The 57,340-nt window shown below is 70.9% G+C and carries 50 protein-coding genes (2 of these 50 cut by a window edge); 28 read left to right on the top strand and 22 right to left on the bottom strand.

Annotated elements, in window-relative coordinates:
- The 4 genes from VAB18032_RS08425 to VAB18032_RS08410 form a co-directional block, all read right to left on the bottom strand.
- On the bottom strand, positions 1-478 hold the 5' portion of the coding sequence (locus VAB18032_RS08425; RefSeq protein WP_013732377.1) for an inositol monophosphatase family protein. It extends 332 nt beyond the left edge of the window; 478 of the gene's 810 nt are visible here — the first part of the coding sequence; its start codon is at positions 476-478; its stop codon lies beyond the left edge, outside the window.
- Positions 479-572: 94 nt separating this feature from the next.
- Positions 573-3,491 carry a glycoside hydrolase family 9 protein gene (locus VAB18032_RS08420; RefSeq protein ID WP_013732376.1) on the bottom strand — a complete coding sequence of 973 codons (2,919 nt, stop codon included), beginning with the start codon at positions 3,489-3,491 and terminating at the stop codon, positions 573-575.
- A 499-nt stretch (positions 3,492-3,990) separates the two neighbouring features.
- The gene (locus VAB18032_RS08415; protein ID WP_013732375.1) at positions 3,991-5,046 is read right to left on the bottom strand and encodes a GNAT family N-acetyltransferase; all 1,056 of its coding nucleotides are present in this window, start codon (positions 5,044-5,046) and stop codon (positions 3,991-3,993) included.
- A 111-nt stretch (positions 5,047-5,157) separates the two neighbouring features.
- Positions 5,158-5,859, bottom strand: a complete 702-nt coding sequence (locus VAB18032_RS08410; RefSeq protein ID WP_043723475.1) for an ACT domain-containing protein — start codon at positions 5,857-5,859, stop codon at positions 5,158-5,160.
- Positions 5,860-6,008: 149 nt separating this feature from the next.
- Between VAB18032_RS08410 and VAB18032_RS08405 the strand changes: the two genes are divergently transcribed.
- Positions 6,009-7,100: a phosphotransferase family protein gene (locus VAB18032_RS08405; protein ID WP_013732373.1), complete on the top strand. Its 1,092-nt coding sequence runs from the start codon at positions 6,009-6,011 to the stop codon at positions 7,098-7,100.
- Positions 7,100-8,314, top strand: coding sequence for an acyl-CoA dehydrogenase family protein (locus VAB18032_RS08400; protein ID WP_013732372.1), 1,215 nt, complete (start codon positions 7,100-7,102; stop codon positions 8,312-8,314). The genes VAB18032_RS08405 and VAB18032_RS08400 overlap by 1 nt, the downstream gene beginning before the upstream one ends.
- A 94-nt stretch (positions 8,315-8,408) precedes the next feature.
- On the opposite strand, the gene VAB18032_RS08395 is transcribed toward VAB18032_RS08400, so the two are convergent.
- From VAB18032_RS08395 to VAB18032_RS08370, 6 genes are all read right to left on the bottom strand, one after another.
- Positions 8,409-9,455, bottom strand: coding sequence for a LacI family DNA-binding transcriptional regulator (locus VAB18032_RS08395; protein WP_043720107.1), 1,047 nt, complete (start codon positions 9,453-9,455; stop codon positions 8,409-8,411).
- Between the two features lie 82 nt (positions 9,456-9,537).
- Positions 9,538-10,971, bottom strand: coding sequence for a GH1 family beta-glucosidase (locus VAB18032_RS08390; protein WP_013732370.1), 1,434 nt, complete (start codon positions 10,969-10,971; stop codon positions 9,538-9,540).
- A complete protein-coding gene (locus VAB18032_RS08385) occupies positions 10,968-11,750 on the bottom strand; it encodes a carbohydrate ABC transporter permease (protein WP_050814713.1) in 783 nt (260 codons plus the stop codon). Before VAB18032_RS08385 ends, VAB18032_RS08390 begins: the two co-directional genes overlap by 4 nt.
- A gap of 67 nt (positions 11,751-11,817) precedes the next feature.
- On the bottom strand, positions 11,818-12,786 hold the full coding sequence (locus VAB18032_RS08380; protein WP_013732368.1) for a carbohydrate ABC transporter permease: 969 nt from the start codon (positions 12,784-12,786) through the stop codon (positions 11,818-11,820).
- A 112-nt stretch (positions 12,787-12,898) separates the two neighbouring features.
- Complete coding sequence (locus VAB18032_RS08375; RefSeq protein ID WP_013732367.1) at positions 12,899-14,188, bottom strand: ABC transporter substrate-binding protein; 1,290 nt, start codon at positions 14,186-14,188, stop codon at positions 12,899-12,901.
- Positions 14,189-14,461: 273 nt separating this feature from the next.
- Positions 14,462-15,025: a plasmid pRiA4b ORF-3 family protein gene (locus tag VAB18032_RS08370; RefSeq protein WP_043720104.1), complete on the bottom strand. Its 564-nt coding sequence runs from the start codon at positions 15,023-15,025 to the stop codon at positions 14,462-14,464.
- 151 nt (positions 15,026-15,176) lie between these two features.
- Here VAB18032_RS08370 and VAB18032_RS08365 point away from each other — a divergent pair, with 151 nt between their 5' ends.
- The 13 genes from VAB18032_RS08365 to VAB18032_RS08305 all read left to right on the top strand — a co-directional run bounded on the left by VAB18032_RS08365 (position 15,177) and on the right by VAB18032_RS08305 (position 34,130).
- On the top strand, positions 15,177-15,923 hold the full coding sequence (locus tag VAB18032_RS08365; RefSeq protein WP_013732365.1) for a pyrimidine reductase family protein: 747 nt from the start codon (positions 15,177-15,179) through the stop codon (positions 15,921-15,923).
- Between the two features lie 64 nt (positions 15,924-15,987).
- Positions 15,988-18,291: a hypothetical protein gene (locus VAB18032_RS08360; RefSeq protein WP_013732364.1), complete on the top strand. Its 2,304-nt coding sequence runs from the start codon at positions 15,988-15,990 to the stop codon at positions 18,289-18,291.
- A 185-nt stretch (positions 18,292-18,476) separates the two neighbouring features.
- Complete coding sequence (locus VAB18032_RS08355) at positions 18,477-20,243, top strand: ATP-binding protein (RefSeq protein ID WP_013732363.1); 1,767 nt, start codon at positions 18,477-18,479, stop codon at positions 20,241-20,243.
- A gap of 20 nt (positions 20,244-20,263) precedes the next feature.
- A complete protein-coding gene (locus tag VAB18032_RS08350) occupies positions 20,264-21,412 on the top strand; it encodes an exonuclease SbcCD subunit D (protein WP_013732362.1) in 1,149 nt (382 codons plus the stop codon).
- On the top strand, positions 21,412-23,886 hold the full coding sequence (locus tag VAB18032_RS08345; protein WP_013732361.1) for an AAA family ATPase: 2,475 nt from the start codon (positions 21,412-21,414) through the stop codon (positions 23,884-23,886). Before VAB18032_RS08350 ends, VAB18032_RS08345 begins: the two co-directional genes overlap by 1 nt.
- Positions 23,887-23,893: 7 nt before the next feature.
- The gene (locus VAB18032_RS08340) at positions 23,894-24,847 is read left to right on the top strand and encodes a hypothetical protein (protein ID WP_013732360.1); all 954 of its coding nucleotides are present in this window, start codon (positions 23,894-23,896) and stop codon (positions 24,845-24,847) included.
- On the top strand, positions 24,847-25,704 hold the full coding sequence (locus VAB18032_RS08335) for a spermidine synthase (protein ID WP_013732359.1): 858 nt from the start codon (positions 24,847-24,849) through the stop codon (positions 25,702-25,704). The genes VAB18032_RS08340 and VAB18032_RS08335 overlap by 1 nt, the downstream gene beginning before the upstream one ends.
- 83 nt (positions 25,705-25,787) lie before the next feature.
- Positions 25,788-26,480, top strand: coding sequence for a sigma-70 family RNA polymerase sigma factor (locus tag VAB18032_RS08330; RefSeq protein WP_013732358.1), 693 nt, complete (start codon positions 25,788-25,790; stop codon positions 26,478-26,480).
- Positions 26,477-27,253 carry an anti-sigma factor gene (locus tag VAB18032_RS08325; RefSeq protein WP_043720100.1) on the top strand — a complete coding sequence of 259 codons (777 nt, stop codon included), beginning with the start codon at positions 26,477-26,479 and terminating at the stop codon, positions 27,251-27,253. Before VAB18032_RS08330 ends, VAB18032_RS08325 begins: the two co-directional genes overlap by 4 nt.
- Before the next feature lie 197 nt (positions 27,254-27,450).
- Positions 27,451-28,137, top strand: coding sequence for a COG4315 family predicted lipoprotein (locus VAB18032_RS08320; RefSeq protein WP_043720096.1), 687 nt, complete (start codon positions 27,451-27,453; stop codon positions 28,135-28,137).
- 355 nt (positions 28,138-28,492) lie between these two features.
- Positions 28,493-30,301: a stealth family protein gene (locus VAB18032_RS08315; RefSeq protein WP_081476256.1), complete on the top strand. Its 1,809-nt coding sequence runs from the start codon at positions 28,493-28,495 to the stop codon at positions 30,299-30,301.
- Positions 30,298-31,287: a hypothetical protein gene (locus VAB18032_RS08310; RefSeq protein WP_013732353.1), complete on the top strand. Its 990-nt coding sequence runs from the start codon at positions 30,298-30,300 to the stop codon at positions 31,285-31,287. The genes VAB18032_RS08315 and VAB18032_RS08310 overlap by 4 nt, the downstream gene beginning before the upstream one ends.
- A complete protein-coding gene (locus tag VAB18032_RS08305; protein ID WP_013732352.1) occupies positions 31,284-34,130 on the top strand; it encodes a stealth conserved region 3 domain-containing protein in 2,847 nt (948 codons plus the stop codon). Before VAB18032_RS08310 ends, VAB18032_RS08305 begins: the two co-directional genes overlap by 4 nt.
- A gap of 66 nt (positions 34,131-34,196) precedes the next feature.
- Here VAB18032_RS08305 and VAB18032_RS08300 read toward each other — a convergent pair whose 3' ends face one another.
- The gene (locus VAB18032_RS08300; protein ID WP_013732351.1) at positions 34,197-35,996 is read right to left on the bottom strand and encodes a stealth family protein; all 1,800 of its coding nucleotides are present in this window, start codon (positions 35,994-35,996) and stop codon (positions 34,197-34,199) included.
- Positions 35,997-36,455: 459 nt separating this feature from the next.
- On the opposite strand from VAB18032_RS08300, the gene VAB18032_RS08295 reads away from it, so the two are divergent.
- On the top strand, positions 36,456-37,373 hold the full coding sequence (locus VAB18032_RS08295) for a DNA-3-methyladenine glycosylase family protein (protein ID WP_013732350.1): 918 nt from the start codon (positions 36,456-36,458) through the stop codon (positions 37,371-37,373).
- 52 nt (positions 37,374-37,425) lie between these two features.
- Here VAB18032_RS08295 and VAB18032_RS08290 read toward each other — a convergent pair whose 3' ends face one another.
- Positions 37,426-37,638 carry a hypothetical protein gene (locus tag VAB18032_RS08290; RefSeq protein ID WP_013732349.1) on the bottom strand — a complete coding sequence of 71 codons (213 nt, stop codon included), beginning with the start codon at positions 37,636-37,638 and terminating at the stop codon, positions 37,426-37,428.
- A gap of 135 nt (positions 37,639-37,773) precedes the next feature.
- On the opposite strand from VAB18032_RS08290, the gene VAB18032_RS08285 reads away from it, so the two are divergent.
- A complete protein-coding gene (locus VAB18032_RS08285; protein ID WP_043723460.1) occupies positions 37,774-38,886 on the top strand; it encodes an ATP-dependent DNA ligase in 1,113 nt (370 codons plus the stop codon).
- 54 nt (positions 38,887-38,940) lie between these two features.
- Positions 38,941-40,506 (top strand): alpha/beta hydrolase, encoded by a 1,566-nt coding sequence (locus tag VAB18032_RS08280; RefSeq protein ID WP_043723457.1) that lies wholly within the window; start codon positions 38,941-38,943, stop codon positions 40,504-40,506.
- 132 nt (positions 40,507-40,638) lie between these two features.
- Here VAB18032_RS08280 and VAB18032_RS08275 read toward each other — a convergent pair whose 3' ends face one another.
- Positions 40,639-41,346: a DUF899 family protein gene (locus tag VAB18032_RS08275; protein ID WP_013732346.1), complete on the bottom strand. Its 708-nt coding sequence runs from the start codon at positions 41,344-41,346 to the stop codon at positions 40,639-40,641.
- A 136-nt stretch (positions 41,347-41,482) separates the two neighbouring features.
- Between VAB18032_RS08275 and VAB18032_RS08270 the strand changes: the two genes are divergently transcribed.
- Complete coding sequence (locus tag VAB18032_RS08270; protein WP_013732345.1) at positions 41,483-42,403, top strand: RNA polymerase subunit sigma-70; 921 nt, start codon at positions 41,483-41,485, stop codon at positions 42,401-42,403.
- Between the two features lie 69 nt (positions 42,404-42,472).
- On the opposite strand, the gene VAB18032_RS29970 is transcribed toward VAB18032_RS08270, so the two are convergent.
- Complete coding sequence (locus VAB18032_RS29970) at positions 42,473-43,249, bottom strand: winged helix-turn-helix transcriptional regulator (protein ID WP_013732344.1); 777 nt, start codon at positions 43,247-43,249, stop codon at positions 42,473-42,475.
- A 30-nt stretch (positions 43,250-43,279) separates the two neighbouring features.
- On the opposite strand from VAB18032_RS29970, the gene VAB18032_RS08260 reads away from it, so the two are divergent.
- Both VAB18032_RS08260 and VAB18032_RS31545 read left to right on the top strand, forming a co-directional pair.
- On the top strand, positions 43,280-44,005 hold the full coding sequence (locus VAB18032_RS08260) for a DUF899 family protein (RefSeq protein WP_013732343.1): 726 nt from the start codon (positions 43,280-43,282) through the stop codon (positions 44,003-44,005).
- A 95-nt stretch (positions 44,006-44,100) separates the two neighbouring features.
- Complete coding sequence (locus tag VAB18032_RS31545) at positions 44,101-44,592, top strand: hypothetical protein (protein WP_013732342.1); 492 nt, start codon at positions 44,101-44,103, stop codon at positions 44,590-44,592.
- A gap of 40 nt (positions 44,593-44,632) precedes the next feature.
- Here VAB18032_RS31545 and VAB18032_RS08250 read toward each other — a convergent pair whose 3' ends face one another.
- Positions 44,633-46,264, bottom strand: coding sequence for a TolB family protein (locus tag VAB18032_RS08250; RefSeq protein ID WP_148272218.1), 1,632 nt, complete (start codon positions 46,262-46,264; stop codon positions 44,633-44,635).
- Positions 46,265-46,609: 345 nt separating this feature from the next.
- Here VAB18032_RS08250 and VAB18032_RS08245 point away from each other — a divergent pair, with 345 nt between their 5' ends.
- Positions 46,610-47,254 (top strand): C39 family peptidase, encoded by a 645-nt coding sequence (locus VAB18032_RS08245; RefSeq protein ID WP_013732340.1) that lies wholly within the window; start codon positions 46,610-46,612, stop codon positions 47,252-47,254.
- 98 nt (positions 47,255-47,352) lie between these two features.
- Positions 47,353-47,805, top strand: a complete 453-nt coding sequence (locus VAB18032_RS08240; protein ID WP_043720086.1) for a GNAT family N-acetyltransferase — start codon at positions 47,353-47,355, stop codon at positions 47,803-47,805.
- A 226-nt stretch (positions 47,806-48,031) separates the two neighbouring features.
- On the opposite strand, the gene ligD is transcribed toward VAB18032_RS08240, so the two are convergent.
- Complete coding sequence (gene ligD, locus VAB18032_RS08235; protein WP_013732338.1) at positions 48,032-49,057, bottom strand: non-homologous end-joining DNA ligase; 1,026 nt, start codon at positions 49,055-49,057, stop codon at positions 48,032-48,034.
- A 47-nt stretch (positions 49,058-49,104) separates the two neighbouring features.
- Here ligD and msrB point away from each other — a divergent pair, with 47 nt between their 5' ends.
- A complete protein-coding gene (gene msrB / locus VAB18032_RS08230) occupies positions 49,105-49,515 on the top strand; it encodes a peptide-methionine (R)-S-oxide reductase MsrB (protein ID WP_013732337.1) in 411 nt (136 codons plus the stop codon).
- Positions 49,516-49,520: 5 nt separating this feature from the next.
- Here msrB and VAB18032_RS08225 read toward each other — a convergent pair whose 3' ends face one another.
- The 3 genes from VAB18032_RS08225 to VAB18032_RS08215 form a co-directional block, all read right to left on the bottom strand.
- On the bottom strand, positions 49,521-50,132 hold the full coding sequence (locus tag VAB18032_RS08225) for a DUF305 domain-containing protein (protein WP_013732336.1): 612 nt from the start codon (positions 50,130-50,132) through the stop codon (positions 49,521-49,523).
- Positions 50,133-50,188: 56 nt separating this feature from the next.
- Positions 50,189-50,932: a lytic polysaccharide monooxygenase gene (locus VAB18032_RS08220; protein ID WP_043720080.1), complete on the bottom strand. Its 744-nt coding sequence runs from the start codon at positions 50,930-50,932 to the stop codon at positions 50,189-50,191.
- A gap of 99 nt (positions 50,933-51,031) precedes the next feature.
- Complete coding sequence (locus VAB18032_RS08215) at positions 51,032-51,307, bottom strand: isoamylase early set domain-containing protein (RefSeq protein ID WP_013732334.1); 276 nt, start codon at positions 51,305-51,307, stop codon at positions 51,032-51,034.
- Between the two features lie 192 nt (positions 51,308-51,499).
- Here VAB18032_RS08215 and VAB18032_RS08210 point away from each other — a divergent pair, with 192 nt between their 5' ends.
- The 3 genes from VAB18032_RS08210 to VAB18032_RS08200 all read left to right on the top strand — a co-directional run bounded on the left by VAB18032_RS08210 (position 51,500) and on the right by VAB18032_RS08200 (position 53,588).
- The gene (locus VAB18032_RS08210; RefSeq protein WP_013732333.1) at positions 51,500-51,760 is read left to right on the top strand and encodes a hypothetical protein; all 261 of its coding nucleotides are present in this window, start codon (positions 51,500-51,502) and stop codon (positions 51,758-51,760) included.
- 136 nt (positions 51,761-51,896) lie between these two features.
- A complete protein-coding gene (locus VAB18032_RS08205) occupies positions 51,897-52,337 on the top strand; it encodes a GNAT family N-acetyltransferase (RefSeq protein WP_013732332.1) in 441 nt (146 codons plus the stop codon).
- A gap of 162 nt (positions 52,338-52,499) precedes the next feature.
- On the top strand, positions 52,500-53,588 hold the full coding sequence (locus VAB18032_RS08200; RefSeq protein ID WP_013732331.1) for a lytic polysaccharide monooxygenase auxiliary activity family 9 protein: 1,089 nt from the start codon (positions 52,500-52,502) through the stop codon (positions 53,586-53,588).
- Positions 53,589-53,736: 148 nt separating this feature from the next.
- On the opposite strand, the gene hemQ is transcribed toward VAB18032_RS08200, so the two are convergent.
- From hemQ to hemE, 3 genes are read right to left on the bottom strand one after another with little or no spacing between them, the layout of a single operon-like run.
- Positions 53,737-54,438, bottom strand: a complete 702-nt coding sequence (gene hemQ, locus VAB18032_RS08195) for a hydrogen peroxide-dependent heme synthase (protein ID WP_013732330.1) — start codon at positions 54,436-54,438, stop codon at positions 53,737-53,739.
- Entirely contained in the window at positions 54,435-55,844 is a 1,410-nt protein-coding gene (gene hemG / locus VAB18032_RS08190; protein ID WP_013732329.1) for a protoporphyrinogen oxidase, read from the bottom strand. The genes hemQ and hemG overlap by 4 nt, the downstream gene beginning before the upstream one ends.
- Before the next feature lie 5 nt (positions 55,845-55,849).
- Entirely contained in the window at positions 55,850-56,947 is a 1,098-nt protein-coding gene (gene hemE, locus VAB18032_RS08185) for a uroporphyrinogen decarboxylase (RefSeq protein ID WP_013732328.1), read from the bottom strand.
- 219 nt (positions 56,948-57,166) lie between these two features.
- Between hemE and VAB18032_RS08180 the strand changes: the two genes are divergently transcribed.
- A protein-coding gene (locus VAB18032_RS08180) for a DUF3000 domain-containing protein (RefSeq protein ID WP_013732327.1) crosses the window boundary here: on the top strand, positions 57,167-57,340 show its 5' end (the start). It continues 399 nt past the right edge of the window; 174 of the gene's 573 nt are visible here — the first part of the coding sequence; its start codon is at positions 57,167-57,169; the stop codon falls past the right edge of the window.

The raw sequence follows: 57,340 nt of genomic DNA, 5'->3' as shown, positions 1-57,340 counted from the left end.
GAAAGGGCGGGTCGAGATTGACGTCGACCAGCCTCGACTCCGATGACGGGTCGAGTCGCTGGTCCACACCACGGTGACGCAGGTACGCACCGGCACCGTCGGTCCAGAACACCTCATGGCTGAACGGATCGGCAGAGGCGGCCACGGTGACCTGCTCCCCGACCCGCAGAGCCACGTTCACCGCGGCCAGCATGTTCCTGACCGCGAAGTTCAGGGTTCCGCACAACGGATCGACAAACCACACGCGACCGCTGACGCCGGTACCTGTGCGTCCGCTCTCCTCGCCCACGAAAAGATCATTCGGGCGCGCACTGTGCAGGACATCGAGGATCGCCGCCTCCGCCTCGACGTCGGCGGTGGTGGCGAAGTCACCCGCGGACTTCGGGAAGTGCGTCAGCGCTGACCCGTAGTGCGAGCGGACGACCGCCGCCCCGGCTTCCGCGGCGGCAACGACCAGCTCCTCATCGCTGATCGGCATGCAGGCACCATACGCCCGGGGTCCAGCCGGCAGATGTGGACGAGGGCGGGACGGCTCACCGGTCGGTGAGCCGCCCCGCCCCACAATGCGTCCGTCAGCCGATGGTGCAGGTGTTGCCGTTGAGGGTGAAGCTGGTCGGCCTCGGGTTGCTGCCGGTGTGGGTGCCGTTGAAGCCGATGCTTGTCGAGGCGCCCGGCGCGATGGTGCCGTTGTAGGACAGGTTGGTGGCGGTCACCGAGGTGCCGGTCTGCTGGAAGGTGGCCGACCAGCTCTGGCCGACCCGCTGGCCGCTGTGCGGGAAGGTGAACGCCAGCGTCCAGCCGTTGATCGCCGTGGTGCCGGTGTTGGCGATGGTGATGTTCGCGGTGAATCCGGTGCCCCAGTCGTTGGTGCCGTAGGTGATCCGGCAGGGCGACGTGGGCAGCGGCGCCGAGGTGGTCACCGTCACCAGCTCCGACGGCGGCGAGGCGTTGCCGGCCGCGTCGATCCCGACCACGTAGAAGTAGTACGTGGTCTGCGGGTTCAGCCCGGTCACCTGGTACGTGGTCCCGGTGACCGTGGCAACCAGTTCCGCGCCGAGGTGCGTACGGTAGATCCGGTAACCGGTGACGCCCACGTTGTCGGTCGACGGGGTCCAGGTCAGGGCCGCTCCGTTGGCGGTGATCCCGGATACCGTCAAGCTGCCCGGCGCGGTCGGCGGGGTGGTGTCGCCCTCGTCGACGGCGGGGGTCGTCACGGTCAGGCTCGGCGAGGTGGCGGACCGGTTACCGGCCCGGTCCCGGGCCTGCACGCTGAACACGTAGGTTCGGGCGGGGGTCAGGCTGTCGATCGTCACCGAGTTCGTGGCGCTGGTGCGCAGCAGGATCGCGTCGCTGCCGACCTGCCGGATGCTGACGCTGTAGTCCTCGATTCCGCTCTCGGTGTCGGTGGACGCCGGCCAGGTCAGGCTCACCGAGCGGGAGGTGACCGCGGTGGCGACCGGGGTGCCGGGGGTGGTGGGCGGGGTGGTGTCCGCAGCGGTCGTCGGTTCCTGTCCCCAGACCCGGGCGCCACCGGCGTAGAGCGGCACGTTGCGGTTGGGCCCCGCGGTGGCCTGGAACGACGGGTCGTTGGCGGTGTTCCAGGTGCCGCCCTCGGGCACCCCGACCTTGAACTGGACCTCCATCCGGTGCTGCGACTGGCCGGCCGGGGCGATGGTGTGCCCGGTGCAGTCGACCTCGACGTACCAGAGGTCACCAGCGGCCTGCCGGGCGGTCGACGGTGCCGGGCAGCCCTGGGTGTATCCGGGGGTGACGGTGACCGGGCCGGTGCCGTCGGGACGGAAGTAGTAGCGGAACTTCGCATCCGTCAGGGCCCGTGCCGGGAAGGCCGACTTGTTGTAGATCATCACCTTGAGGCCGGTGGCCCGGGTCTCGTTCTGCATGACCGTGGTCTCCACGGTCAACTCGTCGATGTCCGGCTGCTCGGCGACCGGGAAGTTGGCCAGCGGGGTGCCGCCGTACTCCTGGGTCAGCCGGGCCAGGGCGGAGGTGAAACCGGCGTTGTAGTCGGTGGCGACCTCGTTCATCACGTAGTCCGACCGGTTGTCGGTGTACGCGTCGTTCGGCGAGGACGGGCCGCCGACCAGGGCGCCGTAGAGGGTGTGCCGGGTCTCGGTGGGTACGGTCATGCTGTCCCACCAGGAGCCGTGCGCGGTGCGGTGGTGCGGGTTCTTCGGGGAGTTGGCGCCGAAGCCGATCATGTAGCTGGAGTTGCGCGGGTTGTCGCCGAGCGCGTAGTTGATCTGCCGGACGGCGAAGTCCTTATAGCGGGCCTTGCGGGTGGCGTCGGTGGTCTTGTCGCTGTAGACCAGTGCGGCGAACGCGGTGTTGGCCGCGTAGCGCAGGGCCCCCCAGGAGTCGAGCACCGCCATCCCGCCGGGCGAGTAACGGATCCGCTCCCCGTTGACGCCGACGGTCCAGAAGTCCAGCCAGCGGTTGGCGTCGTCGATGTACTTCTGCTTGCCGGTCAGGTTGGCCAGCAGCACGTACGCCCCGAACTGCTTGTTGTCCCAGGCCACGGTCCACTTGTAGGAGCGGGTGGTGGTCTGCGGCTCGGTGCCGAGCTTGTCGTACTCGCTCTCGGCCTTGGCCAGGTAGGCGGCGTCGCCGGTGGCCCGGTACAGCCAGATCGCGCCCCACACCAGCTCGTCGGTGTAGCCGCTCCAGGAACGGTAGAAGCTTGTCGCGTCGGTGATGCACTCGTGGTAGTTCTTCCGCACCGTGTCGGCGAAGGTGTAGAGCTGCCGGGCGTGGGTGAGCAGCTTGTCGGCGTACGCGGCGTCGGTGGGTCGGAACACCATCGACGACGCGGCCATCGCCGCCGCCGTCTCCCCGGCCAGGTCCGCGCCGCCACAACTGGCATCGATCTTGTACGCGGGCCGCGCCATCGGCATCACCTCGGCCGGGCCCCACCACTTGTGGTCGTCGTCGCCCTTGCCCACCTGCCCGTAGAGCACGTTCGGCGACGGGTGCGCCTTGACGAAGTAGTCGTTGACGAACCGCAGGTTGTTCAGCAGGTGGGTGAGCTGACCGGAGGCGGCGTAGCCGGAGCGGTACTCGACCGCACCCCAGGCGAGCATGGTGGTGGTGAACGCCATCGGGAAGCCGAACTTGACGTGGTCACCGGCGTCGTACCAGCCACCGGTCAGGTCGATCCCGACGTCGGAGCCGTCGCGCAGGCCGGAGTCGCCGCGCCAGGAGACCCGGTTCCAGTCCGGCAGTTTGCCGGACTGCTGCGCCTCGTAGAACAGCAGGGACTTCTGGAGCGCCTCGGCGTAGTTGAAGGCGGGCGCGGCGGCGCTGGTCGAGGCGTCGCCGGAGGTCGGCGCGGCGACACCGGCCGCCGGTACGCCGAGCACGAGCGCGAGCCCGGTGGCGAGGGCGGTGCCGGCGGTGCGGAGCCGGCGGGACCAGGGCTGGTGGTGACCGGGCTCGTCGCCGCGGGCGCGACGCGGCCGTCTGGTGTGGTGCATGCGGCTGCTCCTGTCGGTGCGGGGCAGGCAGCGCCGACGCGTGCCGCGTCGGGATGGACGGCTGCCGGCAAAAGTGGCGGAGGATGGGATCCAGCAGGACCGGGAGCGCTCCCATGGATAGGTAGCAATGTAATCTGGCACCGACCACTTTGGGAAGGCCGACGCGGAGCCGCGAGCAGCGCCGAAAGAGCCTGGTGTGTTACGTCGACACGCCGTCTTCAGCCCTCGAATCGTCTCCGTCGTACCGACAGGAGATCCTCCCGTCCGCCCAGGTCAGACCGTTCACCTGAGATCAACACAGGTGGTGGGCAGGCACACTTGTGTCATCCCCCGACCAGGTCGGGAAAGCTCGCTGCGAACCAACCACCAGAAAACGGCCGCCGGTGTCCCTCCGGCGGCCGTTTTCTCGTGCCACAGGCGAAGGGCAGGGCCTCCGCACCGGAAGTCCTGCCCTTCTCACCGTCCTCCGCATCGGAGGTCGGTCGTCTGATTCCCCCGGTCAGCCCGCGCTCTCCACCGGCACCTCGGCGACCAGGGGCATCGTCACGGTCAGCAGGCCACCGTCCTGCTCGATCGTGGTCGGTCGGTGCAGCCGGCGCAGCGTCCGCAGCATCGGCGTGTTGTCGGCCTGGGTGTGCAGCACCGTGGCCGCGTACCCACTCGACTCGGCCTGCCGGACCAGCCGCCGCAACAGCATCGAACCCAGCCCGCGCCGCTGCCAGTCGTCACGTACCAGCAGCGCCAACTCGGCCTCGTCGCCCTCGGCGAGCAGGTTCGCCATCGCCACCACCGACTCCGTCGACGGATCGGCGTCGTTGGTGACCGCGACGAGGGTCAGTCCACGGGTCGGCTCCAGCAGCCGCCGCAGCCGCGCCGGTGTCGGCAACGCCGCCCCACCCAGGTAGCGCCGTTGGCGGGTACGGGCCGAGCAGGCCTCGTGCAGCTCGGCCACCGCGGTCAGGTCCTCGGCGACCGCCGGTCGTACGGTCAACTCCGCCCCGTCGGGCAGGACGACGGTGATCTGGTCAGCGCCCCGACCCGCCGCGGTCGCGCCCAACTCCAGCAACGCCTGCGCTCGTGCGTACTCCGCCGGGGTGAAGCTCGGCGCGACCCGGCGCAGGTGGTACGCGCCCCCGTTGGGGTCGGCCAGCAGCATCGTCAGGCCGTCGATCCCGCACCGGGCCGCCTCGGACGCCGGGCGCCAGGTCACCTCGTCGGCACCGAGCAGGGCCCGCAACACCTCCCCGGTCGCGTCCGGGTCACGCACCAACCGGGTCGCCAGAGCGAGCACCCGGGTCGGCTGGTCGACCAGGCCACGCGCCTCGCTGCGCGCCACCCAACAGTCCCGCCCCCGACCCCGCTCGACAGCGGCGACGAGGTCCGCCTCGTCGAGGGTGTCCGGCGCGTCGACCAGGAAATCGTCGACGGCACCGTGCTCGGTGGTGTGCACCTGCACGGTGAGGATGTTGACGCCGCGCAACGCGAGGCTCGCCGTGAGCACCGACAGATAGCCCGGTCGGTCGTCGACGGTGGCCCGGATTCGCCAGAGGGTCATTGGTGCCTCCCTTCGCGTACCACCCTCGCGCCCGCCTGTTGCCGGACGATTGCCCCGCCGTGTCGAGCCGCGTCCGGCCCTGCGGCGTACGTCACAGCTGGCCAGGGGCGGTCACGGCGTGGCGCTGATCGGCGGGACGTCGACCAGGTCCAGCCGGTCGCCGAGGATCACCGCGCTGGCCCGGACCAGCTGCGCCAGCCGGTCCACCTCGGTGGAGTGGAACGTGGCCGGGGTCAGCGACTCGCTGTGTTCGCGGCAGACGACCATGACCAGCCCGGCCCGACCGAAGGGCGCGACCGCGAAGTGCCCGCCGTCGCGCATGGTCATCGACCGGGCCCGCAGCGGGGTCACCTCCGGCAGGCGGGGCGGCTCGGGCGTACGCCAACTGGCGTGCGCGACCGTGGCCCCACCGCCGCCGGTCCGACTGGCCCAGTCGACGGGCACCACCGCGGCGACCGCCCAATCGGCGGCGAGCAGTCCGGGCACCGCGTCGACAAGGGTGGCCAGCCCGTCGGCCGGGTTGGCGGCGACCTGTGCCAACAGTTCGGCGTCCTGGCCGGTGGTGGTGGGCGCGCCGATCGCCCGCCACACCCCGTCCACCCGGACGCCGGGGATCGCGGCCAGGCCGGCGAGCAGCCGTTCGACCCGAGCGGCGCCGGGCCACACCACGGTGAAGTCGTCGACCGCGCGCCCGCCGAGCCGTTCCAGCACGACCACCTGGACGATGTCCGCGCCCGACACCCCGAGGGTGCGGGCCACCTGGCCGAGTGTGCCCGGGCGGTCCGGCAGGGTGACCCGTACGCGCAACAACATCTCGAACCCCTCCGCTCGGCGGGCCAGCACGAGGGCCGGCAGGCTGATCATCAGGCTGCCAGGTGACCATTTCGTCCCTGTTGCGGCGGCATGACCCGAGGGTCAAACCTGACCTTGACAAGCGGTCCGAGCTGCCCTGGACTGTCCGGATGACCGATCCGGCCACCCGCCACCCGACGCCGGAGCGGCACCGGGGCACCGGCGGCGACTCCCCCGCCGGTCTGGACCTGGGTCGACTCAGCCACTACCTGGCCGAACACCGACCCGACCTGGCCACCGCCCCGCTGCGGGCCGAGCTGATCACCGGCGGCCGGTCCAACCTGACCTACCTGCTCCGGGCCGGCGGCCAGGAGCTGGTGCTGCGCCGTCCGCCGCTCGGGCACGTGCTGGCCACCGCGCACGACATGGCCCGGGAGTTCCGGGTGATCTCGGCGCTCGCCCCGACCGACGTGCCGGTGCCGGACGCGGTGTTGCTCTGCTCGGACCCGGACGTGCTCGGCGCGCCCTTCTACCTGATGCGACGGGTGCCCGGCGAAGTGTTCCGCAGCCGACAGCAGACCGACGGGCTCACCGCCGAGCAGCGACACGGGCTGGCCATGGCGATGATGGACACCCTCGCGGCACTGCACACGGTCGAACCGGAGGCGGTCGGCCTGGCCGACTTCGGCCGCCCCGACGGCTACCTCGCCCGGCAGGTACGCCGCTGGGCCGGGCAGCTGGACCGCTCCCGCAGCCGGCCGATGCCCGGCATCGACGAGCTGCGCGACCTGCTCGCCGCCACCGCACCCGAGGGCCGCAACGCCGGCCGCATCGTGCACGGCGACTACCGCCTGGACAACCTGCTCGCGACTGTCGATCCGGTGACCGTGGCGGGCGTGCTGGACTGGGAGATGGCCACCCTCGGCGACCCACTGGCCGACCTCGGGCTGCTGTTGACGTACTGGGAGGTGCTCGGCGGCAGAGACATCGCCGACGGCAACCCGGTCGCCGACGGCCTCGGCCCACGGGCCGGCTTCCCCACCGGCACCGAACTGATCGACCGGTACGTCGACCGCAGCGCCGTCGACGTCGGCCCGCTGCACTGGCACATCGCCCTCGGTTGCTTCAAGCTCGCGGTGATCTGCGAGGGCATCCACTACCGGTACACCCTCGGGCAGACCCTCGGCGAGGGCTTCGACACCATCGGGGACATGGTGGCGCCGCTTGTCGCGCACGGACTGAACGCGGTGAGGGAGAGCTGATGGACTTCGGGTACGACGCCCGCACCGAGCAGTTGCGCGCGGAGCTGACGGACTTCCTCGACCAGCACGTCTACCCGGCCGAGACGGTGCACGCGACGCAGGTGGCCGCCACCGGTGACCCGTGGGCCCGTCCGCCGGTGCTTGCCGAGTTGAAGGCCGAGGCCCGTCGGCGCGGCCTGTGGAACCTCTTCCTGCCCGACCCGCGCTACGGTGCCGGGCTGACCAACCTCCAGTACGCCCCGCTGGCCGAGCTGACCGGCCGCAGCCCGCATCTCGCCCCGGAGGCGCTCAACTGCGCGGCACCGGACACCGGCAACATGGAACTGCTTGCCGAGTTCGGCTCCCCCGCCCAGCGGGAACGCTGGCTGGCCCCGCTGTTGGCCGGCGAGATCCGGTCCGCGTTCTGCATGACCGAGCCGGAGGTAGCCTCCTCCGACGCCACGAACATCGCCACCTCGATCCGCCGCGACGGCGACCACTACGTGATCGACGGACGCAAGTGGTGGTCGTCCGGGGCGATGGATCCGGCCTGCGAGCTGTTCATCGTGATGGGCAAGACCGATCCGGGCGCCGAGCGGCACCGGCAGCAGAGCATGGTCCTGGTCCCCCGGGACACCCCGGGCGTCACGGTCCGCCGGGGCATGACGGTGTACGGCTACAGCGACGGCCCGCACGGCGGGCACGCCGAGATCGACTTCACCGGCGTACGGGTGCCGGTGGAGAACCTGATCGGCACCGAGGGCACCGGTTTCGCCATCGCCCAGGCCCGCCTCGGACCGGGGCGGATCCATCACTGCATGCGGCTGGTCGGGATGGCCGAACGGGCCCTGGAACTGCTCTGCCGGCGGGTCACCGAGCGAATCGCGTTCGGCCGACCGCTTGCCGAACAGGGTGTGGTACGCGAGTGGATCGCCGAGTCCCGGGTCCGCATCGAACAGGCCCGGCTGCTGGTGCTCAAGACCGCCTGGCTGATGGACACGGTCGGCAACAAGGGCGCACACACCGAGATCCAGGCAATCAAGATCGCCACCCCGGCGATGGCCGAGTGGGTGATCGACAAGGCCGTCCAGGCACACGGCGCCGCCGGGGTCAGTCAGGACACCCCGCTGGCCGCGCTCTGGGCCCAGGCCCGCACGCTGCGGCTCGCCGACGGCCCCGACGAAGTGCACCGGGCCAGCCTCGCCAGACGCGAACTACGCCGCTGGACTGACTGAGCCCGCCTGCTGGGCGCCGTTTCGCCGAAACGGCGGGGTAGGCGCGGACGGGAACCGCCACGACGGCGTAACGCAGTCGATCATCGGCTCGGGGTCAGGTGGAGGCGCGCTCCACCAGCTGCGTCTGGAGCACGATGTGCGGGGCGGGAATCTCGTCACCGCGGATCCGGGCCACCAGCAGCCGGGCCATCTGCCGTCCCATCTCCTCCACCGGCTGGAAGACCGAGGTCAACGGAGGGACGGCCTGCCGGGCGATGGGCGCGTCGTCGAAGCCGATCACCGCCACGTCCTCGGGTATCCGGCGGCCGGACTCGCGCAACGTACGCATCGCGCCGAACGCCATCAGGTCGGCCGCGACGAAGACCGCATCCAGGTCGGGGCAGCGCTCCAACAGGTGCCGCATGGCGGTCGCGCCGCTCTCCTCGCTGAAGTCGCCGTACCCGATCAGGTCGGGGTTGATGCCGAACCCGGCACTGCGGACCGCGTCCCGGTAGCCGGAGAGGCGGGCCAGGCCGGCGCCCATGTCCTGCGGGCCGGCGATGGTGGCGATGCGCCGCCGACCGCGGCCGGCCAGGTATTCCACGGCCTGGCGTGCCCCGCCGACGTTGTCCACGTCGACGAAGGAGGCGGGTTGGGCCTCCGGGTGCAGCATCCGCGCGGGCCGACCACCGAGCACCGTCGGCAGGCCGCGCTCCTCCAGCAGCGTGGGTAACGGGTCGTCGTCGTGCAACGACAGCAGCAGTACGCCGTCGACGTGCTGGTTGGTCAGGTGGTGCTCGACCCGCTCCCGCTCCAGCGGGGACTGCGCCATGGCCAGCCAGAGCTGAAGCGGGGTCTCCAGCAGGGTCGAGCTGATCCCCCGCACGATGCCGGCAAAGAACGGTTCGGCGAAGATCCGCTCACCGGACTCGCTGACCACCAGCGCCACCGAGTCGGTCCGCTGGGTGACCAGCGCCCGGGCGGCCCGGTTCGGCACGTACCCCAGTTCGGCGATGGCCTGTTGCACGGCGGCACGGGCCTCCGGGCTCACCTGGGGAGAGCCGTTGACCACGCGGGAGACAGTCCCACGGCCAACACCCGCACGCGCCGCGACCGCGTCCAGGGTCGGGCGCCCGAGTGACCGGGTGCGCTGCGTTGTCATCGTCTGCTCCTCCGACGTCAGGCGGCACCGGCACCTGGTTGAGCGTCGGTGCCGGGCCGCCCGTTACTGGCTGGCCGTCGCCTTATTGTGCGGCCAGACCGTTGCGTCGGATCACCTCTGCGTACCACCTGGCGCTGGACTTGGGGATGCGAGTCTGGCTGTCGTAGTCGACGTAGATCATGCCGAACCGCTTGGTGTAGCCCCAGGCCCACTCAAAATTATCCAACAGTGACCATGCGAAGTATCCCTGCAGGGGGACACCGGCGCTGATCGCCTCGTGCGCGGCGCGCAGGTGCGCGTCGAAGTACGCCAGGCGTTCGACATCGTCGACCTGGCCGTCGATCACCGCGTCGACGAACGCGGAACCGTTCTCCGTCACGTAGAGCGGAAGATCGGTGTACTCCTCGTGCACCCGACGCAGCGTCTCCACCAGCCCGGGGGCGTCGATCTCCCAGTCCATGTCGGTGACCGGCACGCCCCGGGTGACGAACCGGACGTCCTCGCTGCCCGGCCAGTTGGTCGGTGCCCGCCAGTACCGCTCGGGCTGCTCACCGGGGACCGGCGCGGCGACCACGTGCCGGCTGTAGTAGTTCACCCCGACCAGGTCCATCGGCGTGGAGATGACGGCCAGGTCCCCGTCGCGGACGTGCCCGAAGTCGGTCACCTTCGCCAGGTCGGCGACCAGATCGTCGGGGTACTGGCCACGCAGCATCGGGTCGAGGAAGAACCGGTTGGCCAACCCGTCGATGCGTCGGGCGGCGTCGACGTCGCCGGGCGCGTCGCTGGCCGGGGTGACCGGGTAGAGGTTCACGGTGACGCCGAGTTGCGCCTGGGGCAGCGTCGCGCGCAGCGCCTGCACGGCGAGCCCGTGCCCGAGCATCAGGTGGTGCCCGGCCTGGACCGAAGCCGCCCCGTCGGTACGGCCCGGGGCGTGCACCCCGGAGCCGTAGCCGAGGAAGGCCGAGCACCAGGGCTCGTTCAGCGTGGTCCAGTACTTCACCCGGTCGCCGAGGGCGTTCGCCATCAGCTGCGCGTACTCGGCGAACCGGGCGGCGGTGTCGCGGGCCGGCCAGCCCCCGGCGTCCTCCAGCTCCTGGGGCAGGTCCCAGTGGTAGAGGGTCAGCCAGGGCTCGATCCCGTTGGCCAGCAGGTCGTCGACCAGCCGCTGGTAGAAGTCGAGCCCTTCGGCGTTGACGGGACCGGACCCGCCGGGCTGCACCCGGGGCCAGGAGACCGAGAACCGGTACGACTTGAGCCCCAGCTCGGCCATCAGTCGTACGTCGTCGCCGACCCGGTGGTAGTGGTCGCAGGCCACGTCACCGGTGTGCCCGGCGACCGTGCGTCCCTCGGTGTGGCTGAAGGTGTCCCAGATCGACGGGGTACGTCCACCCTCGGCCGCGGCCCCCTCGATCTGGTACGCGGCGGTGGCCGCTCCCCAGAGGAAGCCCGGCGGGAAGGTCAGCGGTGCACGCTCGTCGAGGACGCCGACTGCGGGTGGGGTGGCGGGGTTGCTCACGACTTGACTGCACCTTCCATGATCCCGCCGATGATCTGGCGGCCGAACACGATGAAGACCAGGACCAGTGGCAGGGTGCCGACCGCCGTGGCGGCGAAGACCTGGGAGTAGTCCGTGTAGTAGGCGTACGAGAGGAAGGAGAGCGACACCTGCAGGGTCGGGTTCTCCGGGCTGAGGATCGCGTACGGCCAGAGGAACGAGTTCCAGGTTTCCATGAAGGTCAGCAGGCCGAGCACGGCCGCGGCCGGCCGCAGCGCCGGCAGCACGATGTTCCAGTAGATCCGGAAGGTGCTCGCCCCGTCGACCCGGCCGGCCTCGATCAGCTCGTCCGAGATCGCCTGGCTGGCGTACTGCCGCATCATGAACACGCCGAAGGCGCTGACCAGGAACGGCACGGTGACCGCGAGCAGGCTGTCGTACCAGCCGAACGACTGCATCATGCCCCAGAGCGGGATCAGGCCCATCTGGGTCGGGATCATCATGGTGACGATGATCGACAGCAGCAGGATGTTACGGCCCCGGAAGCGCAGCTTCGCGAAGGCGAAACCGGCCAGGGAGCCGGTGAGCACCACCGACACGGTGACCACCGAGGAAACGATGACCGAGTTGACCAGACCGGTGACGAAGTTGGCCGCGTCGTTGTCGAGCACCCGGCCGAAGTTGTCCCCGAACGAGCCGGCCGGGGTGAACGGTGGCGGCACGTCGTTGATCGCATCCAGGCTGCGGGTGCCGATCACGATCATGTAGTAGAACGGGTAGATCGAGAGCAGGGCCGCCATGACGAGCGCCAGGTAGGTCAGCGGGCTGGTACGCCAGAGGCGAGAAGCCGATTTCACTGGTCTCTCCTTACTTCGCCGTACGGCGGACGAGTACGAAGTTGATCAGCGACACCAGCACGATGATCATGAAGATCGCCCAGGCGACCGCGGCTCCGTAGCCGGCGGTGTTCAGGTTGACGATGCCCATCTCGTACATGTACATGGCCAGGGTCTGGAACTGCCGCTGGTCACCACCGATGATGTTGCCGTTGGCGAAGAGCAGCGGCTCGGTGAACAGCTGCATGCCGCCGATCGTGGAGAGGATGACCACGAAGATGAAGGTCGGCTTGAGCATCGGCAGGGTGATCTGCCAGAACTGCCGCCACTGACCGGCCCCGTCGATCGCGGCCGCCTCGTAGAGATCCTTCGGGATGGCCTGCATGCCGGCGAGCAGGATCAGGGTGTTGTAGCCGGTCCACCGCCAGTTGACCATGGTGGCGAGCGCCGTCCAGGAGCTCCACTTCTCGCCGTTCCAGTCGATGGCCTCGACACCGGCGAAGCTGAGCAGCCAGTTGAACAGACCGAAGTCACGCTGGTACAGCATGCCGAAGACGATGGCGACCGCGGCCACCGAGACCACGTTCGGGATGAAGATGGCCATCCGGAAGAAGGTCTTGGCCCGCAGCAGGGTGCGGTTGAGCAGGTTGGCCAGGAAGAGCGCCAGCAGCAACTGCGGGATGGTCGACAGCGCGAAGATGCCGAACGTGTTGACCAGCGCGTTCCAGAAGTACTCGTCGGAGATCAACCGGGTGTAGTTGTCGAACCCGATGAACGAGTTCTCGCCGATCATGTCCCAGTCGTGCAGGGACATCCAGGCGGTCCGCAGCATCGGGTAGAACCCGAAGACCCCGAAGATCAGGAAGAACGGTGCGATGTAGAGGTACGGGGAGTACTTGAGATCCAGGCGGTTGAGCAGATGCCCACGCCGGCGCCGGGGCTCGGCGTTCGGAGGCGGTGGTGCTGACGACGGCGGTGCCGTCGTGGCCGACAGACTCATCAGGTTTCCTTTCCGGGCGACGCCCCGGGGCCCGCACGCGGTGCCACGCGCAAGGGGGGACCGACCGGTGGCGTCCGGGCAGGAATCCCGAACGCCACCGGATGGGAATCACTCAGAAGGCGCCCTGAGTCTCTGCGTCCTTGGTGAACTGCTCCCAGGCCTGATCCTTGCTGGCCCGCCCGTTCTCGAAGGCCCGCATGGCCGGCTCGAACGCGTTCTCCTTGACAGCCTGGTGCTTCGGGCCCAGGTGGACCGGCTCGATCTTGGCGACGCTCTCACCGAAGATCTTGCCCGTCGGCGCACCGCTGAAGTACTCGTTGGTGTAGTTGAGGAACTCCTCGTTCTTCAACGCCTCAAGGTTGGTCGGCAGCGGGCCGGTGGCCTTGAAGGCCGCGACCTGGCTGGTGGCGTTGGTCAGGAACTCGGCCAGCTTGGCCGCCTCCTTCTGGTGCTGGCTCTGCTCCGGCACGGCCAGCCAGGAGCCGCCCCAGTTACCGCCGCCACCCGGAACGGCAGCCACGTCCCACTTGCCCTTGTTGCCCTCGCCGGAGTTCTCCTCGACGATGCCGAGCATCCAGGACGGGCAGAAGGTCGCCGCGAAGGTGCCCTGCTTGAAGCCCGCGTTCCACGCCGGCGACCAGGTCTCGGCCTTGGCGGAGATGTCCACCATCGAGGTGGCGGTGTCCCAGGCAGCCTTCACCGCGGGGCTGTCCTTGGCGATGACGTTGTTTTCCTTGTCGTAGAACAGGTCGCTGCCCTGCTGGAACAGCACGCCGTTCGAGACCGCGGTGATCGAGTCGATGAAGCCCTTGCCAGTGGCCTGCTTGTACTTCTGGCCGGTCTGGTGGAAGCCGTTCCAGTCCGGCCACAGGGCCGAGACCTGGTCCCGCTCGGTGGGCAGGCCAGCCGCCTGGAACAGGTCCTTGCGGTAGCAGACGGCGAGGCTGCCGACGTCGGTGGGCAGACCGATCAGCCGCCCGTCCGGCGCCTTGCCCAGCTCCCACTTCCAGGGCAGGTACTCCTTGGAGTGGTCGTCGATCAGCGGAGCGAGGTCGGCCCAGTTGCGCGGGTTGGCCTTGAACTCGTTGAGGATGCCCTCTTCCAGGGCGGTCACGTCGGCCGCGCCCTTGCCGGTGGCCAGGTAACGGACCAGCTTGGGGCGGTACTCGCGCAGCTGCGCGGTCTTGCGCAGCTCGACCTTGATGCCGGTCTGCTGCTCGTACTGCTTGACGAGCTCGTCGTAGCCCATCTCGCCGAAGGTGTCGACGACCAGCTTGGCGGGCTTGCCGCCCTCTGCCGACGTGTTGTCGTCGTCGTTGCCGCAGGCCGCGAGGCCACCGACGGCGGTGACCGCCGCCAAGGTGGCCGCCGCCAGGCGGGCACGCCGCTTGGTGAGGTTCATCCTGACCCCTCTTTCAGTGGTGAGGCTGGTTTATGTGGTGGGGGGGTGCCGCAGCGTCTGCCGGCCGCCGGCTGGTCAGCCGGGCGTCGACGCCCCGGGCGCGCTGAGATGTGATCTACGCCCCTTGGGAACGCTCCCATGAGATTGCCGGGAGGTATCAGGAGTGTCAATAGGCCATTGGGAGCGTTCCCAGATCGTTACCACCGGACCGGTTTGATCCCGCTTCGCGCCAGCCTCGACGACTGTCCGGTCAAGGTGCCGGAACGTCCTTGATCAGCAGAAGCGCCGCAGCAGTGTGGTCACCCGGCCGGCGTCGAAGGCCTCCGGGTCGAAGCCGTCACCGACCCACGCCCGCATCGCCGCGTGCTCCGGGTGTCCCGGATCGGCGACCGCGGCGAGCAGCAGCAGGTAACCCTGCGCGCCGCCGACGTTCTCCGGCGGAGCGGCCCGCTCGCCGTCGACACACCTCGGGTAGCGCTCGTCGGCATCGGCGGTGACCACGTCCTCCACCAGCAGGTCGTGCTCCCACCAGTCACCGAAGTCGTACGTGTACTGCAACCGGCTGCCCTTGCCCGCCACCGCGTCCAGCCGCACGTCCAACTCGTCGTGCAGGGTCAACTCGTCGTCGAGCGCCAGGTCGCCGTCCGGGTCCGGCTCGCCGTACTGCACGCCGTCGATCTCGAACGAGTGCAGATGACAGTCGCGCCAACCCATCGCGTGCTGCACCACCCGGTGCAGGCGATCCAACGTGTAGCCACCGGGCACGAGCACCCGGCGCCAGATCGTGGGACGAACCCCGGACAGCGAAATCCTCAGCTGGAAGATATGACGCGGCATGCGTGTCCCATCCTTCCTCGGCATAGGCTGCGGACATGATCTGCCGAGCGTGCCGGGCGCGGCGGCACGACGACTGCCCGGGCCGGAACTGGTGCGACTGCCAGCACCGTACCCCTCGACCCACCCCTGTCGTCACCGGTCCGGCCAGCGAATGACCGCCGACGCGCCGATTTCCGCCCTCTGGCCGGATCCGTCACCCGCTCCGCTGGACGACGATGCGCTGACCGCGCTCTATCGCCGGGCCGACACGCCGCAGCTGCGGATGAACTTCGTGACAAGTGTCGACGGCGCGGTGAGCCTCGACGGCTACTCGGCCGGGTTGTCCGGCGAGCCCGACAAGCGGGTCTTCCGGCTGCTGCGCATGGTCTGCGACGCGCTGCTGGTGGCCGCCGGCACGCTGCGCCACGAGGGTTACCGGGCGCTGCGGCTCGACGAGCAGCGCCGCGCCTGGCGACGCCGGCACGGGCTGGCCGAGTACCCGACGCTCGTGGTGGTCTCCAACAGCCTCGACCTCGATCCGACCCAGGCCGCCTTCGCCGACGCGCCGGTACGCCCGATGGTGCTCACCCGCGACGGCGCGCCCGCGGCACCGGGCCTGGCCGCCGTGGCCGATCTGGTGCACTGCGGCACCGACGAGGTCGACCTGGCCGTCGGCCTGGCCGAACTGCGGCGGCGTGGCTTCGACCAGGTGCTCTGCGAAGGTGGCCCGCACCTGTTCGGCGCGCTCACCGCCGCCGACCTGGTCGACGAGGTCTGCCTGTCGGTGGCTCCGCTGCTCGCCGGCGCCGGCGCCGGCCGGATCACCGCCGGTACGCCGAGCCCGGCCCGGCAGCTGCCGCTGCGCCACGTGCTGCTCGCCGGCGACGGCACCCTGCTGCTGCGCCACGCCCGCCACTGACCACCTGCACGACTGTCGGCGGAAATGGCCGAACCGCCACCGGCGACGAGGTCAGCTCAATACCGTGAACCGGGATCGGCAGCTGCCGGAGGACGGGACGTTGACGCACGAGGTGGTCGAACTACGGGTGCACGGCGTCTCGGGGACCTCCGCCGAGACGCTGCTGGACCACCCTGTGGTGATCCGGGTCGCCGGTGACGACAACGCCGGCTTCTACCGCCCCCGGCCCGGGTTCGGCATCAGCGACCGGCCGAGCGGGCTGAAGGTCGAAGCGTACCGCTGGGGGGCGCTCACCGCCGGAGCCGCCGTGCGTACCCTCTCCCTGCTGTTCCTGTTGCCGTTCATGCTTGTCAACCTCGCCGTCTGGGCCCGGCCGGCGACCGGCGGGGCCGGCGGGTTGATCGGCCCGCTGTGCCGGCTGCTCGCCGCCACCCTGACCGCGGCGTTCGTGTTGTCCGTCGTGGGGGTGAGCATCGACCTGGTCGGCTGGCAGTGCGTCGGCTACCAGCCCTGCCGGGCGGGCCGCGGCTACCTGGCCTGGCTCGGCAGCCTCCCTCTCGGGCCACGCCTGGCGATCCTCGCGCTGGTGCCCATCGCCGCGCTGCGGCTGCTGTGGTGGCTCGGCGCACGTTCGTCCCGGGCCTTCGAGGCGTTTCCGGCCAGGCCCGGGCAGGCACGCGACGCGCTCGGCGAGGACCGCATCGACGAACCCGGCTTCTGGAACGACGCGATCGTGGTGCGTCGACTGCTGACCCTGCACGTCGCGGTCGGGCTCGGCATTCTCGACACGATCCTGCTCGGCGCGCAGATCCATCTCCGTCCCACGCCCGTGGTGTACGTGCTCTTCGGTACGGCCTGGTGCCTGCTCGCCGTCGCCGCCGTCCTGCTCTGCCGACCGGCCCGCGCCGTCGACGAGGGGCCGGGCCGGGGACCTGTCGACATGCGGGGCGTACGGCGGCTGCGCCAGGCCACCACGGTGGTCACCCTGCTGGCGCTCGCCTACACCGTGGTGCCGTTGGAACCGGAGCCACCGCACGGGCAACTCCCCGGATACGAGGGCGCGGTGGCCGCGTTGATCGCGGTCCAGGCCGGCCTGCTGATCGCGCTGACCGTCACCACCTGGCACCAGCGCCGGCGCAGCCGCGCGGGAACCCCGTTGTGGCTGGGTGGACTGGCCGGCCCGCTGCTCGCCACCGCGGCGGTCGCCGCCGCCTACGGATTCGCCGCCGCGCTGGTGTACCGGGTGGCCGACTTTCTGGACCGCAGCGACATCCCCAACCCGGCACGGCCGGATCGCCCCGGCGCACCACCGCTGGAGCCACCGGTCTCCTACCGTTGGGCGGCCCTGGCCGGGCTGGCGGCGATCATGGTCGTCGCGATCGCCGCACTCTGGCGGATCGTCGCGACAAGGCGACGGCGACGCCGGATGGCCGAGCAGATCGTCCGGCGCGACTTCCCCGATCCCCCGCCGGAGGCGCTGCCCCAGCGCGCCGCCGTCCGGGAGGTCGTCGCCCGGGCGGCGTTCACCGAACAACTCGGGCCCATCTTCATCGTCTTCCTGGTCCTGTCCCTGCTCGGCGTGGCGATCGTCGCCCTGGACCTGATCGGCGTCGGGCCGTCGGAGCTGTCGCGGTACCTGGCCAGAACCGACGGCCAGGCGACCACAAACCTGTCGCTCGTGACCGATGTCGGGATCTACGTGATCGGGCTGGTTGCGGCCGGGATCGTCGTGCTCGGGCTGGCCTCCTACCGCTCGGAGGGCACCCGCCGCTCGGTCGCGGTGATCTGGGACCTGGGCACGTTCTGGCCACGTACGGTGCATCCGTTCGCGCCACCCTGCTACGCCGAACGGGCCGTGCCGGAACTCGCCAAGCGGGTCAGCGCACTGGCCCGCAAAGGAGGCGTGATCCTCTCCGGGCACTCCCACGGTTCGGTGCTCGCCGCCGCCACCCTGCTCCAGTTGCCGCCGGAGGTGCTGCCCCGGGTGGCGTTGCTGACCCACGGCAGCCCGTTGCACCGGCTCTACTCCCGGCTCTGTCCGGCCTTCCTCGGTGACGACGTGCTGCACGAGATCGGCGACCGGATCGGCTGGCGATGGGTCAACCTGTGGCGCGACACCGACCCGATCGGCGGTCCCGTCTTCTCCGCGCACTGGCCCGGGCAGCCACCCCGGGTGCCGCCGCCGGCCGGCACCGTCGACCGCCGGTTGCGGGACCCGGTCGAGGTCACCGTGCCGCCGGACGACACCGTGCCGCCCCGCATCGACCAGCATTGGCCGTACCACACCGATCCGCAGTACGAGGCTGCCGTGCGGGAGTTGGCCGGGCGACTCGACCCGGACCTGCTCCACCTGAGCCGGGACCGGTAGCAAACCCGGCCGATCGACACGAGCAGTGGGGGTGCCGTCGCGCTGCGCGGTCGAGGCCGGAGTCTCGACGTGGCCTCCGCCGCGTCGCGTGGCGGTGTGTCGTACTCCTCCGGCAGGATGCAGGGCGTGCGTGCCGACCGCGATGACCGCCCGGTACGCGATAACCGCCGAGGAGGAGCCACCCGATGACTGACCCGGGGTTCGACGTCACGGGCGAGGGCGCGGGTGAAGGTGTCGGCCGGGTGCTCGGCACCGCCGACGCCACTCCCCTGCAGTTCTGGACGGCCGTCGCCCCCGGCAGCTATCTGCAGCTCGACGACGTGGTGGTGACCCGCCGGGAGTTGCCCGACCGGGAGCCGGTGACCATCGCCGGGGTGGTCACCCAGGTCCGGGCGCGGCACGAGGGCGCCCAGTTCGACTCCGACGTGTTCGCCATCGCCGACGGCACCCTGCCCGCCCAGGTGCAGGAGGCCGCCGAGATCACCACCACCCGGGTCGACCCGGAGTTCTACGTGCCGCCGCAGCCCGGCGCGGTGGTGCACCGGGCCGAGGGCGACGCCCGGGCGCGGGCGCTGCACTTCGACCGGATGGAGCGCCGCATCCCGATGGGCACCGGCCGCGACGGGGTGCCGGTCTACCTCAACGCCGACTTCCTGGACGGCACCCGGGGCGCCCACGTGTCGATCTCCGGCATCTCCGGGGTGGCCACCAAGACCAGCTTCGCCACCTTCCTGCTCTACTCGGTGTTCCGCTCCGGGCAGTTGGGCGGTGACGCGGTAAACGCCAAGGCGCTGATCTTCAACGTGAAGGGCGAGGACCTGCTCTTCCTCGACCACCCGAACAATCGGCTCGACGACGCCACCCGGGCCGCGTACGCCCGGCTCGGCCTGGTCGCCGACGCCTTCGGTGACGTACGGGTGTACGCCCCGCCGAGGGTCGGCGACTCCTCCGGCACACCCGACGTGAGCAGCCGGCTCACCGGGGTCGACAGCTTCTACTGGACGCTGTCGGAGTTCTGCGCCGACCGGCTCCTGCCGTACGTCTTCGCCGACGCCGACGACGAACGCCAGCAGTACACGATGGTGGTCCACTCGGTCGCCGCCCACCTGGCCCGCTATGCCCAGCCGGCCGACGGTGGGGTGAGCCTCGACGGGGTGCGCCTGGGCAGCTACGGCGACCTGGTCGACCACATCGTCGAGCAGCTCAGCGACGACGAGACCCGCGGCGAGTGGGCCGGCAGCGCGGTCGGCCTGGGCACGGTCAACGCCTTCGCCCGGCGGTTGATCGGCAGCAAGAAGGACCTGTCCCGGTTGATCCGGGGTGACCTGGCCACCCGCCGCCCGCACTCGATCAACACCGCGGAGAGCGCCCAGGTCACCGTGGTCGACCTGCACAACCTGCCCGACCGCGCGCAACGGTTCGTGGTGGGTGTGACGCTCAAGAGCGAGTTCGAGCGCAAGGAGAAGGCCGGCACCGCCAAGCCACTGCTGTTCGTGGTGCTCGACGAGCTGAACAAGTACGCCCCCCGGGAGGGCTCCTCCCCGATCAAGGAGGTGCTGCTCGACATCGCCGAGCGGGGCCGCTCGCTCGGGGTGATCCTCATCGGGGCCCAGCAGACCGCCAGCGAGGTGGAACGCCGCATCGTCACCAACTCGGCGATCCGGGTGGTGGGCCGGCTCGACCCGGCCGAGGCGTCCCGTCCCGAGTACGGCTTCCTCCCGCCGGCCCAGCGGCAACGCGCGTTGCTGGCCAAGCCGGGCACGATGTTCGTCAACCAGCCGGACATCCCGGTCCCGCTCTGCCTGGAGTTCCCCTTCCCGGCCTGGGCGACCCGGGTCTCCGAGGCCGGGGCCGCACCGTCGCAGACGCTGCGCTCGATCACCCAGTCCGCCGACCCGTTCGCCGTGGTCGGCTCCGGCGGCGGCAGCGTCGACGACGACATCCCGTTCTAGGCACAGGGAAGGCGGACCCAGTGAAGATCCTGCACACCTCCGACTGGCACGTGGGCAAGGTCCTCAAGGGGCAGTCGCGGGCCGAGGAGCACAAGAACGTGCTGGCCGGGGTCATCGACATCGCCCGGCAGGAACGGCCGGACCTGGTCGTCATCGCCGGTGACCTCTACGACACCGCCGCGCCGACGGCGGAGGCGACCCGGCTGGTCACCCGGGCGTTGACCGCGCTGCGGCGTACCGGCGCGGACGTGGTGGCCATCGGCGGCAACCACGACAACGGCCCGGCGCTGGACGCGCTGCGTCCCTGGGCCGAGGCCGCCGGCATCACCCTGCGCGGCGCGGTCCGCGAGGATCCGGCCGAGCACGTCATCGACGGCACCACCGCCGGCGGGGAACGCTGGCAGCTGGCCGCCCTGCCGTTCCTGTCCCAGCGGTACGCGATCCGCGCGGTGGAGATGTACGAGCTCACCGCCGCGGAGACCACCCAGACCTACGCCGACCACCTGGGCCGCATCCTGGCCCGGCTGACCGAGGGCTTCACCGAGCCGGACCGCGTCCACCTGGTCACCGCGCACCTGACCGTGGTCGGGGCGGCCACCGGCGGCGGTGAACGTGACGCGCACACGGTGATGGGGTACGCGGTACCCGCCACGGTCTTCCCCGGCACCGCGCACTACGTCGCGCTCGGGCATCTGCACCGCGCCCAGCGGGTGCAGGGACCGTGCCCGATCCGCTACAGCGGGGCACCCCTTGCGGTGGACTTCGGCGAGCAGGAGAACGTCCCGTCGGTGACAGTGGTCGAGGTCAGCGCGACCACCGCGGCGCAGGTGCGGGAGGTGCCGGTGACGGCGGCCACGGCGCTGCACACCGTACGCGGCACGCTGGCGCAGCTCGCCGGGATCACCGCACCGGAGGGTTGGCTGCGGGTGTACGTGCGCGAGCAGCCTCGCGCCGGGCTGCGCGAGGAGGTGCAGGAGTTGTTCCCCCGGGCGCTGGAGATCCGCATCGACCCGGAGCTGGTGCCGGCGCCGGGCAGCGGCACCCGGGTCGCCCAACGATCCGGGCGTTCTCCCCGGCAGCTTTTCGCCGACTACCTGGACAGTCGGGGGCACGCCGACGACGGCGTCCGGGACCTCTTCGACGAGCTGCTCGAGGAGGTCGAGCACTGATGCGGCCGATGCGACTGGACCTGGCCGGTTTCACCGTGTTCCGCGACGAGACCACCATCGACTTCACCGACGCGGACTTCTTCGCCCTGGTCGGGCCGACCGGTTCCGGCAAGTCGACGGTGCTCGACGCGATCTGCTTCGCCCTCTACGGCACGGTGCCCCGCTGGGGTGGCACGCGCGGGCTGGGTAACGCGCTGGCCCCGTCGGCGACGGAGGCCCGGGTGCGACTGGTCTTCGAGTCGGCCGGGGCCCGGTACGTGGCGACCCGGGTGGTGCGCCGGGACGGCCGCGGCAACGTGAAGACCGCCAACGCCGGGTTGCAGTTGATGCCGGACGGCTTCGACGTCACCAAGCTGGACACCGGGCTGAGCCCGGAGGATCTCGGCGAGGTGGTCGCCGGCACCCCGGGCGAGATGGACGAGGCGGTGCTGGCGGCGGTCGGCCTGCCGTACGAGCAGTTCACCAGTTGCGTGGTGCTGCCGCAGGGGCAGTTCGCCGACTTCCTGCACGCCCGGCCGGCCACCCGGCAGCAGATCCTGGTCAACCTGCTCGGCCTCGGCGTCTACGAGCAGGTGCAGCAGCGGGCCACCGGGCGTGCCGCGCAGGCCGAGGCGAAGCTGGAGGCCGTCGACCAGTTGCTCGCCGGGCTCGCCGACACCGACGACGCCACCCTGGAACGGGCCACCGAGCAGGTCGAGCGGATGACCGAGCTGGCCACCGCGGTCACTGCCGCCGTACCGGAGCTGGAGACGGCGCGGGCGACGGCGCGCGAGGTGATGCAGGCGCTGGCCGCCCTCGACGCCGAGTTGTCCGTGCTGGACGCGGTCCGGGCGCCGGACGGCACGGCCGAACTGACGCAGGCGGTGGCCGCCGCCCGTGCGGCGGCCGACGCCGCGGTCGACGCGGTGTCGCTGGCCGAGGAGCGCGAGGAGAAGCTGCGCGGCGAGTTGACCGCCCTCGGCGACGAGAGCACCCTGCGACTGCAGCTGCGCTCCTACGCCGAGCGGGAGCAGTTGGCCGGTCAGGCCGACGCGCTGCGCGCGGCGGTGCAGGCCGCCGGCGCCGAACACGACGCGGCCGTGGCGGCGCTGGCGCAGGCGACCGCGGCGGCCGAGCGGGCCGAGGCGGAGCTGGCGGCGGCGTTCCAGGCCCACGAGGAGGCCAAGACCGCCGACCAGGCGGCGGCGCTGCGGGCGCACCTGAGCGACGGGGACGCCTGCCCGGTGTGCGAGCAGGTGGTGGCCCGGGTACCAGCGGTGCCGGCCGGGTCGGCGGTGGCCCGCGCGGTGGCCGCCGGCAAGTCGGCGCGGGCGGCCAGCGAGGCCGCGAAACGACTGGTGGTCGAACGCGACGCGGCCGCGCGGGACCTGGATCGGGTGCTGGTGCGTACCCGCGCCGAACACGACGGGATACAGGCCCGACTGTCCGCATTGGACGAACTGCTCGCCGACGCGGCGAGTGCGCAGACGCTGCGCGAGCGGCTCGACGAACACACCCGGCTGCGGGCGGCCCTGGACGAGGCGGCCACGGCGGTAAGGGCCGGTCGGGACGCCGCGCGCCGGGCGCGGGGCACGGTGGATGCCGCGCAGGAACGGCTGCGTACGGCGTGGCGGCACTTCGACGGCACCCGCGACGGGTTGGCCCGCTTCGGTCCGCCGGCCGCTGACCGGGACGACCTGGCCGCCGCCTGGGCCACCCTCGCCGAGTGGGCGCAGGAGCAGGCACGACAGCGCCGGTCGCAGCGCGACGGCCTGGCGACGTCGGTGGCCGACGCGGAGGCGGCGACCCGCGCGGTGGCCGCCCGCATCGACGGTATCTTCGCCGACGCCGGGTTGCCGGCCCCCGACGATCCGGTGCGCGCCGCCACCGTCGCCGTGGAGCGGGCCGAGGCCGAACTACGCCGGCTGGTCGAGCGCCGTGAGCAGGCCGCCGAGCTGCGTGAGCAGCGCGCCGAGCACGAGCGGCAGGCCCAGGTCGCCCGGGCGTTGGCCGGGCACCTGCGGGCCAACAACTTCGAGCGGTGGCTGCTGGCCGAAGCCCTGGACCTGCTTGTCGACGGGGCGTCGGGGATCCTGCGGGAGCTTTCCGGCGGTCAGTACGACCTGATCCACGACAAGGGCGAGTTCTTCGTCGTCGACCACCACGACGCCGGTCTGCGTCGCGGGGTGCGGACGTTGTCGGGCGGTGAGACGTTTCAGGCGTCGCTGGCGTTGGCGCTGGCGTTGTCCGAGCAGTTGGCCGGGCTCTCCACCACGGCGGCCAGCCTGGAGTCGATCGTGCTCGACGAGGGCTTCGGCACTCTCGACGCGGCCACCCTCGACACCGTCGCGGCCACCCTGGAGAACCTGGCCGCCCGGGGGGACCGGATGGTCGGGGTGGTCACCCACGTGCCGGCGCTGGCCGAGCGGATCCCGGTCCGCTTCGAGGTACGCAAGGACGCCCGCTCGGCCCGCGTCGAACGCACCGGCCGGTGAGGCTCTCATGACGCGGTTCTTCGTCGACAGTTGGGATCCCGCCTACGGGGCCTCGTTCGAGGCGTCGGCAGCGGGGCCGGCCGCGCCGAGCAGCGCCCAGGTCGACGCCGACGCCGAGTTGCCCGCGCTGGACTGGCGGGCCATCGGCCCCCGCCCGGGGGTGCGGGCCCCGGACGTGGTGCTGCTTGTCGACGGGGTACGCCGGATCGACGCCAGCGTCTGGACGGCCGAGGAGGACGGCACCTCCTTCCCCGGCCTGGCCGCCTCGTACGCCGCCGGGGTGGTGCGGTGCGATCTGGAGCGTGGGGCGGCACACCTGGCCGGGGCCAAGGTGGGCCGGGGACTGTTCACCGCCAGCCCGTCGGCGGGCGACGTGGTGGCCGGCACCGTCCGCTACCCGGTGCACCGGGTCAGTGGCACCGGCGAGTTGGCGAAGTTGCCGGCTGCGGTGCAGGGGCCGCTGACCGCGCTGGAGGTGGAGGTCTCCGACGCCGCGCGTACCGATGACGACCTGCTGGTGGTGGACGGGCCGTTGCGCAACCGGCGGCAGTTGCCGCGCACCCTCGGCTACATCAAGACCCAGCACAGCCAGTATCTCGACGCCCGGCTCACCGCCGTCGTCACCGGGCTGGCGCCGGGACACCGGTCGCCGGTGTTCCGGCTCGGCACCGCCTGGGGTGGCTGGTCGTGGTACCTGCGGCTGCCGGTGTCCGCCGGGGCGCCCTGGGCCGGCATCGTCCGGATGGAATGCTCCGCCGACCTGGAGATCACCGAGGCGGTACGGCTGGCGGATCTGTCGCTTGTCACGTTGCCCCGGTTCGCCTCCAGTCCGTACAAGGATCCCCGGGCCCCACAGAATCTGGTGCCGATCGCCGGCCTGGAGCGGCTGCTGCGGTCCCGGTTGGGTGATGCCCGGCTGCTGCACCGTGCGCTGACCGCCGCCGCCCGGACCAACCGCTGATGGGCCGCCGCCGCGACACCGAGCGGGTCACCGAACAGGTCGACACCGGGCTCGCCGAACTGACCCCGGATCCGGACCGCCCCGGCTCGTGGACGCTCATGCTGGACGGCGCACCACAGTCGCATGTGGATCTGAACGACCCGACCCACCTGGAGTTCGAGTACGTCCGGCGGCTGGCCGCCGCGTTCGACCTGATCGCACCCGCCGGTGCCCCGTTGCGGGTGCTGCACCTGGGCGGCGGGGCGTTGACGCTGCCCCGCTACGTCGCCGCCACCCGGCCCGGCTCCGCCCAGCGGGTGGTCGAAGTGGACGCCGCCCTGGTCGACCTGGTCCGGCGGGCCCTGCCGTGGCGGGCCGATGCCCGTTTGAAGGTGCGGGTCGACGATGCCCGCGCGGCGTTGACCGGCACCCGGGACGACAGTTACGACGTGGTGGTCGCCGACGTGTTCGCCGGTGCCCGCACCCCGGCCCGACTGACCTCGGTCCAGTACGCCGCCGAGGTGGCCCGGGTGCTGCGCCCGGGCGGCTGGTACCTGGCCAATCTCGCCGACGGCCCGCCGCTGCGCTACGCCCGGGGGCAGGTCGCCACCGTCCGTACCGTGCTGCCTCGGGGTTGTCTGGTCGCCGACGCCGCGGTGCTGCGCGGCCGCCGTTACGGCAATCTGGTGCTGGTCGCCGGTCGACAGGAGCCACCGGTGGCGGAGTTGACCCGGCGGGCCGCCGGTGACTGGTTTCCCGGCCGGGTCCTCGCCGGAGCCGACCTCGACCACTTCGTCGGGGGTGCTGCCGTGGTCCACGACGAGCAGGCCACCGACTCCACGCCACCGCCGTCGGGAATTTTTTCCGTCCGACGTTGATCTGTTCGGCAGGGCCGTGCGTATCCATCGGCAGCCATGCCCGTGGGGGGACGGCTTTCTGTCCATGGACAACGGAGGTCTGCATGCACACACTGGCGGCCGGTTGGCACGGCGAGCGGGTGCGGGTGGACTGGATGTCGGCCCGGTCCCAGTCGCGGCCGACCACGACCACCAACGGGGTCGACTCGCGTGCGGTGTCTCGCCAGAATAGCCCGGTGACGCCGCGACCCGCCCCTGGCCGCCACCAGGCGACGACCACCGAGGCCGCCCACTCCGACCAGTTGATCCGCACCCTGTACGCGGAACACGCCGGTCCGTTGCTGATGTTCGTGATGCGGCTGACCGGCGGTGACCGGCAGCGGGCGGAGGACATCGTCCAGGAGACGCTGCTGCGTGCCTGGCGCAACGCCCACCGGCTGGGCACGCAGGGGCAGGGGTCGCTGCGCCCCTGGCTGGTGACGGTGGCCCGGCGCATCGCCATCGACGAGCATCGCAGTGAACAGGCCCGGCCGGCCGAGACGTACGACCGGGATCTGACCGCGTTCGCCGAGTCGGACAACACCGACCGGGTGCTGCGTTCGATGACGGTGGCCGATGCACTACGAACGTTGAGCCAGTCGCACCGGGAGATCCTGGTCGCGACCTACTTCCGAGGACGTACGGTGCCAGAGGCGGCCGAGGAACTTGGGCTGCCGCTGGGCACCGCCAAGTCACGGGTCTACTACGCGCTGCGCGCCCTGCGCACAGCCTTGCAGGAAAGGGGGGTGACGGAATGAGCCGGGTTGACCACATGGACGTCGCCGCGTACGCGCTCGGCGTGCTGGACGAACAGGACATGGAACGGTTCGAGGAACACCTCGCAACCTGCTGGGCGTGCGCCGCCGAGCTGGAGTCGATGGTGCCGGTGGTCGGGCTGCTCTCCGACATCGACGCGGAGTCGGTGACGGCGCTGGAGCAGACCCACACGAATCCGGTCCTGCTGGACCGGACGCTGGTGGCGATGCGTACGCACCGCCGCCGGGCACGGTTCCGGCAGATCCTGGCGACCGCCGCCGCGGTGGTGGTCTTCGGCGGGATCACCGGGGTGGTGTTCAGCAACCTGGCCGACAGCGGCACCGCGCCGCAGATCGCCGGGCCGACCAGCGGCCCGGTGCAGGTGCCGAACACCGGCTCGGGTGACCCGGGTGATCCGGGGGTCGGCGGTAACGCGCAGGAGGGCAGGAAGGTCAACGTCACCGACCCGACCACCGGGGTCACGGCGACCTTCTTCCTCGCCTCGAAGGATTTCGGCACCAACATCGCCTTCACGCTGGGTCGGCTGCCCGGTCCCCGGGAGTGCCGGCTGGTGGTGGTGCGCGAGGATGCCAGCACCGAGGTCATCTCCACCTGGTCGGTGCCGCAGGGCGGCTACGGCACCAACAGCAACCCGCAACAGCTGAGCCTGGCCGCCGCCACCTCGTCCAAGTTGGACGCGGTGAAGCACTTCCAGGTGCAGGAGGTCGACGGCAAGGGTGCGGGCAAGCCGCTGGTGACGGTGCCCGCCAACTGACCACCGCAGCGCAGCAGGGCCCGCCTCGGTCGAGGCGGGCCCTTGCTCGTCTGCGCCGGCGGAGGTACGCCCACACACGGACAGCTGTCGATTCCGGTTCAATCATCCGGGTGTGAAATGAGCCACCCTTCCGCCTTCAACCTTGACAGCCTCGTTTCCCGTACTTCCCGGTGACTTGTCAAGTATGAGGAGGGCACGTGGCAAAGATGAAGCGCACCGTCGTTGTCGCGAGCGCCATGGTCGCACTTACGGCCTGCGCGCCCGCGGGCTACAACGGAGCAGACCCCGGCGTGGCGGAACCGGTCGCTGTCGCCGCGGCCGACTCCACGGCCACCCCGGACCCGGAGAGCAGTGCGGATCCCGAGGCCAGCGCCGAACCGGGCGCCTCGGCGTCGCCGGGAGCGGAGCCTGAAGCCGACGCCCCGCTGCCCGACGGTGTCGAGTTGACCGAGAGCCTGACCGGCAAGAAGTTCCCCCGGATGGGCAGCGCGGTCGTCAACCAGGACGGCTTCCTGCTGTACCGCTTCGACCGCGACAGCAACGACCCGCCCGCCACCAACTGCGAGGACCAGTGCGCCGAGGTGTGGCCGCCGGCGCTGACCGACGGCAACCCGAAGCTCAAGGGCGTCTCCGACGACGCGGTCGGCACCATCACCCGCCCCGACGGCACCCGCCAGATCACCCTGGACGGCTGGCCGCTCTACACCTACATCGGTGACAAGAAGCCGGGCCAGTGGAAGGGCCAGGGCGTCGGTGGCACCTGGTTCGTGGTCAACCCCGACGGCAGCAAGAACCTGGAGTGCCTGCCCAAGGGCACCCCGAAGGCGGTCGAGCCGCCATCGAAGACCAAGTCCGACAGTTCCGACTCGGACTACGACTACTGATCCTGTCAGTCGGATGGCCGGCCGCAGCCCGTCGGGGCGCGGCCGGCCATCGTCGTCTGTCGGTGAGCCGAATCGACCGGGCACGGTTATGCGAAAGAAGACGAACAGTTGATGGCCGGTGACCGAACGGCAAGTATCCACACGAACCGGCTGACTGGTACATTGCCACACGTCGCGCGCCGGGGCGTCCGGCCACGGTGCGCCGAGCCTGACGCCCATCGCGGTGAGTCGACAACTTATCGGGGGCTCCCGGCCTGGCCCGGGGCGACGACACATGGGATCTCGGCTTGTCTGCTGACCTTCTCTGGCATCGCGTTCCGCGTAGTTCGGCCACCGTCGAAGCGAGGCGATGACGATGGCATTACGCATCCACCGGGTAGTACCGAAGCGTTATCGACTCCGGATCGTCCAAGCCCTTCCGCCGCAACGGCAGCTCTGGCTCGTACGCCGGCTGACCCGGCTGGCGCCACGTCAGACCCACACCCCCGTCGGTCGAGTGCACCAGGTCCGCGACGGCGGTCGTCGAGTAGCAGCCGAGGTGGTCGAGCAGGCCACGCCGCTCGCACTCTGGCAGCGCAACCTCGACCTCGTGACCCAGACCCTGGACAAGGCGGGGATCGACTACTTCTGCGTCCGTCACGCCGACGACCTGCGCAGCGCGGTCGCCGTACCCCTTGCGCGCAAGGGCGAGACGCTCCGGGTGCTGCAGGAGCTGGCCGGGCAGCCGCAGGTCACGGTGAGCGTGGTCAACGCACAGGGTAAGCAGGTCAGCGCGAGCGAGCAGGGCGCCATCGTGCAGGTCTTCCACTGCGTGTCGGACCCGGGCAGCACCACGATCATCGGCAGTCGCTTCGCCTCCGAGGTCGAGTTCTGGCAGCTCGTGACGCCGAGCGACCGGCCGACCGCGGAGATCGTCGCACCGCGCGGCAACCAGGTGGCCGCATCCCTGCCCGCGCAGGGCGAGCCGGTCACCGTACCGGCCTCCCGACTGACCCGCTTCGCCCCCGAACGTGGCGAGCCGGGCCGATACCGCAGCCGGGCGGAATTCGCAGGTCTGGGCCACGAGCACGTCACCTTCCCGATCGATGCCGTCTACACCTGGGTCGACGGCAACGACACCGACTGGCTGGAGCGCAAGAACCGGGCGCTGCGGCAACAGGCGGGAGCCGAGATCAACGAGGTCGCCCTCGACCCGTCCCGATACGTCAGCCGGGATGAACTGCGCTACTCGTTGCGCTCCCTGGTGGGCTTCCTGCCCTGGATCCGGATGATCTATCTCGTCACGGACGATCAGATTCCACCGTGGCTGGACGTCGACCATCCCATGATCAAGGTGGTCCGGCACCGCGACATCTTCCGGGACACCGGCCAGTTGCCCACCTTCAATTCACACGCCATCGAGTCCCGGTTGCACCGCATCGAGGGTCTCAGCGAGCACTTCATCTACGTCAACGACGACATGTTCTTCGGGCGGCCGCTGTTGCCGACCAAGTTCTTCCACGCCAACGGGATCGCCAAGTTCTTCCCCTCGCCGGCTCAACTCGACGTCGGCCCGGCGACGATCCACGACGCTCCGGTCACCGCCGCCGGGAAGAACAATCGGCGGCACATCCAGGATCGGTTCGGACGCACGATCACGCAGAAGATGCGCCATGTGCCGTACGCCCTGCGCAAGAGCGTGCTGGAAGACATCGAGCGACAGCTCACCGACGAGGTGCTGGGTACCGCCGACCATCAGTTCCGGCACCCGGCCGACCTGTCGATCCCGTCGTCCCTGCAGCACTACTGGTCGTACTTCTCCGGCAAGGCGACACCCGCGACCATCGCCTACACCTACGCCGACCTGGCCCATCCCGCCACGCCTGTGCAGTTGGCACGGCTCCTCGCCCGGCGTGATCGGGACGCCTTCTGCCTGAACGACACCGAGTCGGCCGAGGTCTCCATTCCCGAACAGCACGCGATGCTCACCGAGTTCCTCACGGCGTACTTCCCGTTCCGCGCCCCGTTCGAGCTGCCCGCCGACGTCGAAGCGGAGCGGGCACGACACACCGCGACGGCGCTCGCCTCGGCGAGCCTGCCACGCCACGCCACGCCCGCCGCCGCCCGGCCGTCTCGCGACGGCCAGGTCGACGGCGCGATCGGCGACCGTGAGCCGGTCGGATGAGCCCGAGCGAACGTCGCCGGCCGGCACAGCCTCCACTGCGACTGCTCCAGGTGGTGTACGGCGCCCGACGGCGAGCCGGTCTGGTCGCGGATCGTCTCGCCCGCCGCACCAACCAGCTGCGCCGGGATCCCGTCGCCGATCTGCCCGAGGTCGACTGCGACTTCTTCGCGGTACTCGACGGACGTACGCTGCACCTGCACGCGCTGCTGCCCAGTGCCGCGGTACCCGCTCCGAGCCGGGCCACCCTGATCTTCCTCCAGGGTGCGCAGGTCGTGGAGTGCCCGGCAACGGTCGAGGCGGAAGGCGACGCCTTCGGGGTACGGGTGCAGGCCGCCTTCGGGACGGGCAACGACGACATCTCGCTCGCCAAGGGTGTCTGGTCGCTGGCGCTCGCGGTGTCCGGCGAGGCCGGTGAGCAGCAGTTCGCGTTGCGCGCCGGCGAGTCGCCGGAGCACGACGGACCGACGGTGCCGGCACCGCCGCACCCGATCTCCGGCTGGCGGTACGAACCCGGCCTCGGCCCGCACGGGCTGGCCCAACTCACGGTCGCGGGGGCCAAGGCCCGTGCCGAGGTGATCCAGCTGGCAACGGGACGCACCGAGGCGCGAATCCAGGCTCGCCTGCTCGGCGTCCGCTCGCTGGAGGACCCGGTCGTGGTCTTCACCCCGCGCGCCGGTGGCGCAGACCTGGTCATCCCGATCGACCCGGTCGACGGCCGGTTCGAGTTCGTCGTGCCCCTGGCCGAGCTGGCCTCCGGTCCGCCGGGCACCGAGGTGATCTGGGAGGCATGGGTACGCACCTCCCCCACGCGCATGATTCGTCTCGGCCGGTTCCTCCACGACCTGCGTGATCCGCGCACGGTCCTGCGGGTCAGCCGGTCCACCGTGGTGGTCGGCGACCGGCACTTCGTGGGATACCGGCCGTACTACACCAAGGCCGGCAATCTTGCCGTTGCCTGTCTGCACTTCACGGGGGCACCGACATGAAGATCACCTTCCTGCTCAACACAGCCGACGCCCTTGGCGGAACCGAACGGGCCATCCTGACCCAGGCCGACTACCTGGCACGACGACACGACGTCGAAGTGATAAGCGTCTTCCGCACCAGCGACACCAGCTTCTTCGCCATCGACGAGCGGGTACGCCGCCGTTACCTGGTCGACCTGACCGGGCCCACTCCCCGCCCTCACCGGGCCACCTCGGTCGACGACGCCAGCTACGTGGCGTTGGCGAACAGCGCCAGCCGACTGATCCCGAAGCCCTGGGAGAGGCAGTTCAACCGACTGGCCGACCTGGAGGTCGAGCGGGCGCTGCGCTCGCTCGACACCGACGTGCTGGTCTCGTCGTCACCCGCCCTGATGTCGCTGGCGACCACGCTGGCGCCCCCGGGGGTGGTGACCGTGCACCAGGAACACCGGCCCTCGCAGCTACGTGGCGGGACGGGCCAGCCGCTGTTCCAGATGTCCCCCCGGTTGGACGCCCTCGTCGTGCTGACCGACCGGACACGGGACTGGTTCGTCGACACCTTCGGCACGTCCTGCCCGCGGCTGGAAGTCATCCCCAACAGCATTCCGGACGGCTACCGACCCCGCTCCGACCTGCGCAACCCGGTCGTGGCCATCGCCGGGCGGATGGTGCCGGAGAAGCGGATCGACCATGCCATCCGCGCCTTCGGCAAGGTGGCCGCCGCCCATCCGGACTGGACCTTGCGGGTCTACGGCGACGGCCCGCTGCTGCCGGAGATGCGTCGCCTCGCCTCTGACCTCGGTCTGCACGACAACGTGCAGGTCCTCGGCGCGACCGACCGGATGACCGAGGAGTGGTCGAAGGCGAGCGTCGCCCTGCTCTCCTCGCGGGACGGCGAAGCGCTGCCGCTGGTGTTGCTGGAGGCGTTCGCCGCAGGTGTACCCGCGGTGAGCTACGACATCCAGACCGGCCCGGCCGAGATCATCACGCACGGCGTGGACGGTCTGCTGGTCAGCTCCGGCGACGAGGACCAGCTCGCCCAGGCGCTGATCCGGCTCGTCGCCGACGACGAATTGCGGCGTAGCTTCGGCGCGAACGCTCTCGTCGCTGCCGAGCGGTACCGCATCGGGCCGATCATGCAGCGGTGGGAGAACCTGTTCGCCGAACTCGTCGCCGAGCACGCCGGCACCGAACAGCTTCGCGCCGACCGGCTCGCGACCTGGCTGGCACGGGCGGGCGGGTCCGGCTTCGCGCCCGCTGCCCCCCGGCCCTCCCATGTCGCCACCGGCCCCGACCTGGAGTCGCTGGAGCAGCAGGTCGACGAGGCAGTACCCGGACTGGTGCGCAGCGGTGGACGGCTCAGTGTCGTGGCCGATGACCTGACGCCCGCCGATGCCGCGTACGCCAACTTCACCGCCGTGGTCGACGTGCTGGAGCGGTCCGGCATCCCGTACTGGGTCGCCCGCGATCCGGGCGTACGGCACCGGGTTGTCGTCGCGCTGGAGCAGCAGGAGGCGACGCTGTCGGCGTTGGCCGCCGCCTTCGCCAAGGCCCCGTACTACGTCGAGACCCTGACGACCGATGCCAAGGTGACCGGGGTGACGCTGGCAGCGTGCCTGGCCACCGAGCCGCGCGCAGCCGACGCGCGGGGACTGCGGGTGTTCCGACCGATCGTCTCCACGTCGCGGACCTTGCGTTACGGTCCCGCACTCGGCTGTGACGTGGAGTTCTGGGTGCCTTCAGCGGAGGGCGACGCACTGATCGCGACCCGCCGCACCCTGCTCGGCAACTCCGTGCCGGTGGCGGCGATGGCACCGGCAGTCCTCACCGTCCGGGATCGGCAGCACCCCACCATCGAGCCCTTCACCCAGCGACTCGTCTCCGAGGTGGACTTCCCCGTCGACGTGGTCTACACCTGGGTCGACGGGTCGGATCCGACCTGGGTGGCCGACAAGAACAGCCTCCTGGCGAGCCTGGGGCGGGCACCGGTCGAGGCGGCGGGGAGCACCGCCCGGTTCCGCGACCGCGAGGAGCTTCGCTACTCGTTGCGGTCCATCGACATGTACGCGCCCTGGGTACGCAACATCTACCTGGTCACCGCGGGGCAGAGCCCGTCCTGGCTGGACACCGACCATCCGCGGATCACCGTGGTGGACCACCGGGATCTCTTCGGCTCCCGAGGCGCGCTGCCGACGTTCAATTCGCACGCCATCGAATCGCAACTGCACCACATCGACGGCCTGGCCGAACACTTCCTCTACTTCAACGACGACTTCTTCCTGGGCCGCCCGGTCGGGCCGACACTGTTCTTCCGCAGCAACGGCCTGTCGCAGTTCTTCCTCTCCCCGACCTCCATTCCCATGCTGGAGGTCAGCGCGGACGACGACTTCAACTTCAGCGCGGCGAAGAACAACCGACGGCTCATCCGGCAGGCGTTCGACGCCACCCTCACCCACGGCCTCCTGCACGCGCCGTACGCGATGCGTCGGAGTGTGGCGTACGACCTGGACAAGGCCTTCGCCTGCGAGATCGACCGGACTGCGGCGAGCCGGCTACGTGACCACGCCGACGTCTCGGTCGCCTCCTCGTTGCACCACTACTACGGGTATCTCACCGGACGTTCGGTGCAGGGCGGCATCCGGGTCAGCTACGTCAACACGGGCGATCCGAGCGAGCACCCGCAGCTGACCCAGATCCTCATCACTAGAGGCTATGACGCGTTCTGCCTCAACGACACCCACCACGGTCAACTCGACGAGGCGGAGCAGAATCGCATCGTCGCCGGTTTCCTGGAGAGCTACTTCCCGGTGGCCAGCCAGTTCGAGCGAGGCAGTAGGCGCAACCGCGCGCACCGGTACGCGTAGCGGGGCCGTACCGACAGATCGGCCAGTTGCCCCGGGCCTTCCGCCCGGGGCAACTGGCCGATCTGGTCAGGAAACCTGAAAATCGCCCAACGAGCTGCGTCTGCTGTTGGGCAGGGTCGGTGCGTCGACCTGTGGAGCCTGACGCGTACCCGGGACGGGCCGCTGCGCATCGCGCCACAGGGCGCTGGCGCCGAGGTTGCGGCGCTCGGCCACCTCGTCGTCGGGCAGTTCGAACGGTGCGGGGAACGGCAGGTAGCGGGGCAGGAAGTCGGCAAGCATCCGTTCCTGCTCCTCGAAGGCGCGCGGGTCCGAGTCGGTGTCGTTGAGGCAAAACACGTCGCGGTTACGGTGGGCCAGCAGCTCGGCCAGGCGCGCGGGCGTCGACGGGTGGCCGAGGTCGGCGTACTCGTACTCGATGTGGCCTGGGACGGCCTGAGCGGTCAGATAGGCCCAGTACTGGTGCAACGACGACGGGATCGACAGGTCTTCGTGGTGGCGGAACCGGTGCCGGGCCGTGGCGAGCACATCCGCCGGCAGCATCGCCTCGATCTGGTGCATGATGCTGCGCCGCAGGGCGAACGGGGTGTGCTTCATCTTCTGCGTGATGGTCACACCGAACTGGCGCTGGATGTGTCGACGGTTGTTCTTCCCGGCGGCGTTGACCGGCGGGTCGCTGGGTCTCGCCTCGCCGAGCCCGAACTGTGCCGGGGAGAGGAAGAACTTCGCGATCCCGTTGGCGTGGAAGAAGTGCGTCGGCAGCAGCGGCCGGCCCAGGAAGACGTCGTCGTTGAGGTAGAGGAAGTGCTCGGCCAGGCCCTCGATGCGGTGCAGCCGGGACTCGATGGCGTGCGAGTTGAACGACGACAGGCCACCGATGTCGGCGAACAGTTCGGCGTGCGAGACGACGGTGATCATCGGGTGGGTCGGGTCGAGCCAGCTCGGCAACTGGCTGTCGGTGACCACGAAGATCTTCCTCAGCCAGGGTGCGAAGCTGTGCAGCGAACGCATCGAGTACCGCAGCTCGTCCCGGTTGTGGTAGCGCGAGGTGTTGGCGGCGATCGCGTGCAGCGGACCGCCGGGCGTACCCATCGCCGCCTGCTTGCGCTCACGCCATTCCGGGTCCGAGCCGTCGACCCAGGTGTAGACCGCGTCGATCGGGAAGCCGACCCGGTCCGGTGCGCGTACGGCCAGGTCGCGACGGGTGCCGTAGGTGTGATCGTCGGCCTCGGGCACGAAGTGGCTGAGCAGCGCGGCGGCGACCCGTACCGGTTCGGCGCGGGCCGGGGCCTCGTCGATCACCGCGTTGTGCCGGGGTGCCCGGACCACGTCGCCGACCCGGGTCCACAGCTCGATCTCGCAGGCGAACTGCGCGCCCAGCACCACGCCCGCCCGGGCGTCCGTCACCGGGAACCACACCTGGATCACCTCGGTCGGTGCCCGGTCCGGCTGGTGGCGCTCGGGCCGTACCTCGACGATCCGCACCTGTGCGCCCGACAGTTCGGGCGCGGAGCGGACCAGCCGCCGTAGCGCGTCACGCTTGTCGTCCAAGACCGCCACCGTGCTCCGCAGGTAGTCGTCGTTGCGTACGCAGTGGTATTCGATGCCTGCGGACTCCAGGCTGGAGGTGACGGCGGTCAGGTTGCGGTGCCACATCTGCAGCGGCGTGGCCGCCGCGACGACCTCGGCCTCGCTGCGGACCCCGTCGTCGGAGACGGTCACCCGGGCGCCGACCGGGTGCACCGTCTCCCCGCCGCGAGGGCGGGTGAGGGTACGCACCATGGCGAGCCGCTGATGCTCGGGGAGCAGCCGGAGCAGGTGGCGCCGGACAGCAGGCGGAAGAAGGCGGTAGACGCGCAGCGCAATCATCAGATCGTCGAGGTCCGACGGGTCACCCTTCGGTGACCACGTCAGTGCTGAGGCCCGTGCGGCGGAACGACGGCCGTGGGCCGTCCTGGTTGAACAACCGCTACGGCAGTCATTCCGTTACCTCCTGCACAAGTCCCCGTGGTGCGCGGTCCCGGCCCTGTCGGTTGACCGGCGTCCGCCACCGGGCCATGCACCGGCGTCGTTGCAGGCCGGACGGATACCGCGCAGGTCGGACCATAACAGCGCAGTTGACTAACGAGATAGTGATCAAACCTTGCCATTACCGTCGTGTCGGATTGTGGCGCCAGCTACATCTGTATTTGCGGGTATTTGACCGAAGAATCCTGGCCATTCAGGTGGCCAGGAGGTGAACGTACGGTTCATTGGCACCGTCCGGGGACCCGAAACGTGCCAGGCCCCGCGCTGATCAGGCGTCCGCCGAGGTGGCACAGTGGGGTCGTGACCGGGACCGCGCCCACCGCGAGCCGGACGCTGCGCCCGCCACCCGACTACCGGCTGGTCGCATCGATCCGGCCAATCACCTTCAGCCCGTACGATCCCTGCGCACGAATCACCGGCGACACCCTCTGGTGGGCCGCTCGTACCCCGATCGGGCCCGCCACCCTGGCCCTGCAGAGCACCGGCGGGGAGCTGCGTGCCGACGGGTACGGGCCCGGCGCCGGCTGGATGGTCGAGCACGCCGACGCGATCGCCGGGCTGCACGACGACCTCACCGGCTTCGCCGACCTCGCCCGGTCGCACCCCGTGGTGGCCCGACTCGCGGCCCAGCACGCCGGCTTGCGGCTGCCCGCCACCGGGCTGGTCTTCCCCCGGGTGCTCCGGGCCGTCTTCGAACAGAAGGTCACCGGCAAGGAGGCATACCGGGCGTACGCGGCCACCGTCCGCCACTTCGCCGAGCCGGCGCCGGGACCTGTGTCGCTGCTCCTGCCCCCCGAGCCGGCAGCCGTGGCAGCCGCCCCCTACTGGGTCTTCCATCCGTTCGGTGTGGAGCAGCGCCGCGCCGAGACGCTGCGCCGCGCCGCCGCCGTCGCGGACCGCCTCGAACGCAGCGCGGACTCGTCAACGGCCACCCGTGCCCTGTTGTCGATCAACGGGATCGGCCCGTGGACAGCCGCCGAGGTCGTCCGGGTGGCGTACGGGGACGCGGACGCGGTAAGCGTCGGCGACTACCACGTACCGAACACGGTGGCCTGGGCCCTGGCCGGCGAGGCACGCGCCGACGACGCCCGGATGCTGGAGTTGCTGGAACCGTTCCGGGGGCATCGGGGCCGGGTCTGTCGGCTGCTGGAAGCCGCCGGCATCCATGCGCCGCGATTCGGCCCGCGGATGCCGATCCGTTCCTTCGCCCGCTACTGACCTGCGGTCCTGCTGACCTTCGGGCACTGCCGAGCGGCCGCCCGACAGGGTGTCACGCGGCCTCGTGCAGGTCGGCAAGATCCACCGGGCTCCACCGGCGCAACAGCGCCGCCAACTCGGCCACCGTGGCCACCTCGCCGAGCACGTTGTCGCCGCCGCCGAAGCGGCGGGGATAACGGTGGACCAGCCGGTAGACGTGCCGGCCCCGGATCAGCTCGACGCTGACCCGCCACCGTCCGCAGCACCCGCACACCCACTCCGACACCCCGCGAAAGTAGCTCTGACCTGCGGTTATGCGAATCTCCCAGGCGAGTGGTGACGACCCATCGACGGACACGCCGCCCACCGACCAGCCGTGATCTGCCTCACCGTTGTCGGTGGGGTCTGGTTGACTGTCGCCGTGGACCTGCCGATCAACCCGCCGGTGGAGCCGATGCTCGCCCGCAGCGTCGCGTCGATCCCCACCGGGCCGGGCATGACCTACGAACCCAAGTGGGACGGTTTCCGCTGCATCATCTTCCGCGACGGCGACGAGGTGGAGCTGGCCAGCCGGGGCGGCAAGCTGATGACCCGCTACTTCCCCGAGGTGGTCGAGCAGGCCCGCCGACAGTTGCCGGCACGCTGCGCGGTCGACGGCGAGCTGATCGTGATCCGCCGCGACAGCCCGAACGCCGCGCCCCGGCTCGACTTCGAGCTGCTGGCCCAACGCATCCACCCGGCCGCCTCCCGGGTGAAGCTGCTCGCCGAGACCACGCCCGCCGACTTCGTCGCCTTCGACCTGCTCGCCCTCGACGGCGAGAGCCTGCTCGACGTGCCCTACCCGACCCGACGCGCTCGGCTGGAGCAGGCCCTGGCCAAGGTCCGCCCGCCGGTGCACGTCACCCAGATCACCACCGACGCCGACACCGCCCGTCGCTGGTTCGACGTGTTCGAGGGCGCCGGGCTGGACGGGCTGATCGCCAAACCCGCCGACCTGCCCTACGAGCCGGGCAAGCGGCTCATGTTCAAGGTCAAGCACGCCCGCACCGCGGACGTGGTGGTCGCCGGGTTCCGCTGGCACAAGTCCGGCCCGGTGGTCGGCTCGCTGCTGCTCGGGCTCTACGACGACGCGCAGGTGCTGCACCACATCGGGGTGAGCGCCTCGTTCACCATGGCCCGCCGGGCCGAGTTGCTGGAGGAGCTGGCCCCCTACCGCGAGGTCGGAGCCGAACACCCGTGGGTGCACGGCGACCACGAGCGCGGCCAACGCATCCCGGGCGGGGTCAGCCGGTGGACCGGCACCAAGAACCTGGAATGGGAGCCGCTGCGCCCGGAGCTGGTGGTCGAGGTGGCCTACGACGCGATGGAGGGTGACCGGTTCCGGCACACCGCCCGGTTCGTCCGCTGGCGGCCCGACCGCGACCCGCTCTCCTGCCGGTACGACCAGTTGGACCGGCCGGTCCGGTTCGACGTGGACCAGGTCCTGCGCGGCGATCCGACGGTGACGGTCGGGTCCGGCACCGGCTCCGCGTAGCCTGACGATCGCACCGATCACGGAGGCTCGCTCGTGACCCGTACTACCGACCCGATCCGCCGCCGCCGACGGCTGACCATCGCCGGCCTGGTGTCCGCTGCGGTGGTCGCCGCCGGATGCACCCTGCCGGCACTCGCGCCGCGCAGCGACGTCGAGGGCGAGGCCGCCCCACCGGGCACGACACCGACCTGGCAGGCCTGCCCGGAGGTGGCCGACGAGGTGGTCGGGCGGGGCGCGCCCGGCATCCGGTACGAATGCACCCGCATCCAGGTCCCCCGCGACTGGGCCGGCGGCAGCGGCGCCACAACAGGTCCCGGCGCCGGCGAGACCTTCGAGATCGCCCTGATCCGGGCCCGCTCCGACAAGCAACGCGACCGCATCGGCTCCCTGCTGGTCAACCCCGGTGGCCCCGGCGGCTCGGGCGTGGACACCGCCGTCTACCTCTCCTTCGGCGAACAGTACGGCGGCCTGCCCGACCGCATCATGGAACGCTTCGACATCGTCGGCTTCGACCCACGCGGGGTGGCCCGGTCCAGCCCGGTGGAGTGCATCTCCGACGCCGACCTCGACGCCGTCTTCGGCTCCGACCCCGACCCGCAGAACCAGGAATCCTTCGACGACCTCGTGGCGCTGGCCAACCGCATCGGCCGGGGCTGCGGCGACAAGTACGGCGACCAACTCCCGCTGTACGGCACCGAGCAGGCCGCCCGGGACATGGACGCGATCCGCGCGGCGGTCGGCGACGACAAGCTCACCTACCTGGGCTACTCCTACGGCACCCTCCTCGGTGCCACGTACGCCCAGCTGTTCCCCGCCCGGGTGCGGGCGCTGGTGCTCGACGGCGCGATCGACCCCCGACAGGGCCTGATCGAGGGATCGGAGAGCCAGGCCAAGGGCTTCGAGCGGGCCTTCGACAACTTCCACAGGTGGTGCGCGGCCAACGCCGCCCGCTGCCCGATCGCGCCCGACGCCCGCGCCGCCGTCATCTCCGCCATCGACAAGGCCCGGGTGTCACCGGCCCGTTCCGCCGACGGCCGGGAAGCCACCGCCGGCTGGGTCTTCTACGCGGTCATCTCCTCGCTCTACACCGAGAGCGGCTGGCAGGAGCTGGCCCGCGCCATCGACCAACTGGAGGGCGGCAACCCGCAGGGCGTGTTCCGCCTCGCCGACAGCTACGCCGACCGCGACGACAAGGGCCACTACACAAACCTCTTCGACGCCAACACGGCGATCAACTGCGCCGACGAGGAGGAACGGCCCAACCTCGACCGCATCCGCCAACTGCAGTCCCAGTGGCGCACGCAGTACCCGCTGTTCGGCCCGGCGCTGGCCACCGGCCTGATCTCCTGCACCGAATGGCCCGGCGGCAGCGACCCCTACCCCACCGGCCGCGCCGACGGCGCCCCACCGATCCTGGTCGTCGGCACCACCGGCGACCCGGCAACGCCGTACGAGCAGACCCCGGCCCTGGCCGAGATGCTCGGGGTGGGGCGGGTGCTCACCTGGGAAGGCGAAGGCCACACGGCGTACCCGCAGACCGCCTGCATCACCCAGGCCGTCGACGCGTACCTGATCGACCTCACCGTCCCCGCCGAAGGGAAACGCTGCCCCGCCCGCTGACTTCCGGCCTCACTTCCCCTGCCGGCACCCGCAGGCATTCGGGCTCTGCGGGAAGCGCCCGCCCGCGGCACGACGTGGCAGCAGGCTGGCACCGCGGCCGACCCGAGCATGATCACCTCGATCATCAGGACGTCATCGCGGTGCGACGCCGGGGCGTGACCATTGCGCGGTGGGGCGGCCGTTGAGACGCCACGGGTGCCCGGTGACCCGTGGCCAGCCTTCAGGCGAGTTTTCCCAGTTCTCCTGCCGGCCGTACACCGTGAGGTCCAGGGCGTGGTAGGTGGTCGTCAACGCCTCCACGCCCCGCCCGGTGGTCCAGTAGGTCTCATAGACCTTGTCGCCGTCGCGCAGGTAGCACGCGATGAACCCGGAGCCGCGACCGTCGGCCAGAGCCGGGTCGGAGTCTCTCGCCGAATACCAGGGGAACCTGTAGCCCATGAACTCCGCGAACCGGGCACTTTCGTCGTAGGGACCCTCGCAGAACACGGCGTAGGTGACGTCCCGAGCGTGCAGGTAGTCCAGCATCTGCATGTGACAGGTCGAGAAGGTGCACCCCTCACACTGCTGCTCGTACGGCTTGCCGTCGTGCCACATGTGGAAGTAGGCGATGAGCATCCGGCGGCCCTCGAACACCTCCACCAGCGGGGTGTCCCCGCCAGGGCCCCGCACCGTCACCGTCGGCATCAAGGTCATCGGCAGCTGGCGACGGGCGGCTGCGATCGCGTCTCCTTCGCGGGTATGGGCCTTCTCCCGGACCAGCAGTTCGTCGCGCTCGCGCAACCAGGTCTCCCGGTCGACGACCGGGGGCGCGGCGGCGCTGGACGCGGGGATTGCCGTCATGGCTGTCTCCTTCGTGCAGTGGGGATCGGTCACAGGTACAGACGACCGAGTCGACGGTCGTCATCGGTGACCGATGACGGATGGGTCCTCAGTCGTCAGTACGGTGGTGAGGACCACTCAGCCCCGGGGAAGTCACATGTCCGAATCGCCTGATGAGCCGGCGGTCTGGCTTCAGCGCGCCTTCGACGAGCACCGGCGTGAGCTACACGTCCACTGCTACCGCCTCGCCGGGAACGTCACCGACGCGGACGACCTGGTGCAGGAGACCTTCCTGCGGGCCTGGCGGGCTCGCGACCGCTTCGAGGGTCGGGCGTCGGCGCGCACCTGGTTGTACCGGATCGCCACGAACGTCTTCCTCGACAGCCGCAAGGCGGCCGGTCACCGGACGGTACCGTACGGTGATCCGCTGGAGTGGTCCACCGAGCTCGGTCCCTATCCCGACGCCCTGCTGGCCGACGATCCGCAGACCGGTCTCGCCGCCCGGGAGACCGTCGAGCTGGCCGTGATCGCAGCGCTCAGGTACCTGCCGCCGCGGCAGCGGGCGGCCTTCGTGCTGCGCGACGTCTACGGCTGGACGCCGCAGGAGATCGCCGCCGCGCTCGACACCGCCGTAGCGGCCGTCAACAGCCTCCTTCAGCGGGCCCGCCACACTCTTCGGCGGCACGCTCCGTCGGACCCGAAGGACTGGCGCCGCCCGCAGCTCACCAGTGAGGACGAAGAGATCCTGCGCCGCTACGCCAACGCGAAGGACCCGGAGACGGTCCGGGCACTGCTCGCCGAGGACGTACGGATCACGATGCCGCCCGAGCCGCCGGTCGTCGGGATCGACGCGGCCGCGGAGTTCCTCGGCCGACCGCTCGACTGGCGTACGTTCCCCACCTCGGCCAACGGGCGCCCGGCGCTGATCAACTATCTCCGCCGGCCCGGCAGCCCGCGCTACGAGGCGTTGGTCGTCGACGTACTCCGGATCGAGAACGGGAAGATCGTAGAGAGCAACGCCTTCATCGGTGCCCGTCACGTCGCCGCCTTCGGCATGCCCGCCACGCTCGAGCCCTAGACGAGTAAGTCTCAAGCTAGGTGGTTGCCTGAGCCCCCAGCCGGGGTGTACTCCCCTTCGCTCATCAGCTCATCCTGTCGTCACCGGGATGCCGAGATTGCCATGCCCGTTCGTCGGGCGCTGCCCGGTGCGGTAGAGCCCGACCACGCGCACGACCGCGTCGCGGTCGCCGGTGACGTGCACGTCACCGGCGCGTTCGGCGTCGGCGAGCGGCAGGCCCTCGAACAGGATGCCGCCCCACACTGTCGAGTCGGCGGTCACCGTCGCCACCGGCTCCTCGGCGAACCCGACCTGGATCGTGAGAGTCCGGTCCACGGCGGTCAGGTGGTACCGGTGTACCGGTGGGTCGGGCCGGCGGGCGTCGTACAGGTGAAGGGCGATCGGCGGCAGGGCGGCGAGCAGGGGCGGCGCCATGGTGCGCATGGCGAGGACCGTCGCGTCGGGAGTCATGCCACCGCAGGTGTCCGGGGCCGGGCCGGTCGCGTACCACTGTCCCAGCGCCGCGAGGACCGTCTCCAGGCCCTGGCCCCACGTGGTGGCGGCGTACGCCTGGGTGTGGGGTTGATCGGTGAGCGTGACCTGCTCGACGATGCCGGCCTGCTGCAGCGACCGAAGTCGGTCGCTGAGGACGGCCGGGGTGATGCCGCGAGCCGCCTCCGCCAGGTCCGAGAAACGTTTCGGTCCGAGAATCAGTTCGCGTACGACGATAAGCGTCCATCGGTCGCCCACCAGGTCGAGCGCGTTCGCCGCCCGGCAGGCGTCACCGAGTTCGGCGTAGGTCCGCTTGATAGGCAACCAGATCAGCCGTCCCTTCTGCCCGGAGACACAGTGCCAGGATGGCTCCACACCCGCACCGACTATGTTTAAGGTACCGGCATGGAGAATATCGACAGCAGTCCGCTTCCTCCCATCGTCGACCGGGAGACCTGGCTGCGGGAGCGGGATGCTCTCCTGCCCCGCGAGAAGGCCCATACCCGCGAGGGTGACGCGATCGCCGCTGCTCGGCGCCGCCTGCCGATGACCGAGATCCAGCCCGTCGAACTCATCGGCGAGCGGGGCCTGACCTCGCTGCCCGACATCTTCGAGGGCCGCGACCAACTCGTCGTCTACAAGCACATGTGGCACCTCGGCAAGCCGCTCGAGGGGCAGTGTGAGGGCTGCACCCTCAGCATCTGGGACTTCCAGAACGCGGTCTACCTTGAGGAGTGCGGCATCACCTTCGCCGTCTTCTGCGAAGGGCCGTACGAGGAGATCGCGCCGTTCCGGGAGTTCATGGGCTACACCCACCCGTGGTATTCGACGTACGGTGTCGACGAGCCGGCCTTCGCCGACAACGGTGCCATCGCCTGCTACCTCCGTCAGCACGACCGGGTCTTCCTCACCTACGAGACGACCAGCCGGGGCGTCGAGGCGATCATGGGCTCACTCAAGCTGCTCGACATGACCGTCTACGGCCGCCAGGAGGAGTGGGAGGACTCGCCCGAGGGCTGGCCGCAGCGTCCGCCGTACAGCTTCTGGCGCAGGGACGGCCGGCCGACCGCGCAGTGGACCCGCCCGCAGGTCACGCCGGTCACACCCGCCGGCGCATCCCACTGCCACTGACGACTACGCCGACCAGGCCGGGCTGCCAGGGCAACCAGCGGAAACGAACGGCACGGCAGCTTGCCTGACCAGTTTGTGCCCGTTCTACTGGCCGCATGGTTCGGATCGCCGTGTGCACTTGCGCGCTGCTGCTGGCCCTGGCCGGTTGCGCCGGGGACCATTCGCGTCCGCTGACCACCGAGACGTCGACTGTCCGAGGGCCCGCCAGCCCTACCAGTGCGGGAGGCAGCCTCCTGACAGGGGAAGGCTTCCAGACGCTGGTCGCGGCCACCGAAGTGCATTTCCTCGCCGCGTTGCGCGGTGAACTTAGGGTCGGCAGCGGCGGATGCCTGGTCCTGCGCGACGCCGAGATGCAATCGTACGTGGTGGTCTGGCCCCCGGGCGTCACGCTGCTCACCGACGGCAGAATCGGCGTACGGGTGCCCAAGGTTGGCGCGTTGACGGCGGGCGACCGGATTTCCGCTGGCGGCGGATACGAGGAACTGCCGACCGTCGCACAGCCCTCCGACCTGTATCCGTTGGTCCCGCCCGAATGCAACGATGTGGCGGCGATCGCGTTGGTCGGTAGCGTCGGCAAGAGCGCGTAGGTCGTACTCGTAGCCTCCGACCTTTCCGGTCGCCATCAGGTCAACTGGTGCTTGTGGGAACGATGCCGAGGCTGACCAACCAGGCCCCTTGGTAGACGACGACTGGTTTGCCGGTGCCGTCCCGGCGAGCGATCATGACGACGTCGAGATCTCCTGGCGCTGTCCGGCTGTTGAGCGGACGCAGCGAGATCAGCAGGTGCTGCTGGTCCGGTGTGAGGATTACGTTGGCGACCCGCTGGTCGGGGCCGGCGCCGGTGGGAATCTCCACCCTGCCGCCGGAGCTGTCGGTCACCAGCAGCCGATCCACCCGCTCGCGTCCGCTCTCGGCGAGCAGGGTGTGCAGCACCGCGCCGTCACCGAGGGTCTCTCGGGGAAAGGTTCCAGGCGGGGCGCTGGTGACCGTACCGTCGGGGCTGAGGGTGAGGGTCTGCTTGCCTGGCGCGAACCACAGCGCCGACAACGCGGCTGCGTCGGTCGGCGGGAATTCGTGCCGCCACACCGTCACCTCCGACGCCTCCGGGGTGTTCGGGTGGGAGGTCGCGGTCGCGGTGGAGAGTCGTACCGACCAGGCGCGGCTGGGCCGGGGCACCCGTTGGCGGGGGTCCGGACCGGCCTCCAGCTCGACGACCAGGGCGTGGTCGCCGGAAACCGTCGCGGTGACGGTGCCGGTCACCGGCGGCAGCTCCGCCGGCCGGTCGGGCTGCTCGGTGCCGTCGCCGACCACCGGGGTGACCGCGCCCGACTTCAGGTCGAGTACGGAGAGTCGGCCCTTGCCGGAGCGGGTGTCCACCACGATGGCGCGCCGCCCGTCCGGGGCGAAGGCGACCTCGCCGACCGGGGAGAGCAGGTCACGTACCTCCCCCTTCGGGGTGACCAGGCTGATCCGGCGGGTGCCGGGAACGGGCCGACGCAGCACGGCGAACCCATCGCTGGTGAAGACCCCGGGGAACTCCGCCCCGCGGTCCGCCCCGCTGACCGTCACGGTGGGCCGGGACTGGCCGGTCCTGGTGTCCGCGATGACGAGTTGCCGAGGGTCCTGGCTGGTGAGCGCGGCGAGGTAGCGGCCGTCGGGTGTGGCGGCGATCGGCTTCGACGGCAGCTCGACGGCCGGGCTCGCCGCCCCGGACGCCAGGTCGATCCCGCCGTACCGGCCGCTCTGTCCCTGCTCCCAGATCACCCCGCCCCGGTCAGCGATCTTGCAGAATGCCTCGACCGCCGGCAGCCCGACCCTGCCGTCGCCGGTCACGGTGAGACAACGGGATTCCGTGATCGACAGGTTGGATTCGACACTGAAGGCCCGATCGGCGTACCCAAAATCGGGCAGCGTGACGTCGCGCAGGCGGCCGTCGACGAGTACGGCGTCACGGCGATCCTCACCCAGCCCTCGGGCGACGGTCGGGAAACGGGGATCACCGCCGAGAGCGACCTGGGTGTGTCGCCGGGCGGGCGTCAGGCCGGCGAGGTCATCGCCGAACCGTTCCAGCGCGAGCAGCCCTGTCGCCTCGTCGGTCAGGGGAACCGCAAGCAGCGCCGGACCGAGCCCACGCACCTCGGCCGGCACCTGCGTCACTCGGACGGGCAGATCGTCCTGTTCCGCTTGGGTGCAGCTCGTGGCCGTGGTCAGCACCAGCAGTGCAAGCGCAATCGACGCAGCCTGGCGGATAACAGTCATCCGGGCATTGTGATCCCCTTCGACAAGCCGCCGCTCCGGAGCGGGGCCCGAAGGTTCATGCCCGACACCGACCTGCCGTCCGGTATGTGGCCGTTTGCGGGGCGCACCGATCGGTCGACGGCGGAATGACGCCCGGCCACGGGTCGTTGTACATGGCATACCGCGAGGGCCTCCCCCCGCCACGCGGTCTCCCGGAACCCCGTGGAATGTGGGGCCGCCCGGGATCGTTACATCCCTCGGACGCCCGAGCACCTCGCCGGGCGTTCCTCTTTCCCCCCGCAGCACGGCACGCCCGAACCGGCTGATTCCTGCTGCGTACCCCCGAACGGAAGGTGTGACTCAATCATGCGTACCACCCTCCTGCGTAAGACCGCCCTGACCTTCGCCGCTGCCGCCGCCACCGCCGGTGGCATCGCCGGCCCCGCCGTCGCCGCCCACGCCGCCCCCGCTGGCGTGCAGGCCGACCGCAAGCCCAGCGACGAGCGCCAGCTCGACGTGCGCTACGAAGCCCAGCCCAACTTCTACTTCTGCGGCCCCGCCGCCGCCCGCAACGCCCTGAGCGTGCAGGGCAAGAACATCGACGTGTACGACATGGCCGAGCGGATGGGCACCACCGAGGCCGGTACCGACTCCATCAACGACATCACCCCGGTGCTGAACAAGGAGACCGGCAAGGACGTCTACAAGTCGGTGGAGATCCGTGACGCCAAGGCCGCCGAGAAGCAGACCGACAAGCTGCGCGAGGACATCAAGCGCACCGTCGACGACGGCCGTGCCGTGGTCGCCAACATCGCCGGCACCGCCACCGACACCGACGGCGTCGCCCACAGCTTCGAAGGCGGCCACTACGTCAGCGTCACCGGTTACGACGACGAGGGCAAGACCGTGACCATCGCCGACTCCGCCAACCCCGCCCAGGCCTCGTACCAGATGGACATCAAGACCCTGGCCAACTGGATCGCTACCCGCGGTTACAGCGCCGCCAGCTGACGATCCGACAACTGAACACCCGAAGGGCCGGCCCCCAGGTGGGGTCGGCCCTTCGGTCTGCCACAGACCAGTCGCCGTGGGTGTGCGATTCTCACGGGATGAGCGACGTGATCTTCCGTGCGGCGATCCGGGCCGACCTGCCCGCCGTACTCGACCTGCTCGCCGACGACATGCTGGGGCGCACCCGGGACGTCGGCGAGGTCGACGCCACCTACGAAAAGGCGTTCGCGGACATCACCGCCGACCCGCGCAACCACCTCGTCGTCGCCGAGGCCGGCGGCGAGGTGGTCGGCTGCATGCAGCTCACCTACATCCCCGGGCTCGGTCGGCAGGGTGCCGAACGGCAACTGATCGAGTCGGTACGGGTCCGCTCGGACCGGCGCGGTCAGGGCTTCGGCCGACTCATGATGACCTGGGCGATCGATCAGGCACGGCAGCGCGGCTGCGGCCTGGTGCAGCTCACCACCGACAAGAGCCGCCACGACGCCCACCGCTTCTATCTGGGCCTCGGCTTCGTGGCCAGCCACGAGGGCATGAAGCTCAGCCTCTGACGCCTGTCGGCGGGTCGGCCAGCTGGGGACGCCCGACCTCGCAGTCGAGCCGCACCCCGCAAGGTCACGCTCGATCTGGGATCGAGTGGCCTCGCCGCGAACGGGAAGCCACTCGATCCAGGATCGAGTGTGACCGTGCAGAGCATGCCCCGCCCGGCAGTAAGCACCGCGGCAGACACGGACCAACACGACGGCGTGCGGGCCCGAAGCAACGCGGCGGGGTGGGTCAGCGGGGGCGGTCGCGGTCGCGGGAGGGCTGGACCCGCTTGGGTTCGCCGGGCATCTTGGGGTGGTCCGGTGGGTAGGGCAGGTCGCCCTCGCCGGCTGCGGCGTCCCGCTCGGCCCACTCCAGCAGCGGGGTGATGTCCCATCCGGCGTCGTCGATGCCGGCGTGCGGGTCACCCTGCTCGGCCAGCCGCTGCGGGACGGTACGCAGGTCGAAGTCGTCCGGGTCGACGTCGGGCAACTCGTCCCAGGTGACCGGGGTGGAGACGGTCGCCCGGGCGTTGGCCCGCAGCGAGTACGCGCAGGCGATGGTGCGGTCCCGGGCCATCTGGTTGTAGTCGACGAAGACCCTCTCGCCGCGTTCCTCCTTCCACCAGGCGGTGGTGACCAGGTCGGGGCGGCGGCGGGCCAACTCCCGGGCCAGCGCGATGGTGGCCCGGCGCACCTCGACGAAGCTCCAGCGTGGCTGGATGCGCAGGTAGACGTGCACGCCTCGGCCGCCGGAGGTCTTCGGCCAGCCGGGGACGCCCAGCTCGTCGAGGATGACGTGCAGCTCGCCGGCGGCGGTGGCCGCGTGGGCGAAGTCGGTGCCGGGCTGCGGGTCGAGGTCGACGCGCAGCTCGTCGGGGCGGTCGGGCTCGGCGGCGCGCACCGGCCACGGGTGGAACACGACGGTGCCCATCTGCGCCGCCCAGGCCACGTGGGCCAGGTCCACCGGGCAGAGCTCCGCGGCGGTGCGCCCGCTGGGGAAGGTGATCTCGGTGGTGCGCACCCAGGGTGGTACGCCCCGGGTCGGCACCCGCTTGGAGAAGAACATCTCCCCCTCGATGCCGTCGGGGAAGCGTTGCAGGGTGGTCGGCCGCTCGCGCAGGGCGCGCATGATGCCGTCGCCGACGCCCAGGTAGTAGCCGAAGACGTCGGCCTTGGTGAAGCCGCGCTTCGGGAAGATCACCCGGTCCGGGCTGGACAGCCGTACGGTGTGTCCCGCGACCTCGATCTCCTCGGCCGCCGCCTTCGTGCCTGCCATTTCGCGACCATATGCGATGGGTCCGACGTTCGACGTACCGTTGACGGGTGAGTCTTCCCGACAGCGAACTGCCCCGCACCGAGGACGAGTGGCGGGTCCGGCTCAGCCCCGAGGAGTTCCGGGTGCTGCGCGAGCACGGCACGGAGCCGGCGTGGACCGGCGAGTACGTCGACACCAAGACCCCCGGCATGTACCGCTGCCGCGCCTGCGGTGCGGAGTTGTACCCGAGTGACACCAAGTTCGACTCGCACTGCGGGTGGCCGAGCTTCGACGACGCCATCCCGGGTGCGATCAAGGAGATCGAGGACAACTCCCTCGGCATGCGGCGCACCGAGATCCGCTGCGCCCGCTGCGACAGCCACCTGGGGCACGTCTTCCGTGGTGAGGGCTTCACCCCGAAGGACACCCGGCACTGCGTGAACTCCCTTTCCATCCGCCTGGACCCCAGCACCCCCTGAGCCGGTCAGGCCGCTGCCGGGTGGGCGGCCAGCATCGCGACCTGGGCGGTACGGGACTGCTCGATGCGTCGGGCGAGGTCGCGTACCCGCTCGTCGGTGCCGGCTGCCAGGTGCGCGCGGGCCAGGTCGGCGGCGCCCTTCTGGTGGGCGCCGAGCACCTCGACCAGCACCCGGTCGACCTCGCCGGCCGGGGCGTCGCGCAGCCGGGCCAACTGGTCCGGGCCGGTGCCGTGGCCGGCGTGCTCGTCGGCGCGGGCGCTGCGCCCGGCCTGCGCCAACCAGCCGCGTGCGGTGGCCAGTTCGTCGGCCTCGGTCACCTCGATGGCGGCGATCAGGGTCCGCAGCTCGGGGTCGGCGAGCCGGTCGTGGACCAGCCGGGCGATCTGCAGGGTCTGCTCGGTGTGCCCGGCCATCATCGACAGAAACAGCAGGTCGATGCCGGCCATCCCGGTGGCTGCCGGCGTACCGGATCCGGCGGGTCGCGGTGCGTCGAGAGCGGGTGACGCCGTCGGGCCGCCGGTCGCCGATGCGGTCGCGGCCGGCGGTGCCGGCGCGCCGCCACCGCCGTGCTGCCCGCCGCAACCGGTGGCGAACAGCACGGCGGTCAGGGCCAGCACCGCCCGGAGGCGGGCCGGCGGGAGGTGCGGCCGGGACCAACCGCACCTCCCGCTGCTCAGACCAGGCTCCACAGCGCTGGTACGTTCGGTGGCTCCCAACCGGCGATCGCGGTGTGCGCCTGCCGGCAGCGGTACGTCCGACCGCCGTAGGTGACCTGGTCGCCGACGGCGTACGCGCGCCCCGCGGTCCAGGTGCCACCGGCCGGCGGGTTGCTGGTCGGCGCGACGGTCGGGGTGGGCGACGGTGCCGGCGGGGTGGTCGGGCTCGGGCTCGGCGGCGGGTTGCCGCCACCGCCGATCTGCAGGTCGACGCAGGAGTAGAAGGCGTTGGCGGTGTCGGCGATGTTCCAGACGGCCAGCAGCTTCTGGCGGCCGGAGTAGCCGGACAGGTTGACGCTGTGCGAGACGGTGGGGCCCGGCTGGCGTCCGCCGCCGCTGAACACGGCGACCCGGGTGTTACCGATGTAGTACTCCCAGTCGCGGGTGGCGTGCATCGCGGTGTTGACCCAGGTGAAGGTGACAGTGGTGCCGACCGAGGTGGCGGGCCAGCCCCGGTTGTCGTCGTTGAGGACGGCGAAGTGGGAGATGTTGGCGTGGCAGTTGCGCAGCCCCTTGGGGCCTTCCACGCTCTGCGGTTCCCAGCGGATCTGCCCGCAGTCGGGGACCCGGTTCTGGGCGCAGAGCGCCTGCCGGCTGGGCGGTGACGAGACGTAGCCGTGGGCCTGGGCGGGGGCGGCGACGGCCAGGGTGGCGACCATGGCACCCGTCGCAAGCAGCGGGAGAGTGATTCTTCGACGCATGGCGGCGGCTCCTTCGCGGCATGTTGCCTGGTGAGGTGCCACCAACATAATTTAAACAATGTTAACAGTAAAGACCGCTATCAATAAAAGTGGCGGCGATCAGAGCAGCAGCAGGCCGCCCTGGTCGTCCACCCGGTCGGCGGACTCGTCGTCGAACCACAGCCCACCGGTGGCCAGGTAACGGAAGCGGTGCTGCCCCGGCCCCAGCCGTACGGTCACCGTCCGGGTGCCGTCCCGGCGGGCCACCAGCACGTGTTCACCGGGCTGCCAACCGTTGAAGGACCCGACCACGCTGACCGTTCCCGGTGGGGTGTCTCGGGGAAGGCAGAAGGTGACCCGAGTCTGGCTGCCGAAGAGTCGGTTCCGCTTGATCATCATTCCTCCCGGTTCGCGCACTTCACCGAAAGGCGGCGGCCGAGCCGCCGCCGGCCAGGTCACCAGGTACAACGGCCGATCTGCGGCGAGCGACACGCCGCCCCGTCCGGGCGATCCGCGCCGATTCCGGCCACCCCGGCCGATCGCGTGCCACACGCTGAGGACAACAACCGGCTATCGAGGGGATGCGTCGTGGCGACGTGCGAGGTCTGCGGAAACGACTACTGGCTGGCCTTCGAGGTACGCACGGTCAGCGGCGACGTGCACACCTTCGACAGCTTCGAGTGCGCCGCACACAAGCTGGCCCCGATCTGTGAACACTGCCAGGTGAAGATCATCGGGCACGGGGTGGAGGTTTCCGGGCGCTTCTTCTGCTGCGGTCACTGCGCCCGCGCGGTGGAGGCCGAGCAGGGCGCCCAGATCCGCGACACCGTCGGTGCCCGCCCCGCCTGACCGAGCACCTCACCACGGCTGACCGCGCACGCCCCGACCAGGCGCGCACCCGCCCCGCCTGACCAGGAACGCTCCCCGTCGCGGCTGACACCCACCCGCGACCGGCGGCCGGTCGGTGACGCCCTAGCCTGGGCCGATGCCGAGCACACAGCTGCGGGTCGCCGGTTTCGCCGACCTCGACGCCCGCACCTTTCACGACCTGGTACGGCTGCGCGTCGACGTGTTCGTGGTCGAGCAGGAGTGCGCGTACCCGGAACTCGACGGCCGCGACGTCGAACCCGGCACCCGACACCTCTGGCTGGCACGCGACGGCGCTGTCCTGGCGTACCTGCGAATCCTGGCCGACCCCGACGGCGTGGCCAGGATCGGTCGGGTGGTGGTGGCGCCGTCGGCGCGCGGCGCCGGGCATGCCGGACGGCTGGTAGTCGCGGCGCTGGCCGAGATCGGCGACCGACCGTGCGTGCTGGAGGCGCAGTCGCATCTGGTCGACTTCTACGCCCGGCACGGGTTCACGGTCAGCGGCCCGGAGTACGTCGAGGACGGCATCCCGCACACCCCCATGCGCCGCGACCCCTGATCCGGCCGCAGCGATTGACGGATGGCGATGTTTTGTGCCATTCTTCCGCACGGAGCCAATAACCGCAGTGCCACGCGGACCGGCGCGGGAGAGGCAACTCCCGGGCGTTCGGGCGATGTCGCAATCCGACGACTCCCCCTGGGGGCTCCACGCATGTCCAAAATGCTCAAACCCGCCAGGCTGGCCGGCCTGCTCGCCACCGCGGCAGCCGCCACCCTGCTCGTCTCCACCGCCCTGGTCAACTCCGCCTCCGCACACGGCTCGGTCGTCAACCCCGGCGCCCGCGCCTACAGCTGCTGGGAGCGCTGGGGTGGCGACCACATGAACCCTCGGATGGCCACCGAGGACCCGATGTGTTGGCAGGCCTGGCAGGCCAACCCGCAGGCCATGTGGAACTGGAACGGCCAGTTCCGTGAGGGCGTCGGCGGCAACCACCAGGCCGCCATCCCGGACGGCCAGCTCTGCTCGGGCGGCCGCGCCGAGGGTGGGCGCTACAACGCCCTGGACACCATCGGCGCCTGGCGGACCACCCAGGTCTCCAACAGCTTCCGGTTGAAGTTCTTCGACCAGGCCAGCCACGGGGCCGACTACATCCGGGTGTACGCCACCAAGCAGGGCTTCGACGCGCTGACCAAGCCGCTGGCCTGGTCGGACCTGGAGCTCGTCGGGCAGATCGGCAACACCCCGGCCTCCCAGTGGCAGCGTGAGGTCGACGGAGTCTCCATCGAGATCCCGGTGAACGCGCCGGGCCGCAGCGGCCGGCACATCATCTACACCATCTGGCAGGCCAGCCACTTCGACCAGTCGTACTACCACTGCAGCGACGTGCAGTTCGGTGGCAGCACCAACCCGCCGCCCACCACGCCGCCGCCGACCACTCCCCCGCCCACGACCCCGCCGCCCACCACTCCCCCGCCGTCCACTCCGCCGCCCAGCAACCCGCCGCCGGCGGGTGCCTGCTCGGCGACGTACCAGGTGACCAACAGCTGGTCCGGTGGCTTCCAGGGTGAGGTGAAGGTGACTGCGGGCAGCGCGGCCATCCGCAGCTGGCGGGTGACCTGGACGTACGCCAACGGTCAGCAGGTCAGCCAGGCGTGGAACGCCACGCTCAGCTCCAGCGGCTCCACGGTGACCGCCACCAACGTCAGCTACAACGGCAGCCTCGGCTCCGGAGCCAGCACCACGTTCGGCTTCCTGGCATCCGGCTCCAGTGCCAGCGCACCCACGCTGACCTGTACGGCCACCACCTGATCCCGAGCGGGGTCGCGCCCTTCTCCCTCGGGCGCGGCCCCGCCCGGCTGGCCGACGGGCCGAGGCTGACGCGTCGGCCCGTCGGCGCCGGTGAGTGTTAACAGGGGGCCCTTGCTATGCACGAGGCGTTAACAAGGTGCCCTTCCTTTCACGCCAGGGCGGTGACGATGTCGGCGATCGAGCGGCGGCGGCCGGTGTAGAACGGCACCTCCTCGCGGACGTGCAGCCGGGCCCGCGAGGCGCGCAGGTCCCGCATCAGGTCCACGATCCGGTGCAGCTCGTCGGCCTCGAAGGCGAGCATCCACTCGTAGTCGCCGAGCGCGAACGAGGCCACCGTGTTGGCGCGTACGTCCGGGTAGCCCCGGGCCATCTGGCCGTGCTCGGCGAGCAGTTCCCGCCGCTCCGCGTCGGGCAGCAGGTACCAGTCGTACGAGCGGACGAACGGGTAGACGCACAGGTAGGCGCGGGCCTCCTCACCGGCGAGGAAGGCCGGGATGTGGCTCTTGTTGAACTCGGCCGGCCGGTGCAGCGCCATCTGCGACCAGACCGGGGTCATCGCCCGCCCCAGCGTGGTGCGCCGGAACCGCAGGTAGGCGTCCTGGAGGGCGTCGCTGGACGAGGAGTGCCACCAGATCATCAGGTCGGCGTCGGCGCGCAGCCCGGCCACGTCGTACGTGCCCCGGACCACCACGTCCTTGCCGGCCAACTCCTCGATCAGCGACTCGACCTCGCCGGTGACGTTGTCGCGCAGCGACGGCAGCGGGGCGCTGACCCGGAACACCGACCACATGGTGTAGCGGATGGTGGAGTTGAGTTCCTTCAGCCGGGCCGCGTTGCTCTGCTCGGTCATCTCGCCGATCCTCCCAATGCTGTGATGATCTCCTCGGCTGCCGTCTCGCCGGAGCGGACGCAGACCGGGATGCCCACGCCGTCGTAGCCGGCACCGGCCAACGTCAGCGTCGGATGCGCCGCCCGCAGGACGGCCCGCGCGGCGGCGATCCGATCGAGGTGGCCGGGGGTGTACTGCGGCAACGCCCCACCCCAGCGCTGCACGTGCCCGGCGATCGGGGCGGGCAGCGGCGTGCCGAGCACCGCCGACAACTCCCGGTGCACGGTGGCGGCCAGGTCCTCGTCGGAGCGCTGCAACTGGGCCTCGTCGCCGTAGCGGCCCACCGAGGCGCGCACCAGCGCCACCCCGTCGTCGCGACGCAGGTGCCCCCACTTGGTGGTGAAGAACGTGGACGCCTTGATCAGCAGCCCTTCGGTGCCGGGCACCAGGAAGCCGGACAGCTGCGGCAGCGTCGGCTCGGGCAGGGCCAGGGTGACAAGCGCGACGCTTGCGTAGTCCAGCCCGCCGATCTTGGCCGCCACCGCGTCGGCCACGTCGGTGAGCAGCCGGGCCGCCGGCCGGGCCGGCACCGCCAGCACCACCGCGTCGACGTCGACGTGCTCCGGGTCGCGGGTCGGGCCGACGGTCAGCCGCCAGCCGGTGCCGGTCGGGGTGAGTTCACGGACCGCGGCGTTGGTGCGGATGGTCGCCCCGCTGGCCGTGGCGGCGGCCTCGACCAGGGTGCTCAGCCCGCCGTCGAGGGTGCCGAAGATCGGTTGGCCGGTGTATCGGGGGGCGGCGGCCTGCGCCGCCCGGACCGCGTCGAGCAGCGTGTGCCGGGTGCGGGCGGCGCGGGCCAGGGCGGGCATGGTGGTGGCCAGGGACAGGTCGTCGGCCCGGCCCGCGTACACGCCGCCGAGCATCGGGTCGACCAGCCGGTCGACCACGTCGTCGCCGAACCGGGCGCGGACCAGCGCGCCGACGGAGACGTCGTCGGTGGCACCGAGCAGCGGCGCGCCGCCGTCGTGGTCGGCCTCCGGGGTCGGCCGGGCCACCGTCGCCACCTTCTCCAGATCCCCGGGTACGCCCATCAGCGTGCCGCCGGGGATCGGCCGCAACTGGCCGTCGACGGCGAGCGCCGCCTGCCCGACGGTGGGGTGCACGATGCGTTCGGTCAGCCCGAGGCGGCGGATCAGGGTCACCACCGCCGAGTCGCCGCCGGCCGGATCCCGCATCAGGAACGACTCGGCACCGAACTCCACCGGCCCGCCGAGCAGCTCACCGGTACGCAGCTTGCCGCCGAGCGCGCCGGACTGCTCGTACACGATGATCTCGGTGCCTTCCGGGGCGCGGTCGCGCAACCGGACCGCGGCGGCCAGGCCGGCGATGCCGCCGCCGACGACCGCCACCCGCCACCGCGACGCCATGGCGGTCAGGCCCCCTCGGCGGGGCGGGCGGACAGTTCGTGCACCAGGGCGACCACCCGGGTGAGCACCTCCGGGTCGGTCTCCGGCAGCACCCCGTGTCCGAGGTTGAACACGTGCCCGGGGGCGGCGCGGCCCTGGTCGAGGATGCGGCGCACCTCGGCCTCGATGACCGGCCACGGGGCGAACAGCAGGCACGGGTCGAGGTTGCCCTGCACGGCCTTGTCGGGCCCGATCCGGCAGGTCGCGACGTCCAGCGGGGTACGCCAGTCCACGCCGACCACGTCGGCACCGGCCTCACCCATCGCGCCGAGCAGCTCGGCGGTGCCCACCCCGAAGTGGATCCGCGGGATCCCCGCGTCGGCCAGCCCGGACAGCACGGTCGTCGAGTGCGGCAGCACGAACCGGCGGTAGTCGGCCTCGGAGAGCGCGCCCGCCCAGGAGTCGAAGAGCTGCACCGCGCTGACCCCGGCGGCGATCTGCACCCGCAGGAACGCCAGGGTCACCTCGGCGAGCCGGCCGGCCAGGGCGTGCCACAGCTCGGGGTCGCCGTACATCAGGGCCTTGGTCTTGACGTGGTTGCGCGACGGCCCGCCCTCGACCAGGTAGCTGGCCAGGGTGAACGGCGCACCGGCGAAGCCGATCAGCGGGGTGTCACCCAGTTCCTTGACAAGCATCCGGACCGCCTCGTCCACGTACGGGACGTCGTCGCGACCGATCGGGCGGATCCGCTGCACGTCGGCGGCGGTACGCACCGGCTCGGCCACCACCGGCCCGGTGCCGGGCACGATGTCCAGGTCGACCCCGGCGGCGGCGACCGGCACCACGATGTCGCTGAACAGGATGGCCGCGTCCACCTTGTGCCGGCGTACCGGCTGGAGGGTGATCTCGGTGACCAGGTCGGGGCGGCGGCAGGACTCCAGCATCGCCACGTTGGCCCGGATCTCGCGGTACTCCGGCAGCGACCGGCCGGCCTGGCGCATGAACCAGACCGGGGTGTGCGGGACGGGCCGGCGACGACACGCCCGCACGAAGGGCGAGTCGGCGGGCCCGCCGGGGCGGGAGGCGTCGTCTCGGGCAGCGGCGCCCGTGGTGTCGGTGGTCATCGCGGCAATCGTGCCACGCGCCCCATCCCGCTCCCTCCCCCACCGCCCACTTTGTGACGTGGCAGCCCTTCGAGGAAGCAAGGGGCAGGCGGTAGAGCCGCGGACCGCTGTCGACACCGCCGCTGGGCGGGTTCGTCGGCAGCCGGCGGATGATCACCAGCTGGTGATCCTCGGCGTGCCGTCACGGCGAGGCGGCGGGTGGCGGCTTAGGCTGCGGACATGGCCCCCCCGATCGCGCTTCCGGACACCTTCGCCCGCGCGGTCGCCGGGCTCCGGTCGGCGACGCCCCGGCCGGAGATCGGCCTGGAGGAGATCGGTGCCCCGCAGCGACTCGCGCCGTACGCCTTCGCGCTGTCCGCGTCGGTGCTGCGCGACGGCGACGAGGTGACCACC

Source organism: Micromonospora maris AB-18-032, from assembly GCF_000204155.1.
In the GTDB taxonomy this organism is placed as follows: Bacteria; Actinomycetota; Actinomycetes; order Mycobacteriales; family Micromonosporaceae; genus Micromonospora; species Micromonospora gifhornensis.
The sequence above is the reverse complement of the archived record's forward strand: the minus strand, read 5'-3'. Positions and strand labels throughout refer to the sequence as shown.

Bases quoted from the DNA above. Each gene is read 5' to 3' on its own strand.
- VAB18032_RS08420 (WP_013732376.1), bottom strand. From the start codon at position 3,491: ATGCACCACACCAGACGGCCGCGTCGCGCCCGCGGCGACGAGCCCGGT.
- VAB18032_RS08415 (WP_013732375.1), bottom strand. From the start codon at position 5,046: ATGACCCTCTGGCGAATCCGGGCCACCGTCGACGACCGACCGGGCTAT.
- VAB18032_RS08410 (WP_043723475.1), bottom strand. From the start codon at position 5,859: ATGTTGTTGCGCGTACGGGTCACCCTGCCGGACCGCCCGGGCACACTC.
- VAB18032_RS08405 (WP_013732373.1), top strand. From the start codon at position 6,009: ATGACCGATCCGGCCACCCGCCACCCGACGCCGGAGCGGCACCGGGGC.
- VAB18032_RS08400 (WP_013732372.1), top strand. From the start codon at position 7,100: ATGGACTTCGGGTACGACGCCCGCACCGAGCAGTTGCGCGCGGAGCTG.
- VAB18032_RS08395 (WP_043720107.1), bottom strand. From the start codon at position 9,455: ATGACAACGCAGCGCACCCGGTCACTCGGGCGCCCGACCCTGGACGCG.
- VAB18032_RS08385 (WP_050814713.1), bottom strand. From the start codon at position 11,750: ATGGCGGCCCTGCTCTCGATCTACCCGTTCTACTACATGATCGTGATC.
- VAB18032_RS08380 (WP_013732368.1), bottom strand. From the start codon at position 12,786: ATGAGTCTGTCGGCCACGACGGCACCGCCGTCGTCAGCACCACCGCCT.
- VAB18032_RS08375 (WP_013732367.1), bottom strand. From the start codon at position 14,188: ATGAACCTCACCAAGCGGCGTGCCCGCCTGGCGGCGGCCACCTTGGCG.
- VAB18032_RS08370 (WP_043720104.1), bottom strand. From the start codon at position 15,025: ATGCCGCGTCATATCTTCCAGCTGAGGATTTCGCTGTCCGGGGTTCGT.
- VAB18032_RS08365 (WP_013732365.1), top strand. From the start codon at position 15,177: ATGACCGCCGACGCGCCGATTTCCGCCCTCTGGCCGGATCCGTCACCC.
- VAB18032_RS08355 (WP_013732363.1), top strand. From the start codon at position 18,477: ATGACTGACCCGGGGTTCGACGTCACGGGCGAGGGCGCGGGTGAAGGT.
- VAB18032_RS08345 (WP_013732361.1), top strand. From the start codon at position 21,412: ATGCGGCCGATGCGACTGGACCTGGCCGGTTTCACCGTGTTCCGCGAC.
- VAB18032_RS08340 (WP_013732360.1), top strand. From the start codon at position 23,894: ATGACGCGGTTCTTCGTCGACAGTTGGGATCCCGCCTACGGGGCCTCG.
- VAB18032_RS08335 (WP_013732359.1), top strand. From the start codon at position 24,847: ATGGGCCGCCGCCGCGACACCGAGCGGGTCACCGAACAGGTCGACACC.
- VAB18032_RS08330 (WP_013732358.1), top strand. From the start codon at position 25,788: ATGCACACACTGGCGGCCGGTTGGCACGGCGAGCGGGTGCGGGTGGAC.
- VAB18032_RS08325 (WP_043720100.1), top strand. From the start codon at position 26,477: ATGAGCCGGGTTGACCACATGGACGTCGCCGCGTACGCGCTCGGCGTG.
- VAB18032_RS08315 (WP_081476256.1), top strand. From the start codon at position 28,493: ATGGCATTACGCATCCACCGGGTAGTACCGAAGCGTTATCGACTCCGG.
- VAB18032_RS08310 (WP_013732353.1), top strand. From the start codon at position 30,298: ATGAGCCCGAGCGAACGTCGCCGGCCGGCACAGCCTCCACTGCGACTG.
- VAB18032_RS08305 (WP_013732352.1), top strand. From the start codon at position 31,284: ATGAAGATCACCTTCCTGCTCAACACAGCCGACGCCCTTGGCGGAACC.
- VAB18032_RS08300 (WP_013732351.1), bottom strand. From the start codon at position 35,996: ATGATTGCGCTGCGCGTCTACCGCCTTCTTCCGCCTGCTGTCCGGCGC.
- VAB18032_RS08275 (WP_013732346.1), bottom strand. From the start codon at position 41,346: ATGACGGCAATCCCCGCGTCCAGCGCCGCCGCGCCCCCGGTCGTCGAC.
- VAB18032_RS08270 (WP_013732345.1), top strand. From the start codon at position 41,483: ATGTCCGAATCGCCTGATGAGCCGGCGGTCTGGCTTCAGCGCGCCTTC.
- VAB18032_RS08260 (WP_013732343.1), top strand. From the start codon at position 43,280: ATGGAGAATATCGACAGCAGTCCGCTTCCTCCCATCGTCGACCGGGAG.
- VAB18032_RS31545 (WP_013732342.1), top strand. From the start codon at position 44,101: ATGGTTCGGATCGCCGTGTGCACTTGCGCGCTGCTGCTGGCCCTGGCC.
- VAB18032_RS08250 (WP_148272218.1), bottom strand. From the start codon at position 46,264: ATGACTGTTATCCGCCAGGCTGCGTCGATTGCGCTTGCACTGCTGGTG.
- VAB18032_RS08245 (WP_013732340.1), top strand. From the start codon at position 46,610: ATGCGTACCACCCTCCTGCGTAAGACCGCCCTGACCTTCGCCGCTGCC.
- VAB18032_RS08240 (WP_043720086.1), top strand. From the start codon at position 47,353: ATGAGCGACGTGATCTTCCGTGCGGCGATCCGGGCCGACCTGCCCGCC.
- ligD (WP_013732338.1), bottom strand. From the start codon at position 49,057: ATGGCAGGCACGAAGGCGGCGGCCGAGGAGATCGAGGTCGCGGGACAC.
- VAB18032_RS08220 (WP_043720080.1), bottom strand. From the start codon at position 50,932: ATGCGTCGAAGAATCACTCTCCCGCTGCTTGCGACGGGTGCCATGGTC.
- VAB18032_RS08215 (WP_013732334.1), bottom strand. From the start codon at position 51,307: ATGATCAAGCGGAACCGACTCTTCGGCAGCCAGACTCGGGTCACCTTC.
- VAB18032_RS08205 (WP_013732332.1), top strand. From the start codon at position 51,897: ATGCCGAGCACACAGCTGCGGGTCGCCGGTTTCGCCGACCTCGACGCC.
- VAB18032_RS08200 (WP_013732331.1), top strand. From the start codon at position 52,500: ATGCTCAAACCCGCCAGGCTGGCCGGCCTGCTCGCCACCGCGGCAGCC.
- hemQ (WP_013732330.1), bottom strand. From the start codon at position 54,438: ATGACCGAGCAGAGCAACGCGGCCCGGCTGAAGGAACTCAACTCCACC.
- hemG (WP_013732329.1), bottom strand. From the start codon at position 55,844: ATGGCGTCGCGGTGGCGGGTGGCGGTCGTCGGCGGCGGCATCGCCGGC.
- hemE (WP_013732328.1), bottom strand. From the start codon at position 56,947: ATGACCACCGACACCACGGGCGCCGCTGCCCGAGACGACGCCTCCCGC.